Annotated in this window: 41 protein-coding genes and 2 pseudogenes; 25 read left to right on the top strand and 18 right to left on the bottom strand. The window is 73.4% G+C overall.

All coding sequences use genetic code 11. The features are described 5' to 3' along the window. Positions 1–1,996, top strand: a 1,996-nt coding sequence (locus ABD811_RS27285) for a hypothetical protein (protein ID WP_344953203.1), incomplete at its 5' end; no start/stop codon positions are given. A gap of 266 nt (positions 1,997–2,262) precedes the next feature. Here the strand turns inward: ABD811_RS27285 and ABD811_RS27290 are convergent. The 4 genes from ABD811_RS27290 to ABD811_RS27305 all read right to left on the bottom strand — a co-directional run bounded on the left by ABD811_RS27290 (position 2,263) and on the right by ABD811_RS27305 (position 6,371). Continuing rightward, positions 2,263–2,448 (bottom strand): hypothetical protein, encoded by a 186-nt coding sequence (locus ABD811_RS27290; RefSeq protein ID WP_344953205.1) that lies wholly within the window; start codon positions 2,446–2,448, stop codon positions 2,263–2,265. A gap of 313 nt (positions 2,449–2,761) precedes the next feature. Continuing rightward, entirely contained in the window at positions 2,762–4,828 is a 2,067-nt protein-coding gene (locus tag ABD811_RS27295) for an endonuclease/exonuclease/phosphatase family protein (RefSeq protein ID WP_344953207.1), read from the bottom strand. Positions 4,829–5,003: 175 nt separating this feature from the next. Beyond that, positions 5,004–6,092 carry a Zn-dependent alcohol dehydrogenase gene (locus ABD811_RS27300; protein WP_344953209.1) on the bottom strand — a complete coding sequence of 363 codons (1,089 nt, stop codon included), beginning with the start codon at positions 6,090–6,092 and terminating at the stop codon, positions 5,004–5,006. 87 nt (positions 6,093–6,179) lie between these two features. Beyond that, complete coding sequence (locus ABD811_RS27305; protein ID WP_344953211.1) at positions 6,180–6,371, bottom strand: ferredoxin; 192 nt, start codon at positions 6,369–6,371, stop codon at positions 6,180–6,182. Between the two features lie 561 nt (positions 6,372–6,932). Here ABD811_RS27305 and ABD811_RS27310 point away from each other — a divergent pair. Next, the gene (locus ABD811_RS27310) at positions 6,933–7,604 is read left to right on the top strand and encodes a class I SAM-dependent methyltransferase (RefSeq protein ID WP_344953509.1); all 672 of its coding nucleotides are present in this window, start codon (positions 6,933–6,935) and stop codon (positions 7,602–7,604) included. Between the two features lie 41 nt (positions 7,605–7,645). Here ABD811_RS27310 and ABD811_RS27315 read toward each other — a convergent pair whose 3' ends face one another. The 8 genes from ABD811_RS27315 to ABD811_RS27350 all read right to left on the bottom strand — a co-directional run bounded on the left by ABD811_RS27315 (position 7,646) and on the right by ABD811_RS27350 (position 17,531). After that, on the bottom strand, positions 7,646–8,749 hold the full coding sequence (locus ABD811_RS27315) for a prenyltransferase (protein ID WP_344953213.1): 1,104 nt from the start codon (positions 8,747–8,749) through the stop codon (positions 7,646–7,648). Next, positions 8,739–9,542 carry a class I SAM-dependent methyltransferase gene (locus ABD811_RS27320; RefSeq protein ID WP_344953511.1) on the bottom strand — a complete coding sequence of 268 codons (804 nt, stop codon included), beginning with the start codon at positions 9,540–9,542 and terminating at the stop codon, positions 8,739–8,741. Before ABD811_RS27320 ends, ABD811_RS27315 begins: the two co-directional genes overlap by 11 nt. A gap of 73 nt (positions 9,543–9,615) precedes the next feature. After that, a complete protein-coding gene (locus ABD811_RS27325; RefSeq protein ID WP_344953215.1) occupies positions 9,616–10,932 on the bottom strand; it encodes a glycosyltransferase family 4 protein in 1,317 nt (438 codons plus the stop codon). Positions 10,933–11,023: 91 nt separating this feature from the next. Further along, the gene (locus ABD811_RS27330) at positions 11,024–12,289 is read right to left on the bottom strand and encodes a cytochrome P450 (protein WP_344953219.1); all 1,266 of its coding nucleotides are present in this window, start codon (positions 12,287–12,289) and stop codon (positions 11,024–11,026) included. A 19-nt stretch (positions 12,290–12,308) separates the two neighbouring features. Beyond that, the gene (locus ABD811_RS27335; protein ID WP_344953221.1) at positions 12,309–13,538 is read right to left on the bottom strand and encodes a cytochrome P450; all 1,230 of its coding nucleotides are present in this window, start codon (positions 13,536–13,538) and stop codon (positions 12,309–12,311) included. A 255-nt stretch (positions 13,539–13,793) separates the two neighbouring features. Then, a complete protein-coding gene (locus tag ABD811_RS27340) occupies positions 13,794–14,825 on the bottom strand; it encodes an MBL fold metallo-hydrolase (RefSeq protein WP_344953224.1) in 1,032 nt (343 codons plus the stop codon). Continuing rightward, positions 14,812–15,972: a steroid 3-ketoacyl-CoA thiolase gene (locus ABD811_RS27345; RefSeq protein WP_344953227.1), complete on the bottom strand. Its 1,161-nt coding sequence runs from the start codon at positions 15,970–15,972 to the stop codon at positions 14,812–14,814. The genes ABD811_RS27340 and ABD811_RS27345 overlap by 14 nt, the downstream gene beginning before the upstream one ends. Positions 15,973–16,097: 125 nt before the next feature. Then, positions 16,098–17,531 (bottom strand): DHA2 family efflux MFS transporter permease subunit, encoded by a 1,434-nt coding sequence (locus ABD811_RS27350; RefSeq protein WP_344953230.1) that lies wholly within the window; start codon positions 17,529–17,531, stop codon positions 16,098–16,100. Between the two features lie 70 nt (positions 17,532–17,601). Between ABD811_RS27350 and ABD811_RS27355 the strand changes: the two genes are divergently transcribed. Both ABD811_RS27355 and ABD811_RS27360 read left to right on the top strand, forming a co-directional pair. Continuing rightward, entirely contained in the window at positions 17,602–18,261 is a 660-nt protein-coding gene (locus tag ABD811_RS27355) for a TetR/AcrR family transcriptional regulator (RefSeq protein WP_344953233.1), read from the top strand. A 68-nt stretch (positions 18,262–18,329) separates the two neighbouring features. Then, positions 18,330–19,124 (top strand): SDR family NAD(P)-dependent oxidoreductase, encoded by a 795-nt coding sequence (locus tag ABD811_RS27360; protein WP_344953235.1) that lies wholly within the window; start codon positions 18,330–18,332, stop codon positions 19,122–19,124. A gap of 3 nt (positions 19,125–19,127) precedes the next feature. Here ABD811_RS27360 and ABD811_RS27365 read toward each other — a convergent pair whose 3' ends face one another. Then, positions 19,128–19,685 (bottom strand): TetR/AcrR family transcriptional regulator, encoded by a 558-nt coding sequence (locus tag ABD811_RS27365; RefSeq protein ID WP_344953238.1) that lies wholly within the window; start codon positions 19,683–19,685, stop codon positions 19,128–19,130. Between the two features lie 57 nt (positions 19,686–19,742). Between ABD811_RS27365 and ABD811_RS27370 the strand changes: the two genes are divergently transcribed. From ABD811_RS27370 to ABD811_RS27415, 10 genes are all read left to right on the top strand, one after another. Next, positions 19,743–20,888, top strand: a complete 1,146-nt coding sequence (locus ABD811_RS27370) for an FAD-dependent monooxygenase (protein WP_344953241.1) — start codon at positions 19,743–19,745, stop codon at positions 20,886–20,888. A 152-nt stretch (positions 20,889–21,040) separates the two neighbouring features. Then, positions 21,041–21,547: a 2-oxo-4-hydroxy-4-carboxy-5-ureidoimidazoline decarboxylase gene (gene uraD / locus ABD811_RS27375; protein ID WP_344953243.1), complete on the top strand. Its 507-nt coding sequence runs from the start codon at positions 21,041–21,043 to the stop codon at positions 21,545–21,547. Between the two features lie 4 nt (positions 21,548–21,551). Beyond that, positions 21,552–22,415: a factor-independent urate hydroxylase gene (gene pucL, locus ABD811_RS27380; RefSeq protein WP_344953246.1), complete on the top strand. Its 864-nt coding sequence runs from the start codon at positions 21,552–21,554 to the stop codon at positions 22,413–22,415. Between the two features lie 9 nt (positions 22,416–22,424). Beyond that, entirely contained in the window at positions 22,425–23,297 is an 873-nt protein-coding gene (locus ABD811_RS27385; protein WP_344953249.1) for an FAD binding domain-containing protein, read from the top strand. Then, positions 23,297–23,776, top strand: coding sequence for a (2Fe-2S)-binding protein (locus tag ABD811_RS27390; RefSeq protein ID WP_344953514.1), 480 nt, complete (start codon positions 23,297–23,299; stop codon positions 23,774–23,776). Before ABD811_RS27385 ends, ABD811_RS27390 begins: the two co-directional genes overlap by 1 nt. After that, positions 23,773–25,122, top strand: coding sequence for an 8-oxoguanine deaminase (locus ABD811_RS27395; protein WP_344953252.1), 1,350 nt, complete (start codon positions 23,773–23,775; stop codon positions 25,120–25,122). Before ABD811_RS27390 ends, ABD811_RS27395 begins: the two co-directional genes overlap by 4 nt. Then, positions 25,122–27,449, top strand: a complete 2,328-nt coding sequence (locus ABD811_RS27400) for a xanthine dehydrogenase family protein molybdopterin-binding subunit (protein ID WP_344953255.1) — start codon at positions 25,122–25,124, stop codon at positions 27,447–27,449. Before ABD811_RS27395 ends, ABD811_RS27400 begins: the two co-directional genes overlap by 1 nt. Next, positions 27,446–28,789: an allantoinase AllB gene (gene allB, locus ABD811_RS27405; protein ID WP_344953257.1), complete on the top strand. Its 1,344-nt coding sequence runs from the start codon at positions 27,446–27,448 to the stop codon at positions 28,787–28,789. Before ABD811_RS27400 ends, allB begins: the two co-directional genes overlap by 4 nt. Next, on the top strand, positions 28,786–29,838 hold the full coding sequence (alc, locus tag ABD811_RS27410) for an allantoicase (protein WP_344953259.1): 1,053 nt from the start codon (positions 28,786–28,788) through the stop codon (positions 29,836–29,838). The genes allB and alc overlap by 4 nt, the downstream gene beginning before the upstream one ends. 34 nt (positions 29,839–29,872) lie before the next feature. Then, a complete protein-coding gene (locus ABD811_RS27415) occupies positions 29,873–32,053 on the top strand; it encodes a bifunctional serine/threonine-protein kinase/ABC transporter substrate-binding protein (RefSeq protein ID WP_344953262.1) in 2,181 nt (726 codons plus the stop codon). On the opposite strand, the gene ABD811_RS27420 is transcribed toward ABD811_RS27415, so the two are convergent. After that, positions 32,050–32,283: a DUF397 domain-containing protein gene (locus ABD811_RS27420; protein ID WP_344953265.1), complete on the bottom strand. Its 234-nt coding sequence runs from the start codon at positions 32,281–32,283 to the stop codon at positions 32,050–32,052. The genes ABD811_RS27415 and ABD811_RS27420 overlap by 4 nt on opposite strands. Positions 32,284–32,670: 387 nt before the next feature. On the opposite strand from ABD811_RS27420, the gene ABD811_RS27425 reads away from it, so the two are divergent. Together ABD811_RS27425 and ABD811_RS27430 are read left to right on the top strand one after the other, a co-directional pair. After that, positions 32,671–33,681: an aldo/keto reductase gene (locus tag ABD811_RS27425; RefSeq protein WP_344953268.1), complete on the top strand. Its 1,011-nt coding sequence runs from the start codon at positions 32,671–32,673 to the stop codon at positions 33,679–33,681. Positions 33,682–33,690: 9 nt separating this feature from the next. Further along, positions 33,691–34,143, top strand: coding sequence for an SRPBCC family protein (locus ABD811_RS27430; RefSeq protein WP_344953271.1), 453 nt, complete (start codon positions 33,691–33,693; stop codon positions 34,141–34,143). A 325-nt stretch (positions 34,144–34,468) separates the two neighbouring features. On the opposite strand, the pseudogene ABD811_RS27435 reads toward ABD811_RS27430, so the two are convergent. Continuing rightward, positions 34,469–35,443 (bottom strand): annotated as a pseudogene (locus ABD811_RS27435) (NsdA family TPR-like regulatory protein); the annotation flags it as partial. Positions 35,444–35,604: 161 nt separating this feature from the next. Then, a complete protein-coding gene (locus tag ABD811_RS27440) occupies positions 35,605–36,978 on the bottom strand; it encodes an NsdA family TPR-like regulatory protein (RefSeq protein WP_344953277.1) in 1,374 nt (457 codons plus the stop codon). 242 nt (positions 36,979–37,220) lie between these two features. Here ABD811_RS27440 and ABD811_RS27445 point away from each other — a divergent pair, with 242 nt between their 5' ends. After that, a complete protein-coding gene (locus ABD811_RS27445) occupies positions 37,221–37,526 on the top strand; it encodes a hypothetical protein (RefSeq protein WP_344953280.1) in 306 nt (101 codons plus the stop codon). After that, the gene (locus tag ABD811_RS27450) at positions 37,526–37,879 is read left to right on the top strand and encodes a hypothetical protein (RefSeq protein ID WP_344953283.1); all 354 of its coding nucleotides are present in this window, start codon (positions 37,526–37,528) and stop codon (positions 37,877–37,879) included. The genes ABD811_RS27445 and ABD811_RS27450 overlap by 1 nt, the downstream gene beginning before the upstream one ends. 143 nt (positions 37,880–38,022) lie before the next feature. Here ABD811_RS27450 and ABD811_RS27455 read toward each other — a convergent pair whose 3' ends face one another. After that, positions 38,023–38,643, bottom strand: coding sequence for a TetR family transcriptional regulator (locus ABD811_RS27455; protein ID WP_344953286.1), 621 nt, complete (start codon positions 38,641–38,643; stop codon positions 38,023–38,025). A gap of 234 nt (positions 38,644–38,877) precedes the next feature. Here ABD811_RS27455 and ABD811_RS27460 point away from each other — a divergent pair, with 234 nt between their 5' ends. From ABD811_RS27460 to ABD811_RS27480, 5 genes are read left to right on the top strand one after another with little or no spacing between them, the layout of a single operon-like run. Continuing rightward, positions 38,878–40,563 carry an AMP-binding protein gene (locus tag ABD811_RS27460; RefSeq protein WP_344953289.1) on the top strand — a complete coding sequence of 562 codons (1,686 nt, stop codon included), beginning with the start codon at positions 38,878–38,880 and terminating at the stop codon, positions 40,561–40,563. 1 nt (position 40,564) lies between these two features. Then, complete coding sequence (locus tag ABD811_RS27465; RefSeq protein WP_344953292.1) at positions 40,565–41,707, top strand: acyl-CoA dehydrogenase family protein; 1,143 nt, start codon at positions 40,565–40,567, stop codon at positions 41,705–41,707. 12 nt (positions 41,708–41,719) lie between these two features. Next, positions 41,720–42,892 (top strand): acyl-CoA dehydrogenase family protein, encoded by a 1,173-nt coding sequence (locus ABD811_RS27470; protein WP_344953295.1) that lies wholly within the window; start codon positions 41,720–41,722, stop codon positions 42,890–42,892. An 11-nt stretch (positions 42,893–42,903) separates the two neighbouring features. After that, positions 42,904–44,199, top strand: coding sequence for an OB-fold domain-containing protein (locus ABD811_RS27475; RefSeq protein ID WP_344953298.1), 1,296 nt, complete (start codon positions 42,904–42,906; stop codon positions 44,197–44,199). Next, positions 44,196–45,362, top strand: a complete 1,167-nt coding sequence (locus ABD811_RS27480) for a lipid-transfer protein (RefSeq protein ID WP_344953302.1) — start codon at positions 44,196–44,198, stop codon at positions 45,360–45,362. Before ABD811_RS27475 ends, ABD811_RS27480 begins: the two co-directional genes overlap by 4 nt. 6 nt (positions 45,363–45,368) lie before the next feature. Here the strand turns inward: ABD811_RS27480 and ABD811_RS27485 are convergent, their stop codons facing one another. Further along, positions 45,369–46,052, bottom strand: coding sequence for a TetR family transcriptional regulator (locus ABD811_RS27485; RefSeq protein ID WP_344953305.1), 684 nt, complete (start codon positions 46,050–46,052; stop codon positions 45,369–45,371). A gap of 257 nt (positions 46,053–46,309) precedes the next feature. Here ABD811_RS27485 and ABD811_RS27490 point away from each other — a divergent pair, with 257 nt between their 5' ends. Together ABD811_RS27490 and ABD811_RS27495 are read left to right on the top strand one after the other, a co-directional pair. Then, a complete protein-coding gene (locus ABD811_RS27490; protein WP_344953308.1) occupies positions 46,310–46,585 on the top strand; it encodes a hypothetical protein in 276 nt (91 codons plus the stop codon). Between the two features lie 59 nt (positions 46,586–46,644). After that, a pseudogene (locus ABD811_RS27495) lies at positions 46,645–47,124 on the top strand (hypothetical protein); the annotation flags it as partial.

Genomic DNA, 47,124 nt, shown 5'->3' on the forward strand with positions numbered 1-47,124 from the left:
GTGGACCAGCCGCGACGGCCGCGTCTGGACGCGCGAGGCGGCGAACGCGGGCGCGGCGTTCCGTCCGGGCGACCGGATCAACGCGCTGACCCGCACGCCCGCCGGGTTCGCGGCCGTGGGCGCGCACTCGCCGAGCGGCACGTTCCGGGGCGACCAGCGGGCCGTGGTGTGGACCTCGGCCGACGGCCGGTCCTGGCGGCGCGCCGACCGTCCGGCCAACGGTGAGATCACCGGACTGGACAGGGTGGCGGCGACCGGGAACGGCGCGCTGGTGGCGCACGGCTGGTTCGCCCGGAAGGTCACCAAGACCGTCGCCAGGAAGGGCAAGCGCCGGAAGCAGACCGCGACGCAGCGCGGCGAGGGGCTGTGGCTGTCGCCCGACGGCGGGCGCACGTGGACGCCGGTGACGGTGCCGCAGGCGCAGGGCTCCTACGGGCCGACCATCGGGCTGGCGGCCGGGCCCGGCGGCGTGTACGTCGCCCGCGAGGGCAGGCGCGTGACCGGGACGAAGAAGCGCCGCACCACCACCCGCCACGGCGTGATCTTCTCCTCGGCCGACGGGCGGACGTGGGCGCCGGCCGGGCAGGTGTCGGTGCCGTCGTACGGGGGAGTGGCGCGGCTGGCGGGGTCGTCCACCGGCCTGGCGGTCCTGGTGCGCGGCAAGGGCGGCGCCGGGACGGTGCTGCGCAGCGGCGACGGACGCACCTGGCGACCCGGCGGCGACGTGGGGGCCACGGCCGCCGCCCCCGGTGCGGGGCTCACCGTCAGCGGGCTGACGGTCGCGGCGGGCGCCGCCGCCGTCATCACCGGACGCCGGGGTGACGACCCGTACCTGGCGCTGTCGGGCGAGGCGGCGGCTCGTCCGGTGAACGCCGTGGACCTGGCCAAGGTGCCGGGTGCGATCCGTCCCGAACGCGCCGTCACGTCCATGGGCGTGGGGGCGGGACGTGTCGTCGCCGTGGGCAGCACGGGCGGCGGCGGGGCGGTGTGGAGCGCGCCCGCCGCGAACCCGGGCGCCTGGGCGCGCGCGCAGACGCCCGACCTGCGCGCGGGCAAGGCGGCCGGTGGGCCGCGCCAGCCGCGGCAGCGGTTCGGCGATGTCGTCCACGGTTCCAAGGGGTGGCTCGCCGTCGGACGTGTCACCGCACCCGACGGGAAGGTGACGCCCCTGGTGGCCGGGGCCGCGGACGGCGTGACGTGGCGCAGGGCCCCGTTCCCCGGGGCGCGGGGCAACATCGTGGACGGGTGCACGTCCGGGCCGTCCGGCTACGTCGTCGTCGGCACGTCCGCAGGGAAGGCCGCCGCGTGGCGTTCCACCGACCTCAAGAGCTGGAAGCGCGGCTCGAACGCGGGCAAGGGCGACCTGGACGGCCGCACGTGGATGCGGGACGTCGCGGCCACGTCCAAGGGCTATGTGGCCGTCGGCGGCCGTCAGGCGACCACGGGCGCCGGTCGCAAGCCGGTCAAGCCCGTCTCCTACCTGCCCGCGGTGTGGACGTCGCGGGACGGTGTGAAGTGGTCGGCCGTCGCGCCGCCGCCGCTGCCGTCAGGGGTCGCGTCGGGGGCGTTCCACCAGATCGTGGCGCGCGGCGACGTTCTCGTCGGGCTCGGCTGGGGCACCGCGCCGCAGGCCGCCGGCAAGCCCGCGCGCTGGCTGGCGTTCACGGGGGTGTCGTCCGACGGCGGCCGTACGTGGCGTACGAGCGTGCCCACGGGAGCCGGGGAGGCGTCGGAGCTCACCTCGTCCGTGGTGACGCCCAAGGGTTTCGTGGTGGCCGGTACGGTCGGCGGTCCCGGCGCACAGGACGCGGCGATGTGGGCCTCGACGGACGGGGCCGCGTGGCGGAGGGTCCCGGCGCGCGGCACCGGCCTGGACGGGCCGGGGGATCAGCGGCTCACCGCGCTGGCCGCGGTGGGCGGGGACGTGCTCGCCGTGGGCGTGAACGCCGACCACCGGGGTGAGACGCCCACCTTGTGGCGGACGACGGCCCCGTGACCCGCGCCCACGCCCGGAGCGGTTTCGTTCGGGGCTGCGGTTCGCTGACGAAGGACGGCGCGGCTCAACCGTTGCAGCCGCAGGAGCAGCCCTTCGGGCAGGAGCATCCGCCGCCGTGTCCACAACTGCATCCAGCTTTGCTCATGCCCGGAACGTAGCTCTTTGGGTGATGTGCGGTCTATGACTGGAACGCAACGAACGTCTGGTCACGGGGGCAATGCCCCCGTGACCCCGGCGCTCCCGGCGCCGGCGCACGCCCCGCCCGGTCAGGCGTTGATGTGCAGGTTCACGTCCAGCAGGACCAGGAACCACAGGAAGACGGCCAGCAGCGCGCTGCCGACCCGGCGCAGCAGCTCCACGGTGATGTAGCCGCGGTCCCAGGCCACGAACAGCCCGATGATGATGTAGAGCAGGCCGATGAGGCTGATGCCCGGCCGGTAGCGGTACGCCATGACGGGCGGCTCCTTCCGCAGGCGCCATCGGTGACGGCGATACGCCCGGACGGCTGCCCCGGCCCGCGCGATCGAAAACTGCGCCGGATATCGGACGAAATGGCCCGCCATATTCGGTCGAACCGTAAATCGCGGGTGTAGCGGATGTGTCGTCGGCGGCGATACTCCGGATGTCGCGCGATGGCCGGCGGCCCACGGGCAGCGCACGCCGGCCATCGCCCGCGATACCTGAGTCCCCGCGCCACCGCCGCCCTCGCCGCCCGCGGCTCGCGCCCGGTGGCGAAGCGGCCTTCGCCGCGCCTGCTCGCCGCGCCTACTCGCCGGGGGTCGTGTTCGGGGCGGCGGCGGGCTTGCCGGCCGACATGTCGATGCGCACGACCGCCGGGTCGCGGTCGCCGGTGGGGCGGTCGGCGAACTCGGACCGCCGGTGCACCACGTCGTACTCGTGCTTGCGGCGCGCCAGCGACGGGCTCAGCATGATGTGGTCGAGGGCCTGCGCGTTCCCGCTCGACACGGCCGTGTACCGCTCCGCGCGGGGCAGTTCGTCGGTCATGTTGCGCAGCCCCGCCTCCCGGGCGAGGTCGCGCACCGGGACGGAGAACTCGGGCTCGTTGAGGCTGCCGGCGACGATGACGTCGGCGTTCCCGTCCACGGCCCGCACCGACCGGACGAACCGCGCCACCACCTTCCCCTGCGCGGCGCGGCGCCACTCGCTGGGGCGGCGCGGCGGCTGGATGCGGCCGAACGCGGGCTGGTCGTCGCCGCTCTTGGGGTACCAGTGGTTGGCCACGACGATGATCCGCCGTCCCCGCCAGGTGATCTCACCGGCCAGCGGCTTGCGCGAGTTGCTCCACACCGGGTCGGCGGGCGCGACGCGGCCGGGGCTGAGGCTGAGCCGGGCGCGCCCTCCCTCGGCGAGCGCGCGCACCGCCGTGCGGGTCAGGTCGGGGCCGCCGGGCGACGCGGCGGGGTCCAGGCCGTCGCCGCCGCCGCGCGCGGGCCGGTCGACGAAGCCCAGCCCCCGGTCGGTGCGGAACAGGAAGCCCACGTGGTCGTTGGAGCCCTCCTCGCCGCCGTCGGCGTTGTCGCGCGGCGCCACCGACCGCCAGTCGTAGGCCGGGCCGCCCGCCTCGCTGATCGCCGCGATCAGCTCGGCCACGGTCTGGTCGGCGGCGACCGTGCCGTCGTCGTCGGGGCCGCTGTTGTCCCGCACCCCGGACACCGTGATCAGGTCGGGCGAGCGCAGGCCGTCCACGATGTCGGCGGCCACGGCGCGGAACCGCTCGCGCGGCGCGCTCGGGGCGAGGCCGTCCACGTTCAGCGTCGCCACGGCCAGCTCGCCGGAACGCTGCGGACGCGTCGTCTCGCGCCGGAGCCCGCCGCTTCGGGTGCGCGGCGTCGCGGTCGGCAGCAGCGTGTACGTGCCGTAGCCGTAGTCGAGCACGCCCTCGACGTCGCCGGGCAGCCGGTCGCCGACGTTCACGGTGGGCAGCGGGGCCAGCGCGTCGTCGAGGACGACCCGTTCGGGGTTGGCGTCGCCGACCCCCGCGACGATGCCGCCGCGCGCGGTGCGCCGGCCCGCCCCCGCGCCGCCCGCGGGCAGCACGGGGATCTGGCCGTCGCTGGACGGGCCGACGGCCACCGCGTCCTGCACGCGGACGCGCATGCCCTCCAGCGTCTCGTAGAAGTCCAGGGCGTCGCGGCGCGGGTCGAACACGCCCGCGGTCTCGACGTTGAGGGGGAGGCCGCGGCCGTCGTCGTCCACCACCTCGCCCGGCGGCCTGCGGCCCTTCGGCCCCAGCGTCACCGGCGGGGGCAGCGGCACGCCGCGGGCCTCCACCACGGTGGCGGTCGCGCCGATCTCGGTGCGGCCCAGGTTCGCCGACGCCCTCCCGCCGGGGCGGAACTCGCTGACCTTGCCGTCGACGCGCACGGCGTCGGCCACGGTCACCGGCGGCCGGTTGCGCGTGTAGACGAAGATGCCCTCGGACGTGGCGTCGTTCCGGTCGGGCCGCGGGTCCTGCATCCAGAAGCCGTTGGCGGTCAGGGTCGTGACGACCCCGCGCACGCCCGTCACCCGTGCCCCGTTCAGCGGCGACACGTGCCCGGCGCCCTGGATGTCGCGGATGCGGATCTGCCGGGCGCGCGAGGCGCCGGGCGGTACGGCGCCGCGCGCGCCGGCACGCGTGGCGCCGTCCGGGACGGTCTGCGGGGCGCCCGGGGCGCCCCGCGCGGGGTCGTACGCGGCGGCCCCCACGCCCTCGGGCGGTGCCGCCTGGGAGGTCGGCACCGCGAGAACGGGCAGGGCGAGCACCGCTCCCATGAGGAGGGTTCTGGGCACTGCGGGGCGGCGGCCGCGCCCCCGTCCGACGTAGGTCACCCACGCTCCATGCTCGACTGACGCGCGTGTTCTCGGTGGTGCGCTCGGCGCCCGCCGTCACGGGCGGGCGCCGCACACGACAAAGGATGACATGCGTTGTCGGTGAGGAAAAAGCGGTTGCTGAACAAGCCGGGCGACCTCGGGGCGAATCAGCCTGACACGTCCTGCCGGTCGCTCAGTCGAAGAGCACGACCTGGCGGATCACCTCGCCCTTGCGCAGGGCCTGCACGGCGTCGTTGAGGTCCTCGAAGCGGATGCGCCGGGAGATCAGGCCGTCGATGTCCAGGCGCCCGGCCCGCCACAGGTCGACGAACAGCGGGATGTCGTGCTTGAGGTCGCAGCCGCCGTACAGCGACGCCTTGAGGTTCTTGCCGTCGAACAGCAGCGCGAACGCGCTCAGCTCGACGTTGTCGTCGGCCGCGCCCGCGCCGACCACGATGACGTCGCCGCCGCGCCGGGTGAGGTTCCAGGCGGTGGTGATGGCCGCGGCTTTGCCGACCACCTCGAAGGTGTAGTCGAACCCCGCGCCGCCGGTCAGCAGCCCCTTGGTCTCCTCCAGATTGTCCAGCGTGGCGACGTGCGTGGCGCCGAACTGCTTGGCGACCGGGTGCTTGGCCTCGTTGGGGTCGACGGCCAGGACGGTGGACGCGCCGGCGATCCGGGCGCCCTGGATGACCGCCAGGCCCACGCCGCCCGCGCCGATCACCGCGACCTTGGACCCGGGCCGCACCCGCGCGGTGTTGATCGCCGCGCCCACGCCGGTGGGGATGCCGCAGCCGAGCAGCGCGGCGTACTCGAACGGCACGTCCTCGGCGATCTTGACGACGCCCTGCCGGGGCACCGTCATCTCCTCCGCCCAGGTGCCGCAGCCCGCCATGCCGAACGCGGGGCTGTCGGCGCCGATGCGGAACCGCGGGTCGCCGAACGACTGCGCGATGAACGTCATGCACAGGTACGGCTGGCCGCGCAGGCAGTCGGGGCAGGTGCCGCAGTCGGGGGTCCAGTTGACCACCACGTGGTCGCCCGGCTGGACGTGGGTGACGTGCTCGCCGACCTCGGCGACGATCCCGGCGCCCTCGTGGCCGAGCACGGTCGGCGGCGCGGCGGGCAGCACGCCGGTCATGGTGGACAGGTCGGAGTGGCAGACGCCGGTCGCCTTGAGGTGGACCTTCACCTGGTCGGGACCGGGGGCGACGGCGGTGACGTCGTCGCGCAGGTCGAGTTCGGTGTCGCCGACCGCGTGCAGTACCGCGGCACGTGCCATGGCTGCCTCCACTGAGGGATCGGACGCCGCGCGGGGCGCGCGGGTCGCGGAAAGGGGTGGGGGAGGGAGGGTTGTGGACGGCCGGGGTCACTCGTCGAGGGTGAGCGCGGCCTTGGGACACGACCGCACCGCGTGCCGGACGCGGTCGGCGTGCTCGGCCGGGACGTCCGGCAGCAGGATCCGCAGCTCGTCGTCGTCGGTCAGGTCGAAGACCTCGGGGGCCAGGCCCACGCACACGGCGTTGGCCTCGCAGACCATGGGGTCGACTCGTACGCGCATCGCCTTCTCCGTTCACTTCCCGGTGGGCTCGCGGTTCCGCCGGACGGGCACGCGAACACGTTCTAGCGACGGCCCGGGTGCGGGGTCGCGCCGGCCGCCGCCCTCCATCATCCTCCGGAAGGTCCGGCTGCCAACATAGCGAACGTCATTCGGTTTGGTCACGGGTGGGGCGAACTCCGTCCTGTGCGGGTGCGCCGGGGTGCGGGCCGCCCGGGAGGCGAGCGGCGTGCGGCCGGGCGCGCGGCGCGTCCCGGCCGTCCGCCCGGCGCCCGCGGCGGCCGGGACGCGCCGCTGTCCGCTGCCCCATGACCAAAGTAGAACACGTTTCAGTAAGGTGCCACAAGACGGGCGCCCGGCAGGGCCGCCGCCGGAGCGGCGGGCCCGGCGCGGCCCGGATAGAGTGCGCGGCAGGCCCAGCAGACCTGGGCGCCCCCCACGGCCGCCGACCGACCACGGAAGAAGGCAGGGATGACCGACACCATGGCGTCCACCGGCGCGGGAACGCCCTCCGAGGCGGCCCCGCCCGCCGCCCGGACGCCCGTGGACACCGTGTACGAGCCCATGCCCCCCGACCTGCTGCGCGCGGCGCGGCACGCCAAGGGCTTCATGCCCGAGCCCGAGGGGCAGGCGCTGTACGAGACGGCGCTGGAGTACGGCGCGCGGCTCGGCGACCGCGGGCCGCTGCTGGAGGTCGGCAGCTACTGCGGCAAGTCCGCGCTCTACCTGGGCGCGGCGGCGCGGCGCACCGGCACGGTCGTGGTGACCGTGGACCACCACCACGGCTCGGAGGAGAACCAGGCGGGCTGGGAGTACCACGACCCGTCGCTGGTCGACCCGCAGACCGGCCGCATGGACACGCTGCCGACGTTCCGCAAGACGATCGGCGCGGCGGGCCTGGAGGACCACGTGGTGGCCGTCGTGGGCGCGTCCCGCACGGTGGCGCGGCTGTGGCGCACCCCCCTGGCGCTGGCGTTCATCGACGGCGGGCACGCCGAGGAGCACGCCCGCGCCGACTACGAGGGCTGGGCGCCGTGGGTGATGGTCGGCGGCGCGCTGGTCGTCCACGACGTGTTCCCCGACCCGGTGGACGGCGGGCAGGCCCCCTACCAGCACATCTACCTGCGGGCGCTGAACAGCGGCGCGTTCGCCGAACGGCGCGTCACGGGCTCGCTGCGCGTGCTGGAGCGCGTGGACGACCGCGACCCGCTCGCCGCGCCGGGCGGGCGGGCGTAGCCCCTCCCGGGGCCCGCGCGCGGTTCAGACGCCGACGCGGTTCAGACGCCGACGAGGGCGCAGCCGCAGGCGACGGGGTCGGCGGCCGCGGACGGCCCGAGCGGGCGCCCGGCGATCTCCTTGAACAGGCGGGCGCCCGGCGAGGCGTCCGCCAGCACGTCGGCCGCCAGGATCACCGCGGCGGCCGTGTAGGTGGAACGGTCCCCGGGGAAGTGCCGCCGGTTCTCGAACTGCCAGCCCGTCCAGTACGAGCCGTCCTCGTGCCGCAGGTGCTGGACGGTGGCGAACAGCTCCAGCGCCCGGTCGCGGTCGCCCGCCGCGTCCAGCGCCATCACCAGCTCGCAGCTCTCGGCCGCGGTCACCCACGGCTGGTCGGACACGCAGCGGCAGCCCAGCCCCGGCACCACGAACGTGTCCCAGCCCTCGGCCAGGCGGCGGGCGGCGGCGTCCCCGCGCACCGGGCCGCCCAGCACCGGGTAGTACCAGTCCATCGACCAGCGGCTCTTGTCGGCGAACGCCTCCGGGTGCTCGGCCACCACGTGGCCGAGCTGGTCGGCGGCCAGCTCCCAGTCCGGCTGCGGCTCGCCCAGGTGCTCGGCCAGCGCCACCGCGCAGCGCAGCGACTGGTAGATCGACGAGCAGCCGGTCAGCAGCGCGTGGTCGGCGGCGCGGCCGTCCGGGTCGCGCATCCAGCGGATCTCGCCGCGCCGCGTCTGCAGGCCGAGGGCGAACTCGACGGCGGCGCGCACCGCGGGCCACATGTGCCGGGCGAAGTCCTCGTCGCCGGTCACCAGCAGCTCGTGCCAGACCCCGACCGCCAGGTAGGCGGCGTGGTTGGACTCGCCGCCCGGCTCGGTGACCTCGCCCAGCACCCACTTGGCAGGCCAGGACCCGTCCGGCCGCTGCACGCCGCGCAGCCACTCGTAGGCCAGCCGGGCGTGCTCGCGCAGCCCGGCGACGGTGAGCGCCATGGCGGCCTCGACGTGGTTCCAGGCGTCGACGTGGCCGGGCACGCCGTCCAGCGGCGCGAACCAGGGGATGGCGCCCGACGGCTCCTGCTGGGCGACGATGCTGCGGGCCGTCGCGACGATGTCGTCGGCGGTCACCACGCCGGGCACGGACGGCGGGACCACCTCAGACCGCATCGGCGGTCTCCCGCCCGGCGCCCTCGCCGGAGGTCGTGTCGGCGCCGGCCTTCTCGCCGTCGGCCGCCTGGGAGCCCTTCCCGGCGGGCTTGGTGAAGTAGACGACGACGCTCTTGCCGATCAGCGGGTTCAGCACGCGCTCGGCCAGCCGGGTCGGCAGCGGGCGCTTCATGATGTCCCACACCAGGACCTGGTGGTAGGCCTTGGCCAGCGGGTGGCCGTCGTTGTTCACGCCCACCGCGCACTTGATCCACCAGTAGGGGGAGTGCAGGCCGTGCGCGTGGTGGTGGCCGCGCACCCGGAAGCCGGTGGCCTTCAGCTTGGCCTCCAGCTCGGCACGGGTGTAGATGCGCACGTGCCCGCCGGGGGCGGTGTGGTAGTCCTCCGACAGCGCCCAGCAGATCCGCTCGGGCAGCCACGCCGGCACCGTGACGGCCAGGTGCCCGCCGGGCTTGAGCACCCGCAGCAGCTCGCGCATGGCGCGCATGTCGTCGGGGATGTGCTCCAGCACCTCCGACGCGATGATCTTGTCGAAGTGGTCGTCGGGGAAGGGCATGTCGAGGGCGTCGCCCCGGACGACCCGCGCGGTGGCGTCCTCGGGGGCCTCGCCCGCCAGGCGCATCGCGCCGAACATCTTCTCCACCCCGGCCAGCTCGTCGGCGTCCAGGTCGAAGGCCACGACGTGCGCCCCCCGCCGGTACAGCTCGAAGGCGTGCCGTCCGGCGCCGCATCCCATGTCCAGCACCCGTTCTCCGGGGGTGACGCGGAACCGCTGGAAATCCACGGTCAGCAGGGTCGTGCTCCTTCCGTACGGGGGACGCGCGGGGCCGTCCCTCAGTCGGTGTGCGCGCCCGGACGGGCGCCGTCTACCGCCGGCGGCGCGCGGCGGCGGCCAGCCGCAGGTAGCGATGCTGGCGGATGGCGGTGCGGTAGTGCTCCACCGTCGCCTGCGCCACGGCCCGCCAGGCGAACCGCTCGCGCACCCGCGCCAGCGCCGCCTCCGAGAGCCGGGCGCGTTCGGCGGGCGAGTCGTGCAGGCGGCGCAGCGTGGCGGCCAGCTCCTCGACGTCGCCCGGCTCCACCAGCACGGCCGCGTCGCCGACCACCTCGGGCAGGGCCCCGGCGCGGCTGGCGACCAGCGGCGTACCGGACGCCATGTGCTCGACGGCGGGCAGCGAGAACCCCTCGTACCGGGACGGCACCACCGCGATCTCGGCGGACGCCAGCAGCTCGCCCAGCTCCTCGTCGCCGATGCCGCTGACGAACCGCACCCGCTCGCCCAGCGCCAGCTCCCGGACCAGCCTGGCCGTGGGGCCCTCCGGCTGCGGGCGGCTGACGACGACCACGTGCACGTCGCGTTCGGTGGCGACCTTGGCGACCGCGCGCAGCAGCACGTCCACGCCCTTGATCGGCGCGTCCGCGCTGGCCATCGCGACGATCCGGCCGGGCACCCGCTCGCCGCGCGGGTGGAAGATCCGGGTGTCGACGCCCAGCGGCAGGATCTCGATGTCGCGCGGGTCGACCCGGAAGTCCTTGACGATGTCGACCTTGGAGGACTCCGAGACGGTCAGCACCGGCCCGACCCGCCGCGCCACCTGCGCCTGCATCGCCACGAACCCGTACCAGCGGCGCTTGCCGAGGCGTTCCACCAGCCCCTGCGCCGCCTCCAGCTCGATCCGCCGGTCCACGCTGATCGGGTGGTGGATGCTGGTGACCAGCGGCAGGCCCAGCCGGGCGATGCCGAGGTTGCCCAGGCCGAGCACCTGGTTGTCGTGCGCCACGTCGAAGTCGCCCGGCCGCTGGGACAGGCGCCGCCGCAGCTCGCGCAGTATCCGCAGGCTGAACGTCAGCGGCTCGGGGAAGCCGCCGGTGCGCATGTGGGCGAACTCCAGCACGTCGATCCAGTCGCGGAACTCGCCGAGCGCCGGGGTGCGGAACGGGTCCTCGTCCCGGTACAGGTCCAGGCTGGGGATCTTGGTCAGGACGATCTCGTCCCGGTCCAGCTCCGGATAGGGCTGCCCGGAGAACACCTCGACCGTGTGCCCCAGGTCGACCAGCTCGCGGGTCAGGTGACGCAGGTACACGCCCTGACCGCCGCAGTGCGGCTTGCTCCGGTAGGAGAGCAGTGCGACGCGCAACGGACCGCCCTGCTCCCGGGGCGGTGCCTGCTCTGCCTCAGCCACGCCAGCCCCTGCTCACGCACCACTCCCGTCCAGTAGGGGGACCCCGGGCGATGCCTCGGCCGTGTGCCGGCGCCGTGGCCGCGCGGCCGGCTCAGCCACGCGCCGACGCCTCCTGGACCTCGCGATCCTCGCGAACCCGGACCGGCATCTCCTTTATCCCGTTGATGAAACTAGACCTTAGCCTGCGGAGGTTACCGGAGAGTTCGATATTGGGCATAGCGTCCAAGAGTGTTTCGAAGAGCACACGCAGCTCCAACCGGGCCAGGTGCGAGCCCAGGCAGTAGTGCGGGCCGCCGCCGCCGAAGCCCAGGTGGGGGTTGGGGTCGCGGCCCACGTCGAAGACGGACGGGTCGTCGAACACCGCCTCGTCCCGGTTGGCCGAGGCGTAGAACACCACCACCTTGTCGCCCGCGGCGATCCTCTTGCCGCCCAGCTCGGTGTCGCGGACGGCGGTGCGCTTGAACAGGTTGACCGGCGTCACCCAGCGGACGATCTCGTCGACCGCGGTGCCCGCCAGCCCCCGGTCGGCGCGCAGCCGCGCCCACTGGCCGGGGTGCTCGAAGAACGCCGCCATGCCGCCGGACGCGGCGTTGCGCGTGGTCTCGTTGCCCGCCACCGACAACAGCATGACGAACAGCTCGAACTCGTCGCCGGTCAGCTCGTTGCCCTCGGCGTCGGGCCGCAGCAGCCGGGTGACGATGTCGTCGCGCGGGTTCTCGCGGCGCGCGGCCGCCAGCTCGTTGGCGTAGGCGTAAAGCGCGGTGGCGGCCGCCAGGCCCTGCTCGGGATCGGTCTGGAACTCCGGGTCGTCCGCGCCGATCAGCGTGTTCGACCAGGAGAAGATCTTGTCGCGGTCCTCGGCGGGGGCGCCGAGCAGCTCGCAGATCACGTACAGCGGCAGCGGCGCGGCGATGTCGCGCACGAAGTCGAACCCGCTCGCGGCGCGTCCGGAAGCGGTCACCTCGGTCACCAGCTCCCGGCAGATGTCGCGGACGTGCTCCTCCAGCGCGCCGATCGCCCGGGGCGTGAACCCGCGGTTGACGATGCTGCGCTTGCGGGTGTGCTGGGGCGGGTCCTCGTTGAGCATCATCTTGCGCTGCAGCGCCAGGTGCTCGTCCGTGGGCTCCTCGAACAGCGCCAGCCGCGCGTAGGAGGAGAAGATCTCCGGGTGCCGTGAGACGTGCACCACGTCCTCGTGCCGCGTCACCGCCCAGAACGGCGGGGAGCCCTGCCCGGGATCGCCGGGATGCAGGTGGACGGGGTCGTGCTCGCGCAGCCAGGCCAGCTGGTCGTGCGGGACGCCGCCGAGCTCGTAGGTGCCGGGATCGACCAGATCGATGTCAGGAACAGTCGTCATCGCCGCGGACCTCCTCGTCCTAGGCGTTCCGACGGGCGGTGGGAGTGAAACGGACGGGCAGTTCCTTGTAACCGTTGACGAAGTTGGACCGCAGCCGGCGCGGCTCGCCCGCCGGGGCGATGTCGGGCACCCGGTCCAGGATCGTGTCGAAGATGATCCTCAGGTTCATCCGGGCCAGGTGGGTGCCCAGGCAGTAGTGCGGGCCGCCGCCGCCGAAGCCCAGGTGGGGGTTGGGGTCGCGGCCGACGTCGAAGGTGAACGGGTCGTCGAACACCGCCTCGTCCCGGTTCGCCGACGGGTAGAGCAGCACCACCTTGTCGCCCGCGCGGATCTTCTTGCCGCCGACCTCGGTGTCGGCGGTGGCGGTACGGCGGAACTGGTTGATCGGGGAGACCCAGCGGACGATCTCCTCCACCGCCGACGGCAGCAGGCTCCGGTCGGCCTTCAGCCGCTCCCACTGGTCGGGCCGTTCGAAGAACGCCTGCATGCCGCCCGCGGTGGCGGTGCGCGTCGTCTCGTTCCCGGCGATCGACAGCATGAGCACGAACAGCTGGAACTCCTCGCCGCTCAGCCGGCTCCCGTCCGGCGCGGGCTGCAGCAGCTTGGTGACGATGTCGTCGCGCGGATCGGACTCGCGGTCCTTGGCCAGCTCGGCCGCCCAGGCCAGGAACTCGGCGGCGTACCGGGTGCTGTCGGAGCGGTCGCCGATGAACTCGGGGTCGTTGAAGGCCACCAGCTTGTTGGACCAGTGGAAGATCCGCTCCCGGTCCTCCAGCGGCGCGCCGAGCAGCTCGCAGATCGTGTAGAGCGGCAGCGGCGCGGCGAAGTGCTCGACGAAGTCGCACTCGCCCAGCGGCGCGGCCTCGTCGATGAGCCGGTTGCAGATCTGCCGGATGTGCTGCTCCAGCTTGCCGATCATGCGCGGGGTGAAGCCCCGGTTGACCATGGCGCGCAGCCGGGTGTGGTCCGGCGGGTCCTGGAACAGCATCATCATCCCGTACAGGGCGATGTCGTCGTCGCTGAACTCCTCGAACATCGAGGTGCGGGTGTGCGAGGAGAACAGCTCGGGATGCCGCGAGACGTGCACCACGTCCGTGTGCCGGGTGATCGCCCAGAACCCAGGCACGCCCTCGTAGGGGTCGGGATGCCAGTGCACCGGGTCGTGCGCGCGCAGCCAGGCGAGCTGCTCGTGCGGGACTCCGCCGTTCTCGTAGACGCCGGGATCGATGACGTTGATCTCAGGGGCCATGGCCGTCCTTAGAGCCGGGATGGGGCGGTGCTCTCGGCGGGCGCCGTCGCGGGGCGCCGGACGCGTTCGTGATCGAACGCTTGCTTGGTTATTGGCTAGAACCGGTTCTAACATGAGACGCGAGTCTCATCAAGAGTCTCACGGGGGTGACCCGCGTCGCACCGGGGCCCGCCCACGTCACCGGGCAGACAGAATCGCGCCCTGCCGCCAGGCGGGGGCGGGCCGTGGCGGCGGGGGAGTGGGGTGGGTCGAGGGTCAGGCCGCGGCGGCGCGGACGAATCGGATCGGGGCGTCGGCCCCGTCCCGCCGGGCCACCCCGCGCCGCTCCAGGGTGCGCAGGTGCGCGGCCGCCTCGCCCGCCGCCATCTCCCGGTCCGGCAGCGCCATCGCCTCCCACGGCGAACGCCAGCGCAGGCCCGCCGCGACCTGCCACAGCGTCACGGGCTCGGCGCCCAGCAGCGCGGTGACCTCGGCGAGCCGGTCCTCGTGGTGCCCGATGATCGCGTGGGCGCGTTCGGCCAGGCCGGTGAAGCGGTGCTGGTGGGCGGGCAGCACCTCGGCGCGCTCGGCCGCGGGCAGCCCGGCGACGCGGCGCAGCGACGCCAGGAAGTCGCCGAGCGGATCGACGTCCGGCCGGTCGTACGGATACAGCCCGATGTGCGGGGTGATCCGCGGCAGCACGTGGTCGCCGGTGAACATCCGGCCGTCGTCCTCCATGTGCAGGCAGATGTGGCCGGGCGAGTGGCCGGGCGTCCAGATCGCGCGCAGGCGGCGGCCGGGCAGGTCCACCAGGTCGCCGTCGTCGAGTTCGCGGTCGGGGACGGCGGGCGGGTCGACGTGCCGGCCCGGTCGCGCGCCCGGGCGGCGCTGCAGCTCCTCCTCGCCCGCCCCGGCCTGGCGCAGCGCGTCCAGCCGCCAGGACCGGCCGGCGTCGCGCTCCACCATCTCGCGGAACAGCCGGACGATCTTCGCGTCCTCCCGGTGCATGGCGATCCACGCCCCGGACGCCTCGCGCACCCGTCCCGCCAGGCCCGCGTGGTCGGGGTGGTGGTGCGTGACGACGACCCCGTACACCTCGGCGACGTCCATGCCGAACGCCCCGAGCCCCTCGCCGAGCGCCGCCCAGGCGTCCTCGTGCTCCCAGCCGGCGTCCACGAGCACGGGCCCGCGCACGCTCTCCAGCACGTAGACCAGCGTGTACGCCAGGGGGTTGCCGGGGATGGGGACCGGGACGCTCCACAGCCCCCCGCCCAGATGCTGCGGCCGCACCGGCTCAGAGACGCTCAAGGACCGACGCCGTGGACAACGCCCCGCCGCAGCACATGGTGACCAGCGCGGTGGCGGCGTCCCGGCGCTCCAGCTCGTGCAGGGCCGTGGTGATCAACCGGGCCCCGGTGGCGCCCACCGGATGCCCCAGCGCGATCGCGCCGCCGTTGACGTTGACCCTGTCCATGTCCGGCCGGTGCACCGACGCCCAGGACAGCACCACGGACGCGAACGCCTCGTTGATCTCGACCAGATCGACGTCGCCGAGCGTCATCCCGGCACGGGCCAGCACCCGCTCGGTCGACTGCACCGGCCCGTCCAGGTGGTAGTACGGCTCGGCCCCCACCAGCGCCTGCGCCCTGATGCGCGCGCGCGGACGCACCCCCAGCGCCTTTGCCTTCTCCTCCGACATCAGCAGCACGGCCGCCGCCCCGTCGGAGATCTGCGAGGACGTGCCCGCCGTGTGGAGCGCCCCCTCTCCCAGGACGGGCTTGAGCCGGGCCAGCCCGTCCCTCGTCGTCTCCCTGAGCCCCTGGTCGCGGGTGACCGTGCGCGTCTGTCCCGTGGGCTGACCGTCCTCGCCCAGCACGGGCGCCTCGATCGGGGCGATCTCCCTGTCGAAACGCCCGTCCGCCCATGCCTTGGCGGCGAGCTGCTGGGAGCGGACCCCGAACGCGTCCAGGTCGTCCCGCGTCAACCCGCGCCGCCGCGCGATGCGCTCGGCGGCCTCGAACTGGTTCGGCATGTCGATCGACCAGTCGTCCGGACGCGGCTTGGCGGGCAGCACATTGCTGCCCAGCGGAGACCGGCTCATGACCTCCACGCCACACCCGATCGCCACGTCCACCGCGCCCGCCGCGATCTGCGCCGCCGCCAGGTGCACCGCCTGCTGCGCCGACCCGCACTGCGCGTCGACGGTCGTGACGCCGGTCTGCCACGGCAGCCCCGCGTACAGCCAGGCGTACCGGCCCACGTGACCGCCCTGCTCGCCGGCCTGCGTGACGCACCCGGCGAAGACCTCCTCCACCTCGGCCGCGTCCACGTCCGCCCGCTCCACGACCGCCCTGAGCACATGCGCCAGAACGGCCTGCGCCTTGAGCCCCGCCAGCCATCCGTTGCGCTTGCCCAACGGTGTGCGCACCGCCTCGACTATCACCGGACTGCCCATGCGGCGCCTCCCCAGACGCGACGTCCCGAACCGGATTCGCCTCCTGACTGTAACGTGTTCTACTTTCACCTGCCAGAGTCCCCCGACCAGCGGCCCGCCGCCCGAACCCGCTCCACGCCGCCGCCTTACGCGGCGGCCTCCCGCTCAGGCTCTGATGTCCGCGCCGAAACAGGGGCCCGGGGCGGCCCGGGAAGCAGCACGCTCAGCGCGAGCATGACGACCACTGCGCCCGTCACCCACCGGTAGGCGCCGTGAAAGCCCGCCATCGGCTCGTCGGCGGTCTCCAGGATGAGCGCGCTGACGGCCACGCCCAGCGATCCGCCGACCTGGTTGAGCATGTACAGCGCCGAGGTGCCCTGGGACACCGACGCCGCCGGCAACGTCCGGTACAACGAACCCATCGTGGGCGCGCCCACGGCGCCCGCTCCCAGGCCCAGCGCCAAGACCGCCGACGCCGACCACGCCTCCGGCGTCCGCGCCCCCATCTGGGTCAAGGCGAGGATGCTCACCAGGGCGATCGCCGCGCCCCCCAGGGCCAGACGCCGCGCGCCCACCCTGTCACTGACACGGCCCGCGACCGGCATGGACAGCGTCGCGCCCAATCCGTACGACGCCACCAGCACCCCGGCCATCAGCACCCCGTGCCCGTGCATCCGCTGGTAGTACAGCGGCAGCACGAACAGCATCGAGAACATCACCACGCCCATCGACGTCATGACGGCGACGCTGGCGGCGAAACTCGGATGCAGGAACAGCCGCAGGTCGATCAGCGGCGGCGTGCGCCGGGCGCGCAGCGCGTGCACCCCGTAGCCCGCCAGCAGCACGGCACCGGCGGTCAGCGGCACCAGCACCGGCCACACGGCGAAAGTCGCCTGCTCGGCCGTCCGCGACAGCGCCAGGACGACCGCCGCGAACCCCGGCCCGACCAGCGCGAGCCCGAGAACGTCGAGCCGCACCGCCGGACGCTGCTCGCGCGGCGCGTCCGCGGGCACCAGCCGCAGCGCGCCCAGGAACGCCACCACGCCGATCGGCACGTTGATCAGGAACATCCACCGCCAGTCCAGCGCCTGGATGAGCGCCCCGCCGACGATCGGTCCGAGCGCGGGCCCCAGCGACAGGACCACGCCCATCAGCCCCATCACCCGGCCCGCCCGCGCAGGCCCGGCGGCGCGCGCCAGCAGCGCCAGCATCAGCGGGTCGAGCATGCCCGCCGCCAGCCCCTGGACCACCCGGAAGACGATCAGGCTGCCGATGTTCCAGGCCAGCCCGGACGCCACCGACCCGGCCAGGAACAGCACCAGCGCGAACAGCCACATCCGCCGGTCCCCGAACCGGTCCACCGACCAGGCGGTCAGCGCGACCGAGACCGTCACGGCCAGCAGGTATCCCGTGGCCACCCATCCGGTCGTGCTCAGCGAGGCGTCGAACGCCGTGGCCAGCGTCTCGACGCCGACGGCGACGACCGTCCCGTCCAGCAGCCCCATCATCCCGCCGAGCAGCACCACGGCGACCAGCCGCAGCAGCGCGGGATCCATCGCGTCATCACTGTTTGAACTCACCGGTTCAACGTAGTGATCTGTTGCGACCAAAGTCCAGCGTTTTGAACGCACCGGTTCAACAGCGGGTACGATGCGGGACGTGGCACAGGCGGCGAGTTCCCAGACCCGGTCCGCGTCACGCGGGCGCATCGACAAGCGCGAGGCGATCCTGGAGGCCGCCTTCACGGTCTTCTCCCGTCAGGGCTACGCGCAGGCGTGCGTGCAGGAGATCGCCGCGGAGGCGGGCGTGGCCAAGCCGACCGTCTACAACCACATGCACGACAAGGAGACCCTGTTCCGCCACGCCATGCGGACCGCCGCCGAGCGCGCCACGGCCGGATCGCTGGCCGCCGTCGAACGCCTGCTCCCCGGCGACGGCGACCTGCGCGCCATGCTGGAGGACGTCGGCTACCACCTGCTGCGCTGCCACAGCGACGAACGATCCTCGGCCCTGCGCCGCCTCCTCTACGCCGAGGTCACCCGGTTCCCCGACCTGTTCGATGTCGTCCTGGGGGGCGGTGCCGGTCGCACCACCGAACTCCTGGCCGACCGCTTCGCCCGCCTCTCCCTGGCCGGCCGGCTGCGCGTCACCGACCCCGTCGAGGCCGCCGACCAGTTCGTCGCCCTGCTCACCGGCCCCATGGAGACCCGCACCCGCCTGGGCACCCGCCCCGTCCCCGACGAGGAACTCCGCGCGGTCGCCACCTCCGCCGTGACCACCTTCCTCCACGCCTTCGGCCCCAAGAACTGAGCCGGCACCGCCGGCGGCGCGCGTCACCGGTGTGTGAGGGGCGGCGTGGGGTGGGCACGAACGGCGGTATGGAGATCGATCTCAGCGGGCGTACCGCATTCGTCAGCGGATCCACCAAGGGCATCGGACGGGCGATCGCCGCCGGGCTGGCCAGGGCCGGGGCCACGACCGTGGTCAACGGGCGGTCCGAGCGGAGCGTGAACGAGGCGCTGGAGGCGCTGCGCGGTGAGGTGGCCGGCGCCGACCTGGTCGGCGTCGCGGCCGACGTGGGCACCGCGGACGGCGCGCGTGCCGTGCTGGAGCGGGTGCCGCGCGTGGACATCCTGGTCAACAACCTCGGGATCTTCGAGCCGCGGCCCGTGCTGGAGATCGACGACGCGGAGTGGCGCCGGTTCTTCGAGGTCAACGTGCTGTCGGGGGTGCGGCTGGCCCGGCAGTACCTGCCCGGGATGATCGAACGCGGGTGGGGGCGGGTGCAGTTCATCGCCAGCGACTCGGCGGTGGTGATCCCCGAGGAGATGGTGCACTACGGCATGTCCAAGACCGCGCTGCTCGCGGTGGCCCGCGGCTACGCCAAGGCCGCGAAGGGCACGGGGGTCACCGTCAACACCGTCATGGCCGGCCCCACCCACACCGAGGGGGTGGAGGACTTCGTCGCCGAGATGGTCGGCGCCGACGTGCCGTGGGACGACGCCCAGCGGCGCTTCATGGCCGAGCACCGTCCCAGCTCGCTGCTGCGCCGCCTGATCGAGCCCGAGGAGATCGCCAACATGGTCGTCTACCTCAGCTCGGACGCGGCGTCGGCCACCACGGGCGGGGCCCTTCGCGTGGACGGCGGGTACATCGACGCGATCCTGCCCTAGGGGTCAGGAACAGCCGTACACCATCACCTGCACCATGTTCTCGACGTACTCCCTGCTGATGCTCTCCGGCGGCATGCTGACCAGGGTGAACAGCGCGGCCTCGTAGAGCGCGATCAGGGCGGCGATCTTCTCGCGCGGGATGGTGAGGCCGAGCTTCTCGTGGTGCCCGGAGGTGACGCGCAACGCCGTGTCGTGCAGGGTCGCGAGCGCCGCGGCGAGCGCCGGCCGGCGCGCGGCCTCCAGCCGCAGTTCGAAGATCGCCAGGTAGCGGCTGCGCAGGGTGGTCGCCGCCGTGAACAGCGATTCCGTCAGCAGGTCGACCAGCGACGCGGGCTGCTCGATGGCCCGGTCGGTGTCGGCGTGATGCAGCTCGGCGACGCGTTCGGCGGCGGCGACCAGCAGCGCTTCGCGGCTGCGGAAGTAGTTCGAGGCGGTTCCCGGCGGGAGGTCGGCCGCCTTCTCCACCGCGCGGTGGGTCAGTCCGTGCACGCCCGACGACGCCAGCAGTTCGATGGCCGCGTCGGCCAGGGCTCGGCGGCGGGCCGGATTACTGGGCGGCATGCCCCCATGGTACCAATAGCCGTAGTAGTACGATCGTAGTGAATGGCGGGAGGGTTCATGAGGGTCGTGGTGGTCGGCGCGGGGCTCGGAGGGGTGGCGGCCGCGGTGGGGCTGCATCGCCTGGGGCATCAGGTGACGCTCTTCGAGCGGGGCGCCGAGCTCCGGGAGGCGGGCACCGGCATCGTGGTCATGCCCAACGGGCTTCGCGCGCTGGACGAGCTGGGGCTGGCCGAGGACGTCCGCGGGCACGTCATGCACGCGACCCACTTCGGACTGCGGGACCGGCGCGGACGGGCGCTGCTGCTCACCGACCTGGTCCGGGCGCAGCAGCTGGTCGGGGCACCCGCCATGATCGACCGAGCGGACCTGCACCGGGCGCTCCGCGCCCCGCTGCCCCCCGACCTGGTGCGGACCAGCACCCCGGTCGAGCGCCTGGAGGCCGACCCCACCGGGGTGACCGTGATCAGCGACGGGCACCCCGTCGCGAGGGCGGACGCGGCGGTCGCGGCCGACGGCATCGGCAGCAGGCTGCGCGCACAGCTCTTCCCCGGCCACCCCGGGCTGCGGCGGACCGGCCGGCTCGACCTGCGCGGCGTGCTGCCCCGTCCTGCTGGCCTGGCCGCGGACCTGCTCGCCAGCCAGCTGGTCGACCGCCGCAGCGGGGCGGAGTTCGGCCTGTTCCCCCTCGGCGAGGACCGCCTGTACTGGTTCACCGACTCCGACCTGCGGGGCGCGGCGCCCACCGCGGAGGAGGCGCGCCGGCAGATGCTGTCGCTGATGGCCGACTGGCATCCCCTCGTCCCGGCGCTCATCGAGGCCACCCCGCCCGCCGACATCTACGTCGACCCGATCAGCCGCCTGGCCGAGCCCCTTCCCTCGTTCGCGGCCGGCCGGATCGCGCTCCTCGGCGACGCCGCGCACGCCATGCCACCCGACCTCGGCCAGGGCGCCAGCCAGGCGTTCCAGGACGCGGCCGCGCTGACCCGCCACCTGGCCGGCGCCGAGCCGGCGGACGTCGCCCAGCGGCTCCTGCGCTACGACGCCGAGCGCCGGCCCAGTGCCAACCGCATGATGCGGGCGGCGTCCCGGCAGTCGCGGCTGACCTCCCAGACCGGCGTCGCCGCGTGGCTGCGCGACACGATGCTGCGCGCCATACCGTCCCGGCTGGCCACCCGGCCGCTCATCGCCCTGTGGCACGCCTAGTGCTCTGACGGAACGGCCCGCGACACCGCGATTTGTAGGAACGTACGAATTCCGAGTGGGACGGCGGTGGGGTTCGGGGGGACTGGATCTCGACCCGGCGGCGCGAGGTGTGTGTACTCGGGGGACAGCACCCACAAAGTCGGGAGGCGCCGGTGGATCCTGGTCTGCGGCGGTTGAACGGGCTGTCCCGGGACGAGGCGGAGGCCGAACTGCGTACGTGCTGTGCCTCGCGGCGGTGGGCGGCGGCGATGGCCGTGCGGCGGCCGTTCGAGGACAGGGCGGCCGTATGGGAGGCCGCCGCCAAGACGATGGCCGGATTGGGCTGGGACGACATAGAAGAAGCGCTCCGGGCCCATCCGCGGATCGGCGAGCGGATCGGGGGAGACGCCAGGGAGGCCTCCTGGTCGCGTCGTGAGCAGGCCGGGGTGGACGGAGCCGGCGACGACCTCAAGGCCGCGCTCGTGGAGGGCAACCGGGCGTACGAGGAGCGGTTCGGGCATGTGTTCCTGATCTGCGCGACGGGGCGGAGCGCGGCGGAGATGCTCGCCGAACTGCGCGGGCGGCTGGCCAACGATCCCGAGGCGGAGCGCGCGGTGGTCCGCGACGAGCTGGCGAAGATCACCGAGTTGCGGCTGGCGAAGCTGCTGGGAGGGGGCTAGGCCGGTGGCGATCGTTCTGGGGCCGAACCGGTACGGCAAGGCCGAGACGCGCGTCGTCCACGTCACCAGGGACGGCGAGACGCACCACCTCAAGGACCTCAACGTGAGCATCTCGCTGTCCGGGGAGATGGACGAGGTGCACCTGACGGGCGACAACGCGGCGGTCCTGCCGACGGACTCGCAGAAGAACACCGTGTTCGCCTTCGCCCGCAAGCACGGCATCGGGGAGATCGAGGAGTTCGGGCTGCTGCTGGCCCGGCATTTCGTCGCCTCGCAGCCGACCATCCGGCACGCGCGGGTCGAGATCGAGGAGTACGCCTGGGAGCGCCACGGCCCCCACTCGTTCGTCAGGTCGGGGCAGGAGGTCAGGACGGCGCTCGTCCACAGCGACGGGCCGGGCGGGCAGGAGTCCGTGGTGTCGGGGCTGACGGACCTGGTGGTGCTCAACTCCACCGGCAGCGAGTTCCACGGGTTCATCCGGGACGAGTACACCACCCTGGAGCCCACCGACGACCGGATCCTGGCGACGGCGGTGACGGCGCGCTGGCGGCACCGGGGCACGGACGCCGCGTGGGGACGGTCGTACGAGCGGGCCAGGCGGTGCCTGCTGGAGGCGTTCGCCGGGACCCACAGCCTGTCGTTGCAGCAGACGCTCTACCAGATGGGGCGGCATGTGCTGGCGGAGTGCGGGGAGATCTGCGAGGTACGGCTGTCCATGCCGAACAGGCATCATTTCGCGGTGGACCTGACGCCGTTCGGCATGGACAACGACAACGAGGTCTTCTTCGCCGCGGACCGCCCGTACGGGCTGATCGAGGGCACCGTCCTGGACGACGCGGCCCCGGCGGCGCCGAGGGCCTGGAGCTAGGGGAAGGTCATGGAGTTCCTGCGCCCGGTGAGCTGGGCGGACGCGCTGGCCGCCAAGGCCGCGCGGCCCGGCGCCGTGCCCATCCAGGGCGGCACGGACGTCATGGTGGAGATCAACTTCGATGCGGGAAGGCCGGAGGCGCTGCTCGACCTGAACCCGGTGCGCGAGCTGGCCGAGTGGGACGTCGCCGAGGACGGGCGGCTGCGGGTCGGCGCCGGGGTGCCGTACGCGCGGCTGATCGGGGAGCTGGGCGACCGGCTGCCGGGGCTGGCGCAGGCGTCCCGCACCGTGGGGTCGCCGCAGATCCGCAACCGCGGCACGATCGGCGGGAACCTGGGCGCGGCCTCGCCCGCCGGGGACGGGCACCCGCCGCTGCTGGCGGGCGACGCCGAGATCGAGGTGGAGTCGGCCGAGCGGGGCGTGCGGATGATCCCGGCGGCGGAGTTCTTCACCGGCGTCAAGACGAACGCGCTGCGCGACGACGAGCTGATCCGGGCGTTCTGGATCGCCCCGGCGAGCGGTCCCCAGTACTTCTCCAAGATCGGCACCCGGAACGCCATGGTGATCGCGGTGTGCTCGTTCGCCGTCGCGCTGCACCCGGAGCGGCGCCGGGTCGGCACCGGGGTGGGGTCGGCGGCGCCGACGCCGCGCCGCGCCACCGCCGCCGAGGAGTTCGCGTCGGCCGAGCTGGACTGGACGGGGCGGCGGCCGCTGGATCCGGCGGTCGCGCGGCGGTTCGGCGAGCTGGCCGCCGGGGCGGCGTCCCCGATCGACGACGTGCGCGGCACCGCCGGCTACCGCCGCCACGCCCTGGCGGTCCTGGCGCGCCGCACGCTGACCTGGGCCTGGAACGACTACGTGGCTGGACGGAGGGTCTCGTGATGCGGGTCAACTTCACCGTCAACGGGTGCGAGGAGACCGTCGACGACGTGTGGGAGGGCGAGAGCCTGCTGTACGTGCTGCGCGAGCGGATGGGCCTGCCGGGCTCGAAGAACGCGTGCGAGCAGGGCGAATGCGGGTCGTGCACGGTGTATCTGGACGACGTGCCGGTGTGCGCGTGCCTGGTGGCGGCCGGGCAGGTGGAGGGACGCCGCGTCCGGACGGTGGAAGGGCTGGCCGACCGGGACGGCGAGCGGCTCGACCCGGTGCAGGAGGCGTTCGTGGAGGCGGGCGCCGTGCAGTGCGGGTTCTGCACGCCGGGGCTGATCGTCCAGGCGCACGACCTGCTCAGCCGGGTGCCCGAGCCGAAGGACGCGGAGATCCGCGAGGCGCTGGCGGGCAACCTGTGCCGCTGCACCGGCTACGAGAAGATCCTCGACGCGGTCCGGCTGGCCGCGCGGCGGAAGGCGGCCGCCCGATGAAGATCATCGAGAACGCGTACGTCGTCACCGTGTCGGGGGACGAGCATCCCGGCGGGCACATCGTGATCGACGGCGACCGGATCGCGGCGGTGGGGCCCGGCCCCGCGCCGGAGATCGACGGCGCGGAGCGGATCGACGGCACCGGCTGCCTGGCCACGCCCGGGCTCGTCAACACCCACCATCACCTGTACCAGTGGGCGACCCAGGGCCTGGCCATCGACAACACGCTGTTCGAATGGCTGGTGGCGTCCTACCGGGTGTGGGCGCGGATGGACGCCGAGGTGGTGCGGGGCGCGGCGAGCGCGGGGCTCGGCTGGCTGGCGCTGTCGGGGTGCACCACGACGACCGACCACCACTACGTGTTCCCCAAGGGGCGCGGCGACCTGTTCGCCGCCGAGATCGAGGCGGCGGCCGAGCTGGGCGTCCGGTTCCACCCGTGCCGCGGCTCCATGGACCGCGGCAAGTCCGACGGGGGCCTGCCGCCGGACGAGGTGGTCGAGGACCTCGACACGATCCTCGCCGAGACCGAGGCCGCGATCGACCGGTACCACGACGCCTCGCCCGGCTCCATGCTGCGCGTCGCGGTCGCGCCGTGCTCGCCGTTCTCGGTGAGCAAGGAACTGCTGGTGGCGGCCGCCGAGCTGGCCCGCGCCAAGGGCGTCCGGCTGCACACCCACCTCGCCGAGACCCTGGACGAGGAGGAGCACACCACCGAGCAGTTCGGCATGACGCCCGTCGAGTACATGGACTCGATCGGCTGGCTGGGCGCCGACGTGTGGCTGGCGCACTGCGTCCACCTGCACGACTCCGACATCGCGCGCCTGGCCGAGACCCGCACCGGCACGGCGCACTGCCCCAGCTCCAACGCGCGGCTCGGCGCCGGCATCGCCCGCGTCGCGCACCTGCTGGAGGCGGGCGCACCGGTCGGGCTGGGCGTGGATGGGGCGGCGTCGGCGGAGCTGGTGCCGCTGGCCGGGGAGCTGCGGCAGGCCATCTACATGCAGCGCGCCCGGTACGGGCCGACCGCGCTCACCGCCCGGCAGGCCCTGGAGATGGCGACCCTCGGCGGCGCCCGCTGCCTGGGCCGCCAGGACGAACTCGGCACGCTGGAGCCGGGCAGGCTCGCCGACGTCGCGCTGTGGCGGATGGACGGCTTCCACGCCGCCATCGACGACCCCGTGGTGGCGTTCGCGTTCGGGCAGACGCCGCCGCTGGCCCGCCTGCTGGTCGGCGGCCGCACCGTGGTCGAGGACGGCGTGCTGGTCACCGTCCCGCAGGACGAGACCGCACGCCGCGGGGCCGACGCCCATCGCCGGCTGATGAGGCTCGCCGAGGAGGTGGTGTGATGACCGCTCCGGTGCGAAGCCCCGGCCAGGTCGCCGCGCCCGGCCTCGGCGGGGTGGGGGACAGCCCGCCCCGGCCCGACGGCACCCTCAAGGTCACCGGCGAGTTCGCCTACGCGTCCGACCTGTGGATGGACGGCATGCTGTGGGGCGCCACGCTGCGCAGCCCGCATCCGCGCGCCCGCATCACCTCGATCGACATCGGCCCGGCGCTGGCCACGCCGGGCGTGCACGCCGTCCTGACGCACGAGGACGTCCCCGGCGACAAGGTGTACGGCCTGGACGGCACGCGGGACCAGCCGGTGCTGGCCATCGGCGAGGTCCGCCACCAGGGCGAGCCGGTCGCGCTGGTCGCCGCCGACCATCCGGAGATCGCACGCCGGGCGATGGAGAGGATCGCGATCGGGTGGGAGGTGCTGGAGCCGGTCACCGACCCGCGCGCCGTCATCGCCGACCCCGAGGGCAACCGGGTGCAGGAGCGCGGCGGGATCTGCCGGTACCAGCCCGTGCGCGTCGGCGACGTCGCGCGGGCCAGGCGGGACGCCGAGGTCGTGGTGTCGGGGGAGTACGAGGTCGGCATCCAGGACCAGGCGTTCCTCGGGCCCGAGTCCGGGCTGGCCGTGCCCGCCGAGGACGGCGGCCTGGACATGTACGTGTCCACGCAGTGGATGCACAACGACCTCCGGCAGATCGCGCCGTGCCTGGGGCTGCGCGAGGACCAGATCCGCATGACGCTGGCGGGCGTGGGCGGCGCGTTCGGCGGACGCGAGGACCTGTCGATGCAGATCCACGCGGGCATGCTGGCGCTGCGCACGGGCCGTCCGGTGAAGATGTCCTACAACCGGTACGAGTCGTTCTTCGGGCACGTGCACCGGCATCCGGCGCTGATGCGGTACGAGTACGGCGCCACCCGCGACGGCCGCCTGCTGTACGCGGACGTGGAGATCGTGCTGGACGGCGGCGCGTACACCTCCTCCACGCTGAACGTCACCGGCAACGCGGCCTCGCTGGGCGTCGGCCCGTACGAGATCCCCAACATCAGCATCGACGCGTACGGCGTCTACACCAACAACCCGCCGTGCGGCGCGATGCGCGGGTTCGGCGCGGTGCAGGCGTGCTTCGCCTACGAGTCGATGATGGACAAGGTGGCCGCGGCCTGCGGGATCGGCCCGCTGGAGGTGCGGCGCCGCAACGCCGTCCGCCAGGGCTCGAAGCTGGCCACCGGCCAGGTGATCGACTCTCCGGCGCCGCTGGCCGAGCTGCTGACCCGGCTGGAGGCGATGCCGCTGCCGCCGCCGCCCGACCCGTCCCCCGACATCCGCGACCTGCCGGGCGGCGCGTCCCAAACCACGCACGGCGAGGGCGTCGTGCGCGGCGTCGGCTACGGCGTCGGCCTGAAGAACATCTGCTTCTCCGAGGGGTTCGACGACTACTCGACCGCGCGGGTGCGGCTGGAGGTGATCGGCGGGGAGCCGACCGCGCTGGTGCACACGGCCGCCGCCGAGGTCGGGCAGGGCCTGGTCACGCTGCAGGCGCAGATCGCCCGGACCGAGCTGGGCGTGCAGCGGGTGACGATCCACCCCGCCGACAACCGGGTGGGGGACGCGGGGTCGTCCAGCGCGTCCCGCCAGTCGTACATGACCGGCGGCGCCGTCAAGACCGCGTGCGAGGCCGTGCGGGCCGAACTGCTGGCGCGGGCCGGGCGGCGGCTCGGGCTCGCCGCGTCCGGGCTGTCCGTGCTCGGCGGCAAGATCGTGTCGCGGGACGCGGGGATCGTGGCGTCGATCGAGGAGATCCTCGGCGACGACGCGATCGAGGAGACCCGCGAGTACCGTCACCGGCCCACGCAGCGGATGGACCCCGTCACCGGGCAGGGGCGCAGCCACAACCAGCTGGCGCTGTGCGTGCACCGGGCCGTGGTGGACGTGGACGTCGAACTCGGCCTGGTCAAGGTGGTGGAACTGGCCGCCGTCCAGGACGTCGGGAAGATCATGAACCGGCAGGCGCTGGAGGGGCAGATCCACGGCGGCACCGCGCAGGGGCTCGGGCTGGCGCTGATGGAGGAGATCCAGGTATCGGGCGGTCTGGTCCGCAACCCGTCGTTCACCGACTACCTGATCCCTACCATTCTCGACATGCCACCGATGACGCTGGACATCGTTGAATATCCGGACCCGCACGCCCCCTACGGGCTGCGCGGCGCGGGCGAGCCGCCCACCCTGTCGTCCACGCCCGCGATCGTCGCCGCCGTCCGGGACGCGACCGGCAGGCCGCTGACGCGAGTACCCGTCCGTCCTGAGGACATATCCCTGCCAGGGGGTGCCGCGTGAACAGTGTGACCGAGGTGAACGAACCGTACGATCTGGTGGTCCGCTCCCGCCGGACGGTGCTGCCGACGGGGGAGCGGGCGGCCGCGGTGGCGGTGCGGCACGGGGTGATCGCCGCGATCGGGGCCCTGGACGCCCCGTTCGCCGCCGCCGAGGAGGTCGACCTCGGCGACGCCGCGCTGCTGCCGGGCCTGGTCGACACCCACGTGCACGTCAACGAGCCGGGACGCACCGAGTGGGAGGGCTTCGCGAGCGCCACGCGCGCGGCCGCCGCCGGGGGCGTCACGACGCTGATCGACATGCCGCTCAACTCGCTGCCGCCGACCACCGAGCCCTACGCCCTGACGGTCAAGCGCAAGACCGCGGCCGGCCAGTGCTTCGTGAACGTGGGGTTCTGGGGCGGCGCCGTCCCCGGGAACCTGCCGCAACTGCGTCCCCTGCACGAGCGGGGCGTGTTCGGGTTCAAGTGCTTCACCTGCGACTCGGGCGTGCCGGAGTTCCCGCCGCTGACACCCCGGCAGATGCGCGAGGCGTTCGCCGAGATCGCCATGTTCGGTGGCCTGGTGGTCGTGCACGCCGAGGACCCGGACGCGCTGGCCGAGCAGCGCGGCGGCGACTTCGCGGCGTTCGCGGCGTCCCGCCCGCCGGACGCCGAACGCGCCGCCGTGGAGCGGGTGCTCCGGCTGGTGGAGGAGACGGGCGTGCGGGCGCACATCCTGCACCTGTCCGCCGCCGCCTGCCTGGAACCACTGGCCGACGCCCAGCGGAGCGGCCTGCCGGTGACCGCCGAGACATGCCCGCACTACCTGACGCTCGCGCCCGAGGACGTCCCCGGCGTGACCGGCACCTCGTTCAAGTGCTGCCCGCCCATCCGCGACGAGGCCAACCGCGAGGAGCTGTGGCGGGCGCTCGCCGACGGCGTGATCTCCTGCGTGGTGTCTGACCATTCGCCCTGCACGCCGGAGCTGAAACGGGGCGACTTCCGCACCGCGTGGGGCGGGATCTCCTCGCTGCAGATCGGCCTCCCAGTGATGTGGACGGCCGCAAGCGCGCGCGGGCACGGGCTGGACGCGGTGGCGCGCTGGATGGCCGAGGAACCGGCCGCGCTCGTCGGCCTGGACGCCCGCAAGGGCCGCATCGCCGTCGGGCACGACGCCGACCTGGTCGCGTTCGACGCCGACCGGACGTTCATGGTCGACCCCGACCGGCTGCGGCACCGCCACCCCGTCACCCCCTACGCGGGACGCGCGCTGAGTGGCGTCGTCCGGGCGACCTGGGTGCGCGGCGTGCTCGTCGACGACGACACGCCGCACGGCGAGCTGCTGACCGGCGTGCGCCCGTGAGCGACGCCGCCGCGCTGCCCGACCTGGCCGTCCGGACCCTGGGCGGCTCGGTGGTCGCCGCCAGCGACGAGTCGTTCGCCGCCAAGGAGAACCTGCTCAACCCGTGGGCCCCGGCGTTCCGGCCGGAGACGTTCGGGGCCAAGGGGCAGGAGTACGACGGTTGGGAGACCGCGCGGCGGCGTCCCGGCGCGGACGGGGAACTCGGGCACGACTGGGCGATCGTCCGGCTCGGCCTGCCCGGCGTGATCCGCGTCGTCGTCGTCGACACCGCCTGGTTCCTCGGCAACTTCCCGCCGCTGGCGTCGGTGGAGGCGTGCGCGGTGGACGGCCACCCGTCGCCCGCCGAGGTGGCGGCCGCCGACTGGGTGGAGATCGTCCCGATGAGCCCGCTCAAGGGCGACACTGCGCACGAGTTCACGGTCACGGGGGTGGAACGGCGTTTCACGCACGTGCGGCTGAACATCCACCCGGACGGCGGCGTGGCCCGGCTGCGCGTGCACGGCGACGTCGTCCCCGACCCGCGGCTGCTCACCGGCCTCACCGTCGACCTGGCCGCGCTGGAGAACGGCGCCCGCGTCGTCGCGTGCTCCAACGGGTTCTACTCGGCGCCCGACAACATGCTGTTCCCCGGGCTGGCCCGCAACCAGGCCGAGGGCTGGGAGACCGCGCGGCGCCGCGAACCCGGCAACGACTGGGCGGTCGTCCGGCTCGCCGCCCCCGGCGTGGTCCGCCTCGCCGAGATCGACACCACCAACCTGCGGTTCAACGCGCCCGGCGCCGTGACGCTGCGGGGCCTGGACGCCCGCCGCGCCTCCCTGGACGACCCGTCCGCCTGGCGGGAACTGCTGGGACGCACCCGCGTGCAACCCGACGGGCGGCACCGCTTCCGCCTGCCCGGCGGCCGCGAGGTCACGCACGTCCGCGTCGACATCCACCCCGACGGCGGCCTGGCCCGCCTGCGGCTGCTCGGCGACCTCACCCCCGACGGCGAACGCCTCCTCACCGCCCGCTGGAACGACCTCACGCGGAACCGGTCCGAAATGGCATGATCGACGTGTCCGTTCGACGCGCCCGGAGGACTGGATGGCCGACCCCCTGCTCCCGGACGACCCGACCGCACTCGGCGCCTACACCCTGGAGAAGCGGCTGGGCGAAGGCGGGCAGGGCGTGGTCTACGCGGGACGCGACGGCGACGGACGGCAGGTCGCGGTCAAGCTGCTGCACGCCCGGCTCAGCGACGACCCGTCCGCCCGGACCCGGTTCGTGCGGGAGCTGGAGGCCGCCGAGCGGGTCGCGCCGTTCTGCACGGCGCGGATCCTGGACGCCGACGTCGACGGCGACCGCCCCTACATCGTCAGCGAGTTCGTCTCCGGCCCGTCGCTGGCCGCGCTGGTCCGCGACCAGGGGCCGATGGACGCGCCCGCGCTGCTGCGGCTGGCGGTCGGCACGGCCACGGCGCTGGCGGCCGTCCACCGCGGCGGGATCGTGCACCGCGACTTCAAACCGGCCAACGTGCTGATGGCGCCGGACGGGCCGCGCGTCATCGACTTCGGCGTGGCCCGCGCCCTGGACCACGAGGCGGTCACCGTCACCGGCCAAATCGTCGGCACACCCGCCTACATGGCGCCCGAGCAGATCGCGGGCGGAACCGTCGGACCGGCCACCGACATGTTCGCCTGGGCCGCCACCATGGTGTTCGCCGCGACCGGACGCGCCCCGTTCGGCGGCGACTCCGTCCCGGCGGTGCTGCACCAGGTGCTGCACGGCGAGGCGGACGTGCGCGCGCTGCCCGCCCCGCTGGCCGAACTGGCCGCCATCTGCCTGGCCAAGGACCCGGCCCGCCGCCTCACCGCCCCGGACCTGCTGCTGCGGCTGCTGGACGCGGCCGGAGCCCGCCCCGGCCCGGACTCGGGCGACCTGCTGGAACACGGCGCGACGATGGCCACCGCCGAACACCTGGCCGCGCCGCCGCCACCGCCCCCGGCGCCCGTCCCGACCAGCGGACCGCCGCCGACGCCGTGGACACCACAGGCGCCCGGCGGTCCCGCACGCAGGCCGACGCGTGTGGTCGGCGTGCTCGCCGCCACCTGGGCGCTGATCATCGCGGGGGTGGTGGGCCTGGGAGTCGCGGGCGTCCCCCTGATCCCCGGCACCGGCGGGATCGGCGCGTCCGGCGACGCCGAGCGGAAGACGGTCGACATCGGCGTCCTGGGACCGTTCTCGGGCGACCTGTCCACGCTCGGGCAGCCGATGCTCGCCGGTGCCCGCCTGGCGGTGGACGAGTACAACGCCTCACGGCCCCGGGTGCGGGCGCGGCTCATGCAGTACGACACCGGCGGCAAACCGGAGGGCGCCACGCTCGCGGCGACCCGGGCCCGCACCGACGGCGTCGCCGCCGTCATCGGCCCCATGACGGGCCAGGAGGCCATGCCCGCCGGGCAGACGCTGGAGAGCGCGGGCATCCCCAGCGTCACCCCGTCGGTGGCCGACCGGACCCTGACACAGCGCGGCTGGCGGTACTGGCACTCCGTCGTCCCCGTCTACGAGACTCGGATCGCCGCGCTCGCCGACCTGGCCCTGACCGCCGCACCGGGAACGCGCAAGGCGGTGCTGATCGCGGACGGAACCGCGGCGACCACCGTGAACGCCGACCCCATCGAGAGGCACCTGCGCGGCAAGCGCGTCACCGTGCGGCGCGTGACGGAGCCCCCGGGCTCCACCTTCACGCGCGCCATCGACGCGATCAAGAAGGAGGGCGCGGACACCGTCTTCTTCAGCGGCTACTTCCCCGAGAGCGCGCGGCTGCTCAAGAACGCCCGGCAGGCCGGGGTGAAGGCCCGCTTCTACCTGCCCGAGGGCTCGCAGCTGCCCAACTTCGTCGAGATGGCCGGGCGGGACGCCGCAGAGGGCACCGTCACCATCTGCGGCTGCCTGGACGCGACGTCACAGGCCGGCGGCACGACGCCCCCCGCCTACAACGCGTTCGCCCAGCGGTACGCCAAGGCCAACGGCGGCTCCCAGCCCGGCACCTACGCGGCCGAGGCGTACGACGCGGCGACGGCCGTCACCCGCGCACTCGCCCAGGGCAGGAGCACGCCCCAGGACATCAACGCCTACCTCGGCACCATCGACGTGCAGGGCGTCACCCAGCGGATCAAGTTCGGCGCCGGCGGAGCGCTGACCGCCCCCGTCATCTACGCCTACCAGGTGAAGGGCGGCAGGTTCGTCTCACTGGGCGACGCGCGCACCGCCCGGGTGTCCTAGCCCTGGGGCGGTTCCTCCTCCAGGAGGTCGTCGAACTCGCCGTCCTTGACGCCGGCGATGAAGGCGTCCCACTCGGCCTCGGTGAAGTACAGGATCGGGCCGTCGGGGTTCTTGGCGTCGCGCATCACCACGGCGCGCTCACCGAAGTCCTTGTGGTCGACGGGCACGTCCTTGCCATCGATGAACTCGATGATGACGCCGTCGCTGAGCACCGGCTGCTGCTCGGTCACTGGCACACCTTCTCCGTCCCAGGTGGGGTGGACGGCTCCCAGGCTAGCCCGGCCCGCCCCCACCCGCCCGCCCCTTGACCCCGAACACACGGACCCGAGAACGACCCGCGAACCCTTTGTCCCACTTGGGAAAGAATTGTCGCCCGGCGCGAGCGGCGGGCTTCACCAGGCCGCCTGCTGGAGGCAGCGCGGCGGTCTGGGTCAGCGGTGTGGACGCGGACCGTCGGCAGCCGTGCCGGCGCGGTTAGCCTGGGAAAGAAGGGGAACGAATACGCGGCCGTCGACACGCGGACGACCCCAGAGCGGTAGTGGTCCCCGAATCAAACGAATCAACCGGGCCCTCAGGCATGGCCACACAACGTCTTCGAAAGACCACAGGACACCGCCATGGAACTCCGAGAGATCATCCCTGACCGGATCGGCTTTGGTACCGCACCGCTGGGCAATATGTTCCGCGCGGTCCCAGACGACCAGGCACGCGCCACGGTGCAGGCAGCCTGGGACGCGGGCATCCGTTACTTCGACACAGGTCCCCTCTATGGGGCCGGCCTGGCCGAACTCCGGCTGGGCGAGGTGCTCTCCCGACAGCCTCGAGACGCGTATGTGCTGTCCACCAAAGTGGGTCGCGTGATCCTCGACGAGGAGGAGACCGGTGCCCGGGACCTGGGTGAGAAGGGAACCCTCTTCGAGTACGGCCGCAAAAACAAGATCGTGCACGAGTGGACGGCGGACGCCACAGAGCGCTCCATCGAGGGAAGCCTGCAACGACTGGGTGTCGACCGGATCGACATCCTCTGGGTCCACGACATCGCGCAGGATTTCCACGGTGATGTGTGGCTGCAGAAATTCGAGGAGGCACGCACCGGCGCATTCCGGGTGCTGTCCCGCCTGCGCGACGAGGGCGTCATCAAGGCCTGGGGAGTCGGTGTCAACCGCACCGAGCCCATCGAAATCACGCTCGCCCTGGAAGAGCCCCGGCCCGACGGGTTCCTGCTGGCGGGACGCTACACCCTGCTCGACCACGCACACGCACTGCAGCGTCTCCTGCCCATGGCCGCCGAGCAGGGGGTCGGCATGGTCATCGGCGGCCCCTACAGTTCCGGGGTGCTCGCCGGTGGCACCCACTTCGAGTACGCGGACGCCTCCCCCGAAATCATCGAAAAGGTGCGGCGTCTCCGGGAGATCACCGACCGGCACGGGGTGAGCATCAAGGCCGCTGCCCTCCAGTTCTCCCTCGCCCACCCGGTCACCGTCGCGGTCGTCCCCGGCGCCACGAAACCAAGCCGCATCGCCGAGGACCTCGCCGCCCTGGAGGAGAAGGTCCCCGTCGACTTCTGGGCCGACCTGCGCCGGTCCGGCCTTGTCAGTCCTCAGGCACCACTGCCGGAAGGCGCCTGAGGACATCCGGTGGACCGCACACCCGGCAAACCCTGGAGGAACGTCATGGCATCCACATCAGTGAGCCGGCTCGTCCCGGCATCCCCCGAGCGTGTATGGAAGCTGATCGGTGGTTTCGGTTCGCTGCCGGACTGGCTTCCCTACATCCCGGAGAGCACTCCCGAGGAGGGAGGCCGCGTCCGGCGGTTGAAGAACCCTGACGGCGACGTCATCGTCGAACGCCTGGTGGACTTCAACGAAACCGAACGTCGCTACAGCTACACCATCCTGCAAGCGCCCTTCCCCGTGGTCGACTACATCTCCACCCTGCGGGTGCATCCGGTGACCGGCCAGGAGGACGCGGCCGAAGTCCAATGGTCGGGACGGTTCGTCCCCCATGGCGCGACCGACGAAGAAGTGGTCGCCCTCTTCACCGGCATTTTCCGCGATGGCCTCGCCGCCCTGCACAACGCCCTGAGCTGAAGCCCGGGTGGCGGCAAGGGCCCGTGCGGGCTGGTTGTTGTAGATGGCCATCGAGGCCATGGCGTCGGTGGCGAACGCGCACAACTCGTCGTGCCCGGCCTGGTCGGCGTGCTCGAACGCGTCTATCACCCCCGCCTCAGCAGCCAGTGGGTCACCGAGGTCGTGCGCCAGCCAGGCGAGCATCTCCGACAACCATGCCGCGTGAACGCGAACGGTCTCGGCTCGGTGAGGACACTTCGGGGATCCGGGAACTCGACGGCCGTCAGACCGTCCTCGATCAGCTTCAGATACGGCGGGGATGTTCAGCGCGGACTGACCGCGTCGCTCATCGTCGCCTCACTGCCCGGCTGTGCCGGTCTTCCTCTCGGAAGTCCTGCACGACGGTCAGGTCGCGGTAGCGCTCGTTGAGCACGCGATCAAGGTCCCCGGCCCGCCGGCGCACCGCCGCCAGCAGGCGCGAGGTTGTGAGCGCCTGCCGTCCTTGCTCTGCGGCCTCCTCCGGTTCCGCCAGCCCGGCCAGTGCCAGGGCCATGTCGAGGCGGGCCATGGCCGTCCGGCTGGGCGATCTTGACGGGGCAGGCCACGCGAGTTCGGTGTCAAGGGCGGCCTGGGCGTGTTGCCTGGCACGGACGAAATCGCCCTGCGCGGCGTCCCCGAGCCAGATGTACGCCTCTGCTATATGGCCGGTCATGCCGAAAGCGGCCAGGGTTCCGGTGTCCATGGCTATACGGAGCGGTGGACGGTCCGGGAGGCGTTCGTGCAGTTCGCTGGCCTGCCGGAACATCTCCTGGAACCCTTGCCGATCGCCCTGCCGGGCATGGGAACGGGCTGCCTGGGTGCGCAGGCGCACCGCCAGTGGGTGGCGCGCCGGCGCTTTGGCGATACCCCGCCGGGCGGCGGCAAGCGCGCGAGCGGGTTGGTTGTTGTAGATGGCGATCGAGGCCATGGCGTCGGTGGCGAAGGCGCACAGCACGTCGTGCCCGGCCTGTTCGGCGTGTTCATAGGCGTCGACCGCCCACGCCTCCGCGGCCAGCGGATCACCGAGGTATTGCGCCATCCACGCGAGAATCTCCGACAGCCAGGCCGCGTAGACGAACAGTTCGCGGGACTCCTTGAGAGTTCGTGGACCGTCGATGAGTTCGGCGACCCGGATGCGGTAGGCACGTGCGCTGTTGAACACGTCGATAGGCGGATCGAAATTCTGGCGGCGGTCGAGAGTGGCGAGTACGGAATCCATGTGTGCGAACGTGCTGCGTCCGAGGGCGGTAGCGTTCGCGTGCTGGGTGAACTCCATCGCCTCGCGGTGTCTCCAAGGACCCTTGGCAGCACCTCGGGAGCGACGGCTGCCGCCACTCCCAGCCCTAGGGCGACTCGGCGTTTCATCTGCCCACCCCCTCTGGACGGACCAGCTTCAGATACGGCGCGCGGGTGTTCGGCTCGGACTTGGCCGCGTCGCCATCGTCACCTCGCCGATCGGTCGTGTCGATACGCCTCCCGGAAGTCCTGGACGGCGCCCAGGGTTCGGTAGCGGGTGGTGAGCACCCGATCAAGGTCCCCGGCCCGCCGCCGCACTGGATCCACTCGGCGCGCGGTGGTCAGCACCTGCCGTCCCAGCGCGGCGGCCTCCTCTGGTTCCCCCAACTGGGCCAGTGCGATGGCGAGGTCGACGTGGGCCATAGCTTCCCTGATGGGCGAACGGGAGGAGACGGGCAACGCCAGTTGAGCGTCGACCGCGGCCTGGGCGTGCTGCTTGGCGCGGAGGAAGTCGCCCCGCTCGGCGTCACCCAGCCAGATGTACGCCTGTGTCGCATGGCCCGTGATGGCGAAAGGGGCCAGGTCGGCGGTGTCCAAGGCGAGCCGGAGCGGAGCGCGCGCCGGAAGCCGCTCGTGCAGGTCACGGGCCTGCCGGAACATCTCCTCGCACGCCTCCCGGTCGCCCAGCCTGGCATGGGCGCGGGCCGCTTGAGTGCGCAGATGAATCGCCAGCGGATGCCGTCCAGGCGCCTTGGCGACGCCCTGCCGAGCTGCGGCAATGGCTCGTGTGGGCTGGTCGTGGTAGATCGCGACTGAAGCCATGGCGTCACAGGCCCACGCGCACAGCTCGTCGTGCCCGGCCTGGTCGGCGTGCTGGAACGCGTCGATCGCCCAAGCCTCAGCGGCCAGCGGATCACCAAGGCAATGCGCCAGCCATGCGAGCATCTCCGACAGCCATGCCGCGTAGACGTACAGCTCGCGAGCTTCCTTGAGAGTCCGCGGCCCCTCAATGAGTTCGGCGACTCGGTTGCGGTAGCTGCGCGCGGTACTGAACAGGTCGGCCGGCGGATCGATGTTGTACTTCCGGTCGAGGGTGAGGATGACGGATTCCAGGTGGGCGAACGTGCCGTGTCCGACGGCACTGGCATTCGCGCGCCGGGTGAACTCCATCGCCTCGGCCGCAGTGTCCGGGAGGACTCTGTGCAGGAGTTCGGGGGCGACGGCGACGGTCGCTCCCAGTTTCAGGGCATCTCGGCGTTTCGTCGGGCCACCCCCTTGCGTCGAAGTGGATGGATATCCATCATCGTCGCCCGTTTGGGGCAGCTTTGTCTCGTTCTGGGGGTGGAGTTCCGTCTCGGTGATACCGAACACGGTGGCGTAGGCGGTGACCCAGTCCCGGGGGTACACCTGGCCGCTCTCATGGCGGACGATCTGCCGGGCGAGGGCCTTGACCTTGTCCGTGGGGTGGCTGGTGATCCCGATGGCCTGACGTAGTTGCCGGGCCATCTCGAAGGTTCCCCATCCGCGCGATTGCCGCTCGGTGCGCAGCCGCTCGGCCCACGCTGGACGCTCCTGCTCCATGGCACCTCACACCCTTTCGTTCGGGGTGGCCGGGGACAGAGAGGGGGTGTCCCCGCGGGTGCTGCCATTGTCTACGTTCCGTAACTGGTTCGCAGCGCTTTGAATCGGCGGTGCGGATGCGCGGTGACCGCCGGGTCCGCCGTGGGAGGCGACCGAGACCGTCCGCCCGCGAAGACGAGGACGGCCCCGGCCCGGTGCGGACAGATCCGGGGCCTCGCCGGACGGTAGGAGGAGGTCCGACTATGGACGAGCGTGCGGGCGCCCTCGACTCGTGCGACCCACTGGCGCCGCTCGGCACGCAGTTGTCCGTGCGTGGACTGGTGGTCGAGCGCGGCGCGAACGGGCTTCATGTCGCGGTCAAGGGGGACCCGGACGCCTGTGACACCATCGCGTGCCGCCCGCGGCCGGAGGACGGCGGCAGGCCGTGGTTCTGGACGTCACGCGGCGAGCCGATCGCTGAGGCCGACGACGAGCACATGGACGACGCGGCCCTGTACGTGCTGGTGCGCCTCGCCGAGCGCTCAGGGGACGCGAGGGCGGAGCGGTGATGGGCGGGCGGAACGCCGACCAGGCGCTTGCCGTTCTGCGCGCACGGTTTCCCGAGGCGCAGGTGTGGCGCGGAGAGCACACCGGCAAGCTGTGGGGTCTGGTGCGCGACCCGTCCGGCCGGGCCCACCTGGTGGAGGCCGAAAACCCCGTCGAACTCGGTCGGCTCCTGGAGGACGCGCAGGGCGGGCTGCCTCCGGCGCCGCGACCCGTCACCGGTCGCGCCCGCCCGGTGCCGCGTCGGGCGGGCGTGCCTACGTCCATGCCGGTGTACGGGCGGCATGAGGCGCCGCGGGCGCCGTGGTGGCGGCGCTTGGCGGGTGCCTTCGTCCAGTTGGACGACGAGGAGTGGTGAGCCGGGGGCGGCCGTGCGGTGGACTGCCCCCCCGTCCCGGATCGTCGCCCCCATCCAGCGTCGCGCCCTTGCCGACCCGGGGGCGGTGCGGTACGGCGGGGCGGGTCCACGCGCGGGTGGCCCGCCTCGCCTTCCTCGGGGAGCTAGAAGTCGTGGAGGAGGCGGGCGGCGGCGATTTCCAGGCGGGACTGGGACTCCTCGGGGGTGGCGCGGCCGCGCAGCATCTCGATCATCTCCATGGTCCAGACGCTGGTCAGGGCCCGGACCACGATGCGGCGCGGGTCGTCCTCGGGGAGGTCGGCGTCCGGGCCGGCGGCGGCGCGCAGGAGGAGGGCGGCGAGGCGGTCGCCGATGTCGGTGCGCACGTCCGACAGCAGGAGCGAGCGGATCAGCGCGTCGGCCAGTTCGGGTTCGCGCATCAGGCCCCGGGTGGCGCGCATGAGCACCTCCACCGTGCGGCCGGGCGGGGAGTCGGTGCGCGGCGGGCGGCGCTCGACGCTGCCCTCCAGCAGGTCCAGCTCCTCGCTGACCACGGCCACGACCAGGTCCATCTTGGACGGGAAGTAGCGGTAGAGGGTGCCGAGGGCCACGCCCGCGCGTTCGGCCACGGTGCGCATCTGCATGGCCTCCACGCCGCCGCGCGAGGCCAGCGCGGCGGCGGCCTGCACGATGCGGCGGCGGCGCTGCAGCTGGCTGCGGGAGCGGCCGCCCTGCCGACCCGCACCGGCCGTGCTGTCGTCGGTGGTCGTCGGCTCTGCGGTCACGGTCGCTTCCCTTCCTCGCGCGTGCCCTTGTGCGGGCCGCTCGCATCTGTGCGGCCCCAGCCTACCTTCCGGCGAGAACCTGTTATCTGAATTCGTTCCGGCGGGCGGTGGGACCCGTTCGGCGCGTGGCCCGGTGGGCGTTGTGAACGCGGTGTCCGGCCGGGCCTCTGGACAGGAACTAGAATCTGTTCTAGTTTGCGCCGTGAGGTCGGGACGGCGAAAGGGGGCGCGGGAGTGACCGTGGCGGCGATGCTGACGGCGCGGGCCGCCGACGACCGGCCCGGCCTGCGCCGCGCCGAGGACGGACGCGCCTGGACCTGGCGCCAGGCGGTCGCCGAGTGCGCCGTCCGGGCCGCCTGGCTGGCCGCAGAGCCGCACCCCGCCGACCGGCCGGTGCACGTGGGCGTGCTGCTGGACAACGTGCCGGAGTTGGTGTTCCTGCTGGGCGGGGCCGCGCTGTCCGGGTCGGTGCTGGTCGCGCTGAACACCACGCGATCGGCCGCCGAGCTGGCCGGGGACGCCGAGCGGGCCGACTGCGACGTGATCGTCACCGAGTCCGCGCACGCCGGACTGGCCGCCGCCGTCGGCGCGGCGACCGGGCTGCCCGTGCTGGACGCCGGCGGCGAGCCGTACCGCGCCCGGCTCGCGCGGCACGCCGGCGCGCCCCTGCCCGACGTCACCGGCGTCACGGACACGACGCTGCTCATGCTGATCTTCACCTCGGGCACGTCCGGCCGTCCCCGCGCCGTGCGCGTCACCCACCGCAAGGTCACCGTCCCCGGCCGGAACCTGGCCGGACGCCTGCTCACGCCGGACGACGTCGTCTACTGCCCGATGCCGCTGTTCCACTCCGGCGCGGTCATGGCCGCCTACGCGCCCGCGCTGGCCGCCGGGGCCGAGCTGGTGCTGCGCCGCCGGTTCTCCGCGTCCGGGATGCTGCCGGACGTGCGCGCGCACGGCTGCACCTACCTGCACTACGTCGGCAAGGCGCTGTCGTACGCGCTGGCCACGCCCGCCGCGCCCGACGACGCCGCCAACCCGCTGCGCGTCGCGTTCGGCAACGAGGCGGCCCCGGCCGAGCAGCGCGCGTTCGCCGACCGGTTCGGCTGCCATGTGGTGGACGGCTACGGCTCCACCGAGACCGCCATCGCCTTCACCCCGGACCCGCACGGCCCGCCCGGCGCGCTCGGCCGCCTCGGCGACGGCGTCAAGATCCTCGATCCGGAGACCGGCGGGGAGTGCCCGCCCGCCCGGTTCGACGCGGCCGGACGGCTCGTCAACGGCGACGAGGCCATCGGGGAACTGGTCAACACCGCCGGGCTCGGCCTGTTCGACGGCTACTACAACGAGGACGCCCCCGACCGGCTGCGCGACGGCATGTTCTGGAGCGGCGACCTCGCCTACGCCGACCCGGGCGGTCACGTGTTCTTCGCCGGGCGGTCCGCCGACCGGCTGCGCGTGGACGGGGAGAACTTCGGCGCCGTGCAGGTGGAACGCGTTCTCGCCGATCTGCCGGGGCTGCGGGCGCTGGCGGTGTACGGGGTGCCGGACGCCGCGTCCGGCGACCAGGTGATGGCGGCCCTGGTCACCGACGGCGCCCCCGGCGACTTCGACGCCGAGGGGTTCGCCGCCTACCTGCGCGGCCGCGCCGACATGAGCCCCAAGTGGCCGCCCCGGTACGTGCGGGTGGCGCGGGAACTGCCCGTCACCGCGTCCAACAAGATCCTCAAGCGGAGGCTGGCCCGGGAGGGCTGGCGCACCGGCGACCCGGTGTGGTGGCGGCCCGGCCGGGAACTGGTCTACCGCAGGATGACGCCGGACGACGCGGCCGCCCTGCGCGCCGAGTTCGCCCGGCGCGGCCGCCTCCACCTGCTGGCACCCGACCCGGCCCCCGAGCCCTCGCCGAAAGGGAGCGACTGACGTGGACTTCAACCTCGACGAGACCCAGCGGGAGCTGCGGGACCTCGCCGCCGACGTGCTCGGACGCGAGGCGTCCCACGAACGGCTGGAGGCGTTCGAGAAGAGCGGCGCCCCCTACGACGCGGCCACCTGGAAGGCGCTCGCGCAGGCCGGGCTGCTGGGCGTGTGCCTGCCCGAGGACGCGGGCGGCGCCGGGCTCGGCCCCGTCGAGATGGCGGTGATCCTGCGGGAGGCCGGCGCGCACGTCGCGCCCGTGCCCCTGTACGCGGCGCTCGCGCTGGCGGCCGTCCCGATCGCGCGGCACGGCACCCCCGCCCAGCGCGCGCTGCTGGCGCCACTGGGCGAGGGCGGCACGGTGCTGACCGGCGCGTACCGCGAGGTGGGCCCGTCCGGGACGGTCACCGCCACCGCCCGCGGCGACGGCGACGGCTACGTGCTGGACGGCGTGAAGACGTTCGTGCCGTACGCGGCGGAGTCGTCCCGCATCCTCGTCCCGGCCCGCCTGGACGGCGGTGACGTCGAGGTGTTCCTCGTGGAACCGGGCGCGGTGTCGCTCACCCCGCAGCCGTCGGCGACCACCGAGCCGCTGTCGCGGGTCGAGCTGTCGGGCGTGCGGGTCGGCGCGGACGCCCTGCTCGGCGGCGGCACCCGCGGCGAGGCCTGGCGGACGTTGCACCGCGCCGCCGTCGCGGGCGCGGTCGCGGTGGCCTCCGGCGTCATCGACAGCGCGCTGAAGCTGACCACCGACTACGTCAAGACGCGCGAGCAGTTCGATCGGCCGCTGGCGCAGTTCCAGGCCGTCACCATGCAGGTCGGGGACGTCTACATCGCCAAGCGCGCGCTGGACGTGGCCATGTGGGCGGGCGTGTGGCGGTTCGCCGAGTCGATGCCCGACGCCGACGAGGTGCTGGCGGTCGCCGCGTACAACGCCTGCGACCCGGTGCCGCGCGCCCTCTACACCTGCCAGCACCTGCACGGCGGCATCGGGCTGGACGTCACCTACCCGCTGCACCGCCGTTTCGCCTGGGGCAAGCAGGTCGGCCACCTGCTCGGCGGCGCCGACGACCAGCTCGACGCGCTCGGCGCCCTCCTCGCCGCACCCGCGCCCGGGGAAGCCGCCGCGACCGTCACCGCCGGGAACTGAGGAGCGTCACGCGTGTTCATCGACCTCACCGACGAGCAGAAGAAGCTGCGCGCCGAGCTGCGCGAGTACTTCCAGGGCTGCCTGACCCCCGAGCAGCGGGCGGGCATCGCCGACGACCCGTTCGGCACCGCGTACATGGAGCACTGCCGGCGGCTCGGCCGCGACGGCATGCTCGGCGTGGCGCTGCCCAAGGAGTACGGCGGACGCGGCTACGGCCCGGTCGAGCAGCAGATCTTCGCCAACGAGATCGCCCGCGCCGAGGTCCCGTACCCGATCATCACGCTGAACACGGTGGCGCCGACGCTCCTGCAGTACGGCACCGACGAGCAGAAGCGCACGTTCCTGCCGCGCATCCTGGCGGGGGAGTGCCACTTCGCGATCGGCTACAGCGAGCCGGGCGCGGGCACCGACCTGGCGTCGCTGCGCACCACGGCGGTCCGCGACGGCGACCACTACGTCGTCAACGGGCAGAAGATCTTCACCTCGGGCGCGCACTACGCCGACTACATCTGGCTGGCCGCGCGCACCGACCCGCACGCCAAGAAGCACAAGGGCATCTCCATGCTGATCGTGGACTGCCGCGACCCGGGCTACTCCTGGACGCCGATCGTCACCATGGACGGCCGCCACCACACCAACTCCACCTACTACCAGGACGTGCGCGTCCCGGCCGACATGCTCGTGGGGGAGGAGAACAAGGGCTGGGACCTGATCGTCAACCAGCTCAACCACGAGCGCGTGACACTCGGCCCGGCGGGCAACATCGGCCACACCTACGACCGGTTCGAACGCTGGGCCCGCACCACCGCCGGGCGCGACGGCAGGCCGCTGATCGAGCATCCGGACGTGCGCCGCGCCGTCGCCCGCGTGCACGCCTACCTGCGCGTCAACGAGCTGCTCAACTGGCAGGTCGCGGCCGACCAGGACCTGGGCTGGCTGGGCGCCCCGGACGCGTCCGCCACCAAGATCTACGGCTCGGAGCGGATGCAGGACGTCGGCCGGATCGTCGGCGACACGCTGGCCCGGTTCGGCGACCCCGGCGACCCGGCCACCGCCGAGTTCATCCGCGTGCTCGACCACGGCGTCAAGGGCGCGGTGGTGCTGACGTTCGGCGGCGGCGTCAACGAGGTGCAACGCGAGATCATCGCGATGCTCGGCCTCGGCCTGCCGCGCGCCCCCCGCTAGGAGGTTCACCGATGACGACGACGCAGGAGGCGGCGGAGACGTCCGTCCACGACCGGCTGACCGAGGCGGCCGAGCGGCTCGCCGCCGCCGGGGAGCGGCCCGCGCCGCCCTGCCCGGACCCCGTCAACGCCGCGATGATCCGCAACTGGACGCAGGCGCTCGGCGACACCGGCGACTGGTCGCGGGTCGCGCCGCCCGCGATGATCCAGGTCTGGTCGATGCCCGGCCTCGTCGCGGGCAAGGGAGACTCCGCGGCGGACGAGGTGCTCCGCATGCTGGACGAGGCCGGCTTCACGGGCGTGGTCGCCACCAACTGCGAGCAGACCTACGACCGGTACGTGCGCGTCGGCGAACATCTGCGCCCGGCCATGCGGTTCGGCGGCCTGACCGGCCCGAAGAAGACCGCGATGGGCGAGGGCTACTTCGTCACCTGGTACCAGACCTGGTACGACGAGGACGACCGGCGCGTGGCCGAGATGCTGTTCCGCGTGCTGAAGTTCCGGCCGCGCAGGCGCCGCGCCGGGGCCACGACCCCCATGAGGCCGGTGACCAGCCTGGACACCGCGTTCTTCTGGGAGGGCGCCAAGGCCGGTGAGCTGCGCATCCAGCGGTGCGCGGACTGCGGCGCGCTGCGCCACCCGCCCGGGCCGATGTGCCCGTCCTGCCACTCGGTCGCCCGCGACCACACGGTGGCGAGCGGACGCGGCCATGTGCACAGCTACGTCGTGCACCACCACCCGCCCGTCCCCGGCCGGACGCCGCCGTTCGTCGTCGCCGTGGTCGAGCTGGAGGAGGGCGTGCGCGTCGTCGGCAACGTCCTGCGCTGCGACCCCGGCGAGGTGACGGTCGGCATGCCCGTCCGCGTCACGTTCGAGCACGTCGACGACGAGCTGACCCTGCCGCAGTGGATCCCCGCCGACGCCCCCGAGGACGAACCGCCCCCCGAACCCGACGAACCGGCTCTGCTGGAGATCCCGCTGACGCCCACGTTCGTCATCGCCACAGCCCTGGCCACGCGCGACTTCACACCCGTCCACCATGACACCGCGCTGGCCCGCGCCCAGGGCACCAAGGACATCTTCCTCAACATCCTCACGACCATGGGCCTGGTGCAGCGCGCCGCCCTGGCCGCCGTCCCCGGCGCGACGCTGAGCGGCATCGCCGTGCGGCTCGGCGTCCCCGCCTACGCGGGCGACACCCTGCGCCTGTACGCCGAACGCGTGGACGCGACGACGCTCAGGGTGCGCGGCGCGGTGAGCCTCGGGGACCACGTGACCGCCACCGTCGAGTTCGAGGAGGGCGCGTGAGCGTCTCGGGCAAGGCCGCCGTCGTCGGCATCGGCGCGACCGAGTTCTCCAAGGAGTCGGGACGGTCGGAGCTGCGGCTGGCCGCCGAGGCGTGCCTGGACGCGATCCGCGACGCCGGGCTGCGGCCGTCCGACGTGGACGGGCTCGTCACCTACACCGCCGACACCAGCTCCGAGATCGCCGTACAGCGCGAGCTGGGCATCCCCGGGCTGCGGTTCTTCTCCCGCGTCGACTACGGCGGCGGCGCCGCGTGCGGCACGGTCGCGCACGCCGCGATGGCCGTCGCGACCGGGCAGGCCGACGTGGTCGTGTGCTACCGCGCGTTCAACGAGCGTTCCGGGCACCGGTTCGGGCAGGCGACCCGCTCCGGCCGCGCCGACGCCACGGGGCTGGAGTTCTCCTGGCACCTGCCGTACGGGTTCGCCACCCCGGCGGCGTGGGTGGCCATGCAGGCCCGCCGCTACATGCACGAGTACGGCGCGACCGGCGAGGACTTCGGCCGCGTGGCGGTGGCCATGCGACGGCACGCGGCCACCAACCCCAAGGCGTGGTTCCACGGACGTCCCATCACGCTGGAGGACCACCAGGCGTCCCGGTGGATCGTGGACCCGCTGCGCCTGCTGGACTGCTGCCAGGAGTCCGACGGCGGCGTGGCGCTCGTCGTCACGTCCGTGGAACGCGCCAGGGACCTGCCGCGTCCGCCCGCCGTGGTGACGGCCGCCGCGCAGGGCACCGGCCCCGACCAGATGATGATGTTCGGCTACTACACCGGCGACCTGGCGGCGCTGCCCGCCATGGGCCGGGTCGGCGCGACGCTGTGGCGGCAGTCCGGCCTGACGCCCGCCGACATCCGGACCGCGATCCTGTACGACCACTTCACCCCGTTCGTCCTGATCCAGCTGGAGGAGCTGGGCTTCTGCGGACGGGGCGAGGCCAAGGACTTCGTCAAGGACGGTGGCATTGAGCTCGACGGCCGGTTGCCCGTCAACCCCAACGGGGGTCAGCTGGGTGAGGCGTACATCCATGGCATGAACGGCATCGCCGAGGCCGTCCGCCAGATCCGCGGCACCTCTGTCAACCAGCTCGACGACGTCGGGCACGTGCTGGTGACGGCCGGAACCGGCGTTCCGACGAGCGGCCTGGTCCTGAGCGCCCTGCCGTGAGCCGGGCTACTTCCCCTCCGGCGGGAAGTTGAGGCCCTGCTCCAGGACGGCGAAGGCGTCGTCGACCGCGTCGGATATCTGCTCGTAGCCCATCTTCGGCGAGCGCATCGCCTCGGCGGCGGCGTGGAACGCGCTCACCGCGGCGGCCGCGACCACGTGCGGGCGCAGGTCGGTGTCGGGGTCGGTGCCCATCCGCTCGGCGATCAGGCGGGTCAGCTCGGCCTGCTTCTTCTGCGTCAGCTCCAGGCTGCCCGCCATGAGGGTGTCGCTGTCGGCGGTCAGGTCGAGCAGGCAGCGGAAGCGCGCGGGGGCGAATCCCATCTCGCCGCGTTCGGCCGCGCGGGTGGTGTCCACCGCGATGCGGCGCAGCGCGGTCAGGATCGGCTCGTCGGTGTAGCGCTCGGCCACCATCCGCATGAGGGCGTGGTGCTGCTCCTCCTGGAAGGTCAGCGCCACGTCCTCCTTGGAGGCGAAGTAGCGGAAGAACGTGCGGGACGACACCTCGACGGCCTCGGCGATCTCGTCGACGGTGGTGGCGTCGAAACCCTTCTCGGCGAACAGCCGGAACGCGGCGTCGACCAGGGCGTCCCGGGTCTGCCGTTTCTTGCGTTCACGGCGCCCGACCGGCGCCGTGGGGGCGGGGCGGACCTGCGGACCGGCGGGGTGGGCCTCGGGGGCGGTCGCGGTCATGAGCGCAGTGTGGCATTCCCGCCACGCCTTTCGCCAGTGGAAGTCCGGCCGATTCGGGCATGAACGGGACATGTCGGTCGGGCGGCCCGGAAGTCACCTGCGCCGTCGCACGACCGTCATAGACTTGGCCGCCGAGTGGAGGGGGCAGAAGCCATGGGCAAGCACAGCAAACCGCCCACGCGTCCCTGCCCTGGATGCCAGGGGACGGGCACGCACAGGGGCCACACGTGCGGGGTCTGCCGGGGCGAGGGACGGATATGACGATCTACCCCCCCGACGGGTGCACCTTCGAGGTCACCTACACCCTCGGCAAGCGCGGCATGGGTCAGGAGTCCTTTCCCGACGTGTACGCCCTCGGCCGCTGGTTCAAGGAGATGGAGCGCCGCGGCGCGTTCGAGCCCGAGGACTTCCAGACGCCGGACGAGGACGGCCGCAACGGCTACCGGATCGTGTGCGTCACCGACAGCGAACGCGTGCCGATCAGCTACTTCCACCCGCGCCTGGTGATGGGCCGCATCGAGGGCGCCCGCTAGCGGCCCCGTCGGCCGGGGCTCAGTCTTCGCTCGGGCTCGGCGTCGGGTTGGACGTCGGCGTGGGCGCGGCCGGGGGCTCGGGCGACGCGGCGGGCGGCGGGCTCGACGGCGACGAGGGGGCCGGGGAGCCGGGGTCGGCGGGCGTCGCCGACTGCGACGGCTCCGGCGTCCGCGCGGGCGACGACGGTGTGGCGGACGGCGTGCCCGGCGACGTCGATCCCGGGGCGGACGGGCTACCGGTCGCGGTGCGCCGCTCGTCCGGCGTGGACGATCCGCCGCCTCCGCTGGACGGTGCGCCGCCGCCCGGCCCGCCGGGCACGCCGGACGCGCCGGTGCCGCCGGTCGCCCACGGCGGTGCCGCCGGACGGCTGGTCTGGGTGAACGGGCCGGTGCTCGGGCCGCCGCGCGTGGCATCGGACGCGCCGCCGGGGGGACCGCCCGCCGGGCGGGCCGAGCCCGCCTCCGTGCGGTCGCTGCGCGACGTCGGCACGAGGTTGGCCGCGCCGCCGCCGTTGCCCACCGGCCACGAGATCAGCATG

This window comes from Actinomadura miaoliensis, from assembly GCF_039536785.1.
GTDB lineage: Bacteria > Actinomycetota > Actinomycetes > Streptosporangiales > Streptosporangiaceae > Spirillospora > Spirillospora miaoliensis.

What these genes read in the sequence shown, in the direction of transcription:
- ABD811_RS27290 (WP_344953205.1), bottom strand. Translation starts at nt 2,448, where the DNA reads ATGGCGTACCGCTACCGGCCGGGCATCAGCCTCATCGGCCTGCTCTAC.
- ABD811_RS27300 (WP_344953209.1), bottom strand. Translation starts at nt 6,092, where the DNA reads ATGGCACGTGCCGCGGTACTGCACGCGGTCGGCGACACCGAACTCGAC.
- ABD811_RS27305 (WP_344953211.1), bottom strand. Translation starts at nt 6,371, where the DNA reads ATGCGCGTACGAGTCGACCCCATGGTCTGCGAGGCCAACGCCGTGTGC.
- ABD811_RS27310 (WP_344953509.1), top strand. Translation starts at nt 6,933, where the DNA reads ATGCCCCCCGACCTGCTGCGCGCGGCGCGGCACGCCAAGGGCTTCATG.
- ABD811_RS27315 (WP_344953213.1), bottom strand. Translation starts at nt 8,749, where the DNA reads ATGCGGTCTGAGGTGGTCCCGCCGTCCGTGCCCGGCGTGGTGACCGCC.
- ABD811_RS27330 (WP_344953219.1), bottom strand. Translation starts at nt 12,289, where the DNA reads ATGACGACTGTTCCTGACATCGATCTGGTCGATCCCGGCACCTACGAG.
- ABD811_RS27335 (WP_344953221.1), bottom strand. Translation starts at nt 13,538, where the DNA reads ATGGCCCCTGAGATCAACGTCATCGATCCCGGCGTCTACGAGAACGGC.
- ABD811_RS27345 (WP_344953227.1), bottom strand. Translation starts at nt 15,972, where the DNA reads ATGGGCAGTCCGGTGATAGTCGAGGCGGTGCGCACACCGTTGGGCAAG.
- ABD811_RS27355 (WP_344953233.1), top strand. Translation starts at nt 17,602, where the DNA reads ATGCGGGACGTGGCACAGGCGGCGAGTTCCCAGACCCGGTCCGCGTCA.
- ABD811_RS27360 (WP_344953235.1), top strand. Translation starts at nt 18,330, where the DNA reads ATGGAGATCGATCTCAGCGGGCGTACCGCATTCGTCAGCGGATCCACC.
- ABD811_RS27365 (WP_344953238.1), bottom strand. Translation starts at nt 19,685, where the DNA reads ATGCCGCCCAGTAATCCGGCCCGCCGCCGAGCCCTGGCCGACGCGGCC.
- ABD811_RS27370 (WP_344953241.1), top strand. Translation starts at nt 19,743, where the DNA reads ATGAGGGTCGTGGTGGTCGGCGCGGGGCTCGGAGGGGTGGCGGCCGCG.
- ABD811_RS27385 (WP_344953249.1), top strand. Translation starts at nt 22,425, where the DNA reads ATGGAGTTCCTGCGCCCGGTGAGCTGGGCGGACGCGCTGGCCGCCAAG.
- ABD811_RS27390 (WP_344953514.1), top strand. Translation starts at nt 23,297, where the DNA reads ATGCGGGTCAACTTCACCGTCAACGGGTGCGAGGAGACCGTCGACGAC.
- ABD811_RS27395 (WP_344953252.1), top strand. Translation starts at nt 23,773, where the DNA reads ATGAAGATCATCGAGAACGCGTACGTCGTCACCGTGTCGGGGGACGAG.
- ABD811_RS27400 (WP_344953255.1), top strand. Translation starts at nt 25,122, where the DNA reads ATGACCGCTCCGGTGCGAAGCCCCGGCCAGGTCGCCGCGCCCGGCCTC.
- ABD811_RS27415 (WP_344953262.1), top strand. Translation starts at nt 29,873, where the DNA reads ATGGCCGACCCCCTGCTCCCGGACGACCCGACCGCACTCGGCGCCTAC.
- ABD811_RS27425 (WP_344953268.1), top strand. Translation starts at nt 32,671, where the DNA reads ATGGAACTCCGAGAGATCATCCCTGACCGGATCGGCTTTGGTACCGCA.
- ABD811_RS27440 (WP_344953277.1), bottom strand. Translation starts at nt 36,978, where the DNA reads ATGGAGCAGGAGCGTCCAGCGTGGGCCGAGCGGCTGCGCACCGAGCGG.
- ABD811_RS27445 (WP_344953280.1), top strand. Translation starts at nt 37,221, where the DNA reads ATGGACGAGCGTGCGGGCGCCCTCGACTCGTGCGACCCACTGGCGCCG.
- ABD811_RS27450 (WP_344953283.1), top strand. Translation starts at nt 37,526, where the DNA reads ATGGGCGGGCGGAACGCCGACCAGGCGCTTGCCGTTCTGCGCGCACGG.
- ABD811_RS27475 (WP_344953298.1), top strand. Translation starts at nt 42,904, where the DNA reads ATGACGACGACGCAGGAGGCGGCGGAGACGTCCGTCCACGACCGGCTG.
- ABD811_RS27485 (WP_344953305.1), bottom strand. Translation starts at nt 46,052, where the DNA reads ATGACCGCGACCGCCCCCGAGGCCCACCCCGCCGGTCCGCAGGTCCGC.
- ABD811_RS27490 (WP_344953308.1), top strand. Translation starts at nt 46,310, where the DNA reads ATGACGATCTACCCCCCCGACGGGTGCACCTTCGAGGTCACCTACACC.